The sequence below is a fragment of the Priestia megaterium genome, assembly GCF_023824195.1.
In the GTDB taxonomy this organism is placed as follows: Bacteria; Bacillota; Bacilli; order Bacillales; family Bacillaceae_H; genus Priestia; species Priestia megaterium_D.
In genome coordinates, this window is record NZ_CP085442.1 from 4,318,362 (window position 1) to 4,376,032 (window position 57,671).

The window sequence follows — 57,671 nt, forward strand, 5'->3', positions numbered from 1 at the left end:
ATCAATCACTTCACAGCCCTGCTCTTCAAATGCCGAGCCAATTGCCGAAATAACTCCATTTTCAATTAAAATATCGGCTTTATACGTATCTGTTGCTGTGACTACCACACCATTTTTAACGATTTTTTTCATTTCCTCATCCCCTTTGTATTTATACGTCTAATCGCTGTGCAGCCGTCGCTTGTAAAGCAGCTTGGCGTTCATTCCACGTCATTGGAGGCTGTTCATTTGGTAATTCAACCATGGATATCGCCCCGTCCACCGGACATACAATCGAACATAAATTACAGCCTACACAATCTTCTTCTCTTACTTTTAAATAAGATTTCCCTGAAGGATCTTTCAGCATATCAATACATTGATGAGAAGTATCTTCACAAGAAATATGACACTTATTGCAGTTAATACACGTATCCGGGTCGATGCGAGCCACTACTTTATAATTGAGATCTAAGTTGCCCCAATCGGAATATTTTGAAACCGCTTTTCCTACAATGTCACTTACTTTTTCGATTCCTCTTTCATCCAAATAATAATTGAGACCTTGAATCATATCCTCTACAATGCGGAACCCGTGATGCATAGCAGCTGTACATACTTGCACACCTGTAGCACCCATGAGCATAAATTCGACGGCTTCCTGCCAGTTCGAAACGCCTCCCATACCTGATATTGGAACGTTAATAAACGGACTTCTTGCACATTCAGCGACCATGTTTAATGCAATCGGCTTAACAGCTGGGCCGCAATAACCTCCGTGAGCGCCTTTTCCTGCTACGTGTGGAATCGTATTCCATGAATGAATGTCTACTCCTGCTAAACTATTAATAGTGTTAATCATACTCACAGCGTCAGCACCGCCTCGAACCGCTGCTTCTGCTGTAACAGTGATATCTGTGATATTTGGGGTTAATTTAACAATGACCGGCGTTTGGGCAACTTCTTTAGCCCAATACGTTTGTTTTTCAACCAAATCAGGGACTTGCCCAGAGGCAGCACCCATCCCTCGTTCTGCCATTCCATGCGGACAGCCAAAGTTCAGCTCTAATCCATCCACTCCTACGTCTTCTACTTTTTTGACAATCTCATGCCATTTTTCTTGCTGAGGCTCTACCATAAGAGAGGCAATAATTGCGTGGTTAGGAAACTTCTTTTTCGTTTCATAGATTTCCTTCAAATTAACTTCAAGCGGACGATCGGTGATTAACTCAATATTATTAAAGCCGGCTACGCGCTGACCGTTGAAGCCAACGGCAGCAAATCGAGAGGAAACATTTAAAATCGGATCACCAAGCGTTTTCCAAACTGCGCCTCCCCATCCTGCTTCAAATGCACGCTGCACTTGATAACCTGAATTGGTTGGCGGTGCGGATGCCAGCCAAAACGGATTTGGTGATTGAATACCTGCTAAATTTGTTGTTAAATCTGCCATAGATTTCTCCTCCTCCTGATTTTAAGCTGTTTCCATTGTTTCTTTTGTTAACTGCATATGAATATTTAACGCCGTTTGTTTTCCTTGCTGAGCAGCGGTCACAACCATTGCTTCTCCTTGCCCTTTACCAAAAATAACGTCTCCGCAAGCAAATACTTTTGGATTTGATGTTTGAAACGTCTCTTGATTAATTAAGACAACTCCGTCTTCATGATGCAGCTGGAATTGTTGAATCAAAGACAGGTACCGTTCTTGACCAATTGCTTTAACAACAGCATCGACTGGAATGGTAAACGTTGAACCTTCAACAGGAACAGGCTTCCTGCGGCCGTCTGCATCTGGATCTGTTAACGTCATTTTTACACATTCAATCCCGCTCACCTTACCATTTTCATCTCCAATAATTCGTATAGGAGCTGTTAACCAGCGGAATTCAACACCATCTTGTTTTGCAAATTCAAATTCAAAATCATAAGCCGTCATTTCTTCTCGTGTACGACGGTATAAAATTTGAACGTTTTCAGCCCCCAAGCGCACGGAACACGTAGCACCATCAATCGCAGTATTTCCCGCACCAATGACGGCAACACGCTTACCCACAAATTCTGTTGATAACGCTTCTGACTTCGTTTTTTTCACAAAATCAATCGCATCATACACACCGTCTAGCTCTTCACCTTCAACATGTAGAGAAGGCACCTTACTCATACCAATAGCTAATACAACCGCATCATACGACTGCAGCAATTCGCTTGGAAGAATATCTTCTCCAATTCTTACGTTTGTTTTAATTTTTACATCTAAGCTTTTTACTTGTTCAACTTCCCAGAATGAAATCGCTTGAGGAAGACGAAACGACACGATTCCATATGTATTTAACCCTCCTGCTTGTTTTTCCGCTTCAAAAATGGTTACGTCATACCCAAATCGCGCCAGTTCTCTTGCTGCAGAGAGACCAGCCGGACCTCCACCAACAATTGCTACCTTTTTGCCGTTTGCTTTTCCTTTCTCAAACAGCACCTGTTCATTTTGAATAGCCCAATCCGTTGCGTAGCGCTGCAAATCTCCAATCATAATTGGTTTGGTTGAATGGTTAAGCACACACGCTCCTTCACATAGTTCATCGGTTGGACAAACTCTCGAACAGCTTGCTCCTACGGGATTAGAAGACATAATCGTTTCGGCAGACCCCTTTAAATTGCCCGATGCAATTTTTTTAATAAACGTCGGGATGTCAATTCCTGTAGGGCATGCCTGAATACAGGGTGCATCATAACAGTACAAACATCGATTAGATTCTTCGACTGCTTCTCTATTTGACAACCCTTTTTCTACTTCATTAAAGTTTTGAATGATGGACTGCAAACTTTCCGGTGATCGCATTGCATCAACCTCCCAAGGATATCTGTTGATAAAAATCAGATTGAAAGCGCTTACATATTTTTTATATACGTTATTTTCAACTTCTACTTTGGTAAAATGTATTACTAACTTTATTGTACAAAACGACCGTCTTTTCTTCATTATACATTATGTTAAAAAATTCAGACTATTTACTATTCACTATGTAAAAAGCCTTGCTTTTATATAAAAGCAAGGCTGCAACTATTATTTTGCTACTTCTTTAATAATCGACACTACTAGTTCAGATGTCTTCACCAGTTCTTCTACCGGAATTTTTTCATTTGTTGTATGAATGTCTTCATAACCAACTGCTAAATTTACTGTTGGGATATCAAAGCCTGCGATTACATTTGCATCGCTTCCGCCTCCGCTTTGAAGCAAGCGTGAAGGACGATCGATATTAGCCACCGCTTTTTTAGCAACTTCGACAACATGATCTCCATCGCCAAATTTAAAGCCTGGATACATCACTTTAATATCAACTTCTGCACGGCCGCCCATTTCTTGTGCAGCTGTTTCAAACGCTTCTTTCATTTTCGCTACTTGTGCTTCCATTTTTTCTGGAATTAATGAACGAGCTTCTGCTAAAATATCGACGCGGTCACACACGATATTCGTTTGCGTTCCACCTTCAAAGCGTCCAATATTCGCTGTAGTCTCTTCATCAATACGTCCAAGCGGCATTTTAGAAATGGCTCTTGAAGCAATCGTAATAGCAGAAACGCCTCGTTCAGGAGCTACACCTGCATGAGCTGTTTTTCCATAAATTGTTGCATTTACTTTTGCTTGCGTCGGCGCAGCAACGATAATGTCTCCCACTTTGCCATCGCTATCTAAAGCATAGCCGAATTTTGCCGTTACGAGACTAGAATCAAGAGCTTTAGCGCCCACTAAGCCAGATTCTTCTCCTACTGTAATAATAAATTCAATTTTGCCGTGCGCAATGTTTTCTTCTTTTAATACGGTGATTGCTTCTAGCATTGCTGCTAAGCCTGCTTTATCATCCGCTCCAAGAATTGTCGTGCCGTCACTTTTAATATAGCCATCTTCAATAGATGGTTTAATACCGTTTCCAGGTACGACTGTATCCATATGAGAAGTAAAGTAGATTGTATCTACGCCTTCTTTTGTAGCTGGCAGTGTGCAGATTAAGTTGTTGGCTCCGTGGCCCGTTTTTTCTTTGGCATCATCTTCTACTACTTCGACGCCTAATGCAGTAAATTTTTCTTTTAGTACAACAGCAATTTTTTCCTCATGCTTTGTTTCTGAGTCTACTTGTACTAATTCAATAAATAAATCAACGATTCGTTGTTCATTAATCATAATATGTAATCCCTCCAAAAATAACCTACAATGGTATGTTACCATGTTTCTTTGCTGGACGCTCTTCCTTTTTATTGTGCAACATTTCAAGCGCTTGTATTAATTTTATTCGCGTTTCCCGAGGATCAATAACATCATCAACCATTCCAGCGCTTGCCGCTACGTAAGGATTAGCAAATTTCTCGCGATACTGTTCAATTTTTTCGTGTCTTGTTTCATCTGGGTTTTCGCTACCTCGAATGTCGTTTGCAAAGATAATATTTGCAGCACCTTGAGGACCCATAACAGCGATTTCTGCATTCGGCCACGAATACACAAGGTCCGCTCCAATCGATTTACTATTTAAAGCTACGTATGCACCTCCGTACGCCTTTCGCAAAATCACCGTGATTTTCGGAACGGTAGCTTCGGAGTATGCATATAAAATTTTAGCACCATGACGTATAATTCCGCCATGTTCCTGCTTGATACCTGGGAAAAAACCTGTAACATCTTCAAATGTAATAAGTGGGATATTAAATGAATCGCAAAATCGAATAAACCTTGCTGCTTTATCTGAGGAGTTAATATCTAAACTGCCTGCCATTACTTTAGGCTGGTTACACACAAGTCCGACAACTTTTCCATCTATGCGGGCAAAACCAATGACAATATTTCTTGCAAAGTCTTTTTGCACTTCAAAAAATGAGTGCTCGTCCACTACTTGGTGAATGACTTGACGCACATCGTAAGGGCGCACGGCATCAAACGGGACAACGTCTAATAAATCCGGACGATAATGATCACACTCTGCCTTTGAGGCTAAAGGAGGCTGCTCTTGGCTAGACTGAGGAAGATAGCTTAAGAGCGTTCGTACTTGTTCTAGCACCTCTTGTTCTGTTGCACCTCTAAAATGGGCATTACCGCTAATTTCGTTATGAACAGCTGCTCCTCCAAGATTTTCAGAGGAAATGCTTTCTCCCGTTACCGTTTCAATTACTTTTGGTCCTGTAATGAACATTTGACTTGTTTCTTCTACCATAAAAACAAAGTCCGTAATCGCCGGTGAGTACACGGCTCCGCCTGCACAAGGACCCATAATAACAGATATTTGAGGCATGACACCCGAATAAATGGCATTTCGATAAAAAATATGACCGTATCCATCAAGAGACATGACGCCCTCTTGAATACGAGCCCCGCCTGAATCATTTAAGCCAATAAACGGCACGCCTGTTTTAGCCGCTAAGTCCATTACGTGCGCAATTTTTTTAGCATGCATTTCACCTAACGCGCCTCCGAATACTGTAAAATCTTGTGAAAACAAGTAGACTGAGCGACCGTTTATCTTGCCGTAACCTGTTACTACCCCGTCTCCTGGTCCTACTTGATTATTCATACTGAAATCAGCACACCGATGTTCAATAAATGGATTTAATTCGACAAATGTATGGTCATCTAAAAGAATTTCAATTCGTTCGCGTGCCGTTAGTTTTCCTTTATGGTGCTGTTTTTCAATTTTTTCGTCTCCACCGCCTAACTCGATCTTCCGGCGCTTATCGTACAATTCATTTAATTTATCATAAATGTCAACCATGTTTCTTCTCCTCCTCTAGTGTTTTTTCACAGAGCTCATAAAGAACACCGTTTGCTGACTTTGGATGCAAAAAAGCAATGGATGCTTCCCCTGCGCCTTTTCGCGGAACATCGTCAATCATGTGTACACCCTTTTCCTTTAACTCGTTAATCCGTTCTTCAATCGTACGCACACCTAAAGCAACATGATGAAGACCTTCACCTCTCTTTTTGATGAACGCGCCGACTGCACTGTCTTCAAAGAGCGGCTCTAATAATTCAATTTTTACGTTGCCGCACTCAATAAAAGCAACTTTTACTCCTTGTTCTTCTACTTCTTCTACTTTTAATAAAGACAGTCCTAATACCTTTTCATAAAAAGGCAGGCTGCCTTCAATTGATTTTACAGCTATTCCTATGTGATCAATTCCTTTTATCACTTTCTCACCTCTTAAAAAAGCGTTTTCATTTACACATATTCTTGAAAACAAAAGAAATCTCCTGCTCGCGTATTTACAGAAAGTTGCTTGTCTAAGCAGCGGAAGACATGTAAAATAAGAAAAAAACGTGTAGGAGGACTTTGGTTGTATGTCTAATAAGAAAATCCAAAAAACCATTGTGTTTTTAATGCTTCTTGTCATGTTAATATCTACGCTTTTAGCGGGACTTGCCATGTGGTTTTAATCGAGACTGATGACTAAAAACATAGATGCACTGCTGTTTCTGTGTGCAATGCAAACATATAAAAAAGACTGGTGACTAGTCACCAGTCTTTTGCTGTATATTCACCATGCCTTTTTGAGCGGCTAACTCTTCAAAAGATTGATCTGTAGATACAATCCATACTTTTGTACCTAACGGGACTTGATCATATAAATGGCTTACTTCACGATTTTCTACGCGAATACAGCCATTCGATACATATTTACCGATGGAATCCGGCTGATTTGTACCATGAATGCCATAAATACGTCCGTCAGTCTCTCTTGCATCAAACCCAATCCACCTTACACCTAGAGGATTTTGAGGAGCGCCTCCTTCAATGTTACTTCTCCGATAATAAGGATTAACAGCTTTTACTGTTACCGTGAACTCCCCTTCGGGCGTCAGATTAACTGTTTTCCCCGTTGCTACTTTAATAATTTGTTTAATTTCTTTATTTTGAATATAAGCAAGCTCATTGCTTTGTTTATTAATAATAATATAAGGATCATTTGGCAACGGATTTTCTCCTAATGGCCAAACCGGAGATAGTAGTAAAAGGATAAAAGCAAACACATGCACGTAATCCACCACCTTACGTTAGTCCTAAGTAAAAGACAAGAGAGATATCTCTTGTCTTATTTAGTGTTCGTAAGCAAGATAAACAACATACATGCTGTTTAACTTATTTTTAAGGTTTGTTTAATAACCAAATATTGTTCAATTTCTTTGACTACGTGCAGTAAATCGGCACGCGCTTCAAACTCTTCCCGCGTTTTGGGAAGCGGCATCTCTGCAAACGCTTCTCGTAAATGCTGAAGTTTGGCTAAAAATAATTTTGCTGTATTACCGGGGTGGATGGATAGACTTAATTCTTCAATGAAATCGGCAATCATGTAGCGCTGTTCTACCACCAAATCAATAGCGGTAATGAGAGGAAGCGTACGCTCAATAATTTCAAGCTGTTTTTCACGAATTTTAAAATAGCGGTAATAATAATTTTCCCCACGCACAAAATGATTTTCTACATCACGAAACGCAAGGCTTTTTGCTTTTTCTAAAATTTTTACCGTATCTGCAATTTCCTTACCGTCCCAACTGCTGTCATTGGTTCTGAGATACAGGGCAATTTCTTTTAACATCGACCGGAAATTTTCTTCAATTTCTTGCTGATACGTGCGAAGCTCTTGATCTAAACTTGGCATGTATAAATTCACAAGCAGGGCAACACCTATCCCAATTATAATTAAGCCAAGTTCATTAAAGACGATTCCCCACGTCATATTGCCTTTGGAGTAAATATGAAGCAAAATAACGGAGCTTGTAACAATGCCTGCATTAACTTTGAATATAACCGTAACCGGGATAAACAAAAGCAGCATCAGTCCTATAACAAGTGGATGATAAGCAATCCCTTCAAAGAATATAAACGAAAACAGAATGGATAAAGAACAAGCAATAAAACGATCGCTTGCACTTCGCAGTGATTTTTTCTTTGAATTTTGAATGCATAAAATGGTGATAATTCCAGCTGATACAAAAAACTCGAGGTGAAAGAACTGAGCTATAATAATAGCCAGTGATGTACCGACGGCTGTTTTAATTGTCCGGTACCCAATTTTAAATTTCATTTTCTAGACTCCTACATGTTGGTTTCTTTTTAGTGTGATAAAATACTCTATTCTTTATTAACACGAATAGAAAAATAACACAACCTTAAATCTTGCTGTACCGTATAAATTTCAATAAAAAAAGTGCAGAAAAGATCGTACTCTTCCTGCACTTTTTTTATTATAAAATCTTTTCTAAGAAATCTTTAGCACGCTTGCTTTTAGGCGCTGAGAAAAATTCAGCCGGAGGCGCATCTTCAACAAGCACACCGCCGTCTAAAAACAGCACACGATCCGCTACTTCTCGTGCAAATCCCATTTCATGCGTTACAATGACCATCGTCATTCCTGTTTCTGTTAGCGACTTCATTACATCTAGTACTTCTTTTACCATCTCTGGATCCAATGCTGATGTTGGTTCGTCAAACAGCATCACTTTGGGCTCCATTGCCAATGCTCTCGCAATAGCTACACGCTGCTTTTGACCGCCCGATAAGCGACTTGGAAACTCGTGGGCTTTTTGAGCAAGTCCCACTTTTTGGAGTAATTCTTTGCCTTTAGCAACAGCCGTTTCTCTTGACACGCCTTTTACCGTCATCGGAGCATACGTCAAATTTTCAAGCACTGTCATATGTGGAAACAAGTGAAAATGCTGAAATACCATTCCTACGTTTTCACGCACGCGCATAATGTTTGTTTTTTTATCTGTAATCACTTGACCGTTAATTGAAACTAATCCGCTCGTCGGTTCTTCAAGCAGGTTCATACAGCGTAAAAAAGTAGATTTACCAGAACCAGAAGGGCCAATAACAGCTACGACTTCTTTTTCCTTAATCGTAGTTGAAATACCTTTTAAAACTTCATTTTTACCAAATGATTTGTGTAAATTTTCAACGTTAATCACCTTTTCTCATTCTCCTCTCGACTGCTTTACCAAGGAGCGTTAAGCCCATTACCATTACATAATAAATCAACCCTGCAAAAATTAACGGTTCAAGGTAGGCGAATTTTTCTCCACCTACAATGTAAGCACGGCGCATAATGTCGAGTGCTCCAATAACTGTAACGATAGCTGATTCCTTTGTTAATGTAATGAACTCATTCATTAAAGCAGGTAAAATATTTTTAAGTGCCTGTGGCAAAATAATTTGTCCCATCATGCGGCGATAAGGAATTCCTAACGCTAATGCCGCTTCACGCTGTCCTTTATCAACAGCTAAAATACCAGCGCGAATAATTTCAGATATATATGCTGCAGAGTTTAGACCGAACGCAGCAACGGCCGCTGGAAACGGGGCAATATCAAACCCGAGCAGCTGAGGTAATCCAAAGTATATTAATAATAATTGCAGTACAAGCGGTGTTCCGCGAAACACGGACGTATATGCATCCGCAAACCATTGAAGAGGTTTATTGCGGCTGATTTTACATAAAGATAAAATAACTCCCAGCACAAACCCTAAAATTGCTGAAGCTAGGACTATCTGTACCGTTACCCCTATCCCTTTTAAAATATAAGGCATAGAAGGCACGATTTGCGAAAAATCCAAATTCATGCCTAGTTCCATTCCTCTCTAACTATCATTCTTATTTTTGGTCGTCAAACCACTTAACGATTAATTTATCTAATTCACCGTTTTCTTTCATTTTCTTTAATTCACGGTTAAAGTCATTCGTTAGCTTGCTGTCTTTAGGAAATGCGATTGCTGATCCTTTACTTGAATCTGGACGTCCTGTATCAGACATTTGCAAGCTTTTGTCTTTGTTCACATACCCTTTAGCTACTGTATCTTCAATAATCGCTGCATCGATACGATTTGATTTCATTTCTTGAATTAGTTCTGGAATACGGTCACGCGTTGTTACATTTACTCCGTCAACTTCTTTTGCAATTTCTTTTGCTTCGTCTGCCTGAATAGAAGAAGTTTGTACACCGACTGTTTTTCCTTTTAGTTCTTCTGCATTTTTAATTGGCGCATCTTTCTTCGATACAATCATGTTTTTTGCTTCATAGTATACGTCTGAAAAGTCCACGTTCTTTTTACGCTTTTCAGTTGGCGTCATACCAGCTAAAACTAAATCGACTTTATTAGATTGTAAAGCTGGAATTAATCCGCCAAATTCCATATCCTTCACCTGTACGTCATAGCCTAACTTTTTACCGATTGCTTTTGCTAAATCTACGTCAAATCCGATTGCTTCACTATCACCTTTTGCCGTATCAATATATTCAAATGGTGGGTAATCTGCCGATGTTCCCATTACTAGTACTTTTTTATCTTTGTCGTCGCTGCTTGCTCCGCCATTAGACGTTCCTTCTCCTGCTCCGCATGCAGCTAAAACGCCTGCTGTTAAGAGACCAATTGCCGTTACCGATAACCACTTCTTCAATTTCATCTTCGTTCCCCCTAGTTTATTCCTTACATTATTTTTTAAAAATTAATAATATTATGAAATAAGTTTTTTACTATTGCAAGTAAATGTCGAAATTTAAATATATATTCATATAAATGTATTTTAACACAACATTATAAATATGCAATATCTTTTTTAAATATAAGTTTCACTATTTGAAAATACCTTTTCTCAACATTTTCCACTCGTTAGAAAGCCTGCATACAGATAGGTAAAAAAAACGCATAAAAAAAGAAGCCGTTCAAAACGGCTTCTCTCTTACACTTCTTCACAATGATGTTCGAATGCTTCTTGCAGCTTCATCACAACTGACATTGGCTCATGGCCTTCAATTTCGTGACGCTCTACCATTGTGATAATTTTTCCGTCTTTTAATAAGGCGAAAGATGGAGATGAAGGCGGATAACCTTCAAAGTATTCGCGTGCACGTGCAGTTGCTTCTTTATCTTGCCCAGCAAATACTGTAACCAAGTTTGTTGGACGTTTATCATAATGTACAGCGTGCGCTGCAGCAGGTCTTGCAATACCTCCTGCACAACCGCAAACTGAATTCACCATTACAAGCGTTGTACCAGGCTTTTTAAACGTTTCATCTACCGCTTCAGCCGTCGTTAATTCTGTATAACCAGCAGCTGTAATTTCTTTACGGGCTTGACGAACAACGTCGTTCATAAACAAGTTAAAATCGATATTCATTTTCATACCTCCCTTTTGCTATCTATTCTTTATCATAGCAAACGAAACCTAAAAAGGCGATTGCTTTGACTCATTTTTTCTTGGTAATCAAGATTAAACAAGAAAAGAAATGGTGATACTATTTTTACAGCTAGAAAACCATACTCTTAACTCCCTAGTGTAGAAGGATCCGCATAAAATGCAGGATCCTTTTTTATATTTCCTTCATCGCCTGCTGGTAGATTTTAATCAAGTGTTCGAGAGCTTCAGCCATTGTGACATCTCCCGTCATCATTTGTTTTTCAACATCCCCTAACGTTTGCTTAACTAAAGGATGTTCATAAAATGATTCTTGTAAATATTCATTAACACTTGCTTGTAACCATGCCTTCATTTGCTTTTGCCTTACTGCATAAAACAGATCATTTTTATTCATCCATTCCTTATAGTCACAAATTATCTTCCACAAGTCTTGAAATGATGCTTCTTCATAAGCAGAAGTTGTGATAACCTGTGGGTTCCACCCTCCAGAATGACCGTGAAGGAAACCGATGACGCTTTCGTATTCTTTTGCAGTCACTTCTGCTTTTAGCCGGTTATCCCCGTCTGCTTTATTTACACAAATCAAATTAACCCATTCAAGCAGCCCTTTTTTAATTCCTTGCAAATCATCTCCTGCTCCGGTTAAAGCAAGCAGAACAAAGAAGTCTACCATCTCTTTTACAATCATTTCACCTTGTCCAACGCCCATCGTTTCGACAAATATAATGTTATACCCAGCCGCTTCACAAAGAAAAATGGCTTCTCTCGTTTTAAGATGAACACCTCCAAGCGTTCCTTGAGAAGGTGAAGGACGGACAAAAGCGTTCTCTTGTTTGGTAAGCAGCTCCATTCTGGTTTTATCTCCTAAAATACTTCCTCCAGACAAGGTACTGCTTGGATCGACTGCCAAAACTGCAACGGAATGGCCATTTTTGCATAGGTACGACCCAAATTTGTCAATCAGCGTACTTTTTCCTGCTCCGGGTACGCCTGTAAAACCAATGCGCACTGAATGCCCCGTATGAAGATAGATTTCTTTAATCAGCTGTTGTGCTATTACTTTATGCTTCGGCGCTTTACTTTCAATTAAAGTAATGGCTTGAGCTAACGCTGTTCTTTTCCCTTCAAGCAGCCCTTGTTTATAATCTTGTACCGTTTTTAATTTCACCAATTGTCTTCACCAACTATTCTTCTAACCGTTTCTTTATTTCATATAAAACGGAAACGGCCGCTTTTGGGATTACTGTTCCAGGTCCAAAGATTGCAGAAGCGCCGTGTTCTAAAAGAAATGAGTAGTCTTGTTTAGGAATAACGCCTCCAACAATAACAACGATATCGTCGCGCTCTAATTTCTTTAACTCATCAACAAGCTGCGGCAGTAACGTTTTATGCCCGGCTGCCAAAGAGCTTATGCCAATCACATGTACGTCGTTTTCTACAGCTTGCCTTGCTGTTTCTTGAGGCGTTTGAAATAAAGGACCGATATCAACATCAAATCCAAGGTCAGCAAAGGCTGTTGAAATAACTTTCGATCCTCTGTCATGACCGTCTTGCCCCATTTTCGCGACTAAAATTCTTGGGCGTCTTCCTTCTTCCTCTAAAAATTCAGCCGTGAGCTTTCGAACTTCTTCGATTTGATCTCGATGCGCAAACTCCGCACTGTATACCCCGCTGACTGACTTAGAAGTAGCCTGATGTCTTCCAGCCACTTTCTCAATAGCTTCTGAAATTTCACCTAGTGTAGCTCTAGCTCTCGCAGCTTCAACCGCAAAAGCAAGGAGATTCCCTTCACCTGTTTTGGCACAATTGGTCAGTCGATTAAGCGCTTCGATTATCGCTTGTTCGTTACGTTCACTGCGTATTTTCTTTAACTTTTCCAGCTGCTTCATTCGAACTGCTGTGTTATCAATATCAAGAATATCAAGCGGTTCTTCTTGCTCCGGCTGAAACTGATTCACACCTACAATAATTTCTACCTGCGAGTCTATTCTTGCTTGTCTGCGCGCAGCGGCTTCTTCTATCTTCATTTTAGGTACGCCTGCTTCTATTGCTTTTGTCATTCCGCCGAGCTGCTCTATTTCTTCAAGGTGCTTCCACGCTTTTATCATTAATTCATTCGTTAATGATTCCACATAATAAGAGCCTCCCCAAGGATCAATAACGGAACAAATCTCCGTTTCATTTTGTAAGTAAAGCTGCGTATTTCGGGCAATTCTAGCTGAAAAATCAGTTGGAAGAGCAATCGCTTCATCCAGTGCGTTTGTATGAAGCGACTGCGTATGTCCTGATACTGCAGCCAGAGCTTCGACGCATGTTCTAATAACATTATTAAATGGATCCTGCTCCGTTAAGCTCCATCCGGACGTTTGAGAATGCGTTCTAAGAGCTAGAGATTTAGGATTATCCGGCTCAAACTGCTTCATTAGTTTTGCCCATAGCAGCCTCCCTGCTCTCATTTTCGCTACTTCCATAAAATAGTTCATTCCAATTGCCCAGAAAAAGGATAGCCTCGGAGCAAATGCGTCAATTGTAATTCCCGCTTTCAAGCCGGTTCGTACATATTCAAGTCCGTCTGCAAGCGTATAAGCAAGCTCTAAGTCTGCTGGAGCACCTGCTTCTTGCATATGATAGCCTGATATACTGATACTGTTAAATTTCGGCATGTACTCCGCTGTATATTTAAAAATATCCGCAATGATTCGCATTGACATCTCAGGAGGATAAATATATGTATTGCGCACCATATATTCTTTTAAAATATCGTTTTGAATCGTTCCAGCCAGCTTTTCTTTTTTTACGCCTTGTTCTTCAGCTGTTACGATGTAGAAAGCTAAAATAGGAAGCACCGCCCCGTTCATCGTCATCGACACGGACATTTGATCAAGCGGAATCCCTTCAAACAGCTGCTTCATATCAATCATTGAATCAATTGCCACACCTGCTTTCCCTACATCTCCAACAACTCTTGGATGATCAGAGTCATAGCCGCGGTGGGTAGCGAGGTCAAAAGCAACAGACAGCCCTTTCTGTCCAGCAGCTAGGTTTCGGCGGTAAAAGGCATTGCTTTCCTCCGCCGTTGAGTATCCTGCATACTGTCTAATAGTCCAAGGCCGATTCACATACATCGTTGCATACGGTCCTCTCACAAACGGTGGGACACCAGGTGCAAAGTGAATAAAGTCGAGGTTATCTCTGTCTTTTTTTGTATACACTGATTTTAATTCAATTTGTTCATTTGTTTGAAAAGCAGTGAATGAACTTTGAGTCACGTCATCTTCCCTTTGCTGCTTTGAAAATGATAATGGAATATTAGAAAAAGAAGGCTTTTTATACATGAACTTCTACCTCCAAAGCACATAATAACTTCTTAACGCATTGAATAACATTCGTCTTAGGATGTATGACGCTCATTACACCTTTTTGCTGCCACTGCGTTTTGCGTGATACATGTTCTTCCCCTACTACGTACACATAAACGGAATCTTCCTCAAAATAAGTCATCGCTTTTGTTAAGAGCTTTTCCACGAGTTCATCACTTCCACAGATCACATATGCTTCGTGCTTTTGTTCATTCATCCAATCTGCTATCTCGACATAGGAATCTATGTTTTTAATTGTTTCACACGCAAAGCCTGCGCTTTCAAATAAAGACCGGGCAATCTCAGCTTTTTTACGGCTGCTAGGATCGGTGAGCTCCATAATGCCAATGCTCATTCCCTTTGTATAAACCCGTATTTTTTCAAACTTCTCTGCTGCTCTCCACTTAGTGAGCGGCACAACACTGTCAGGCTGTGTCTGCTTCGCCATTTGTTTTAGCATCCACCCTGCTGTTACCCCTTTAGATGCTAGCTTTGTATAGTCCTCTAGCGAAAGATTTGATGAAAATTCCGAAGCGTTCTGATCACTGTATTTATCCATTTTTATTTCTTCTTTTTTAAACGGCGTGCTTTTTATCTCTTGAGATACAGCCTGTTGCTTAGGAGCATAGTGTGTGACTCCGATCAAGCGCTCAATTCGGCACTCTATATCCTCTTGTCTTTTTACTCTCATTTGTTCAACTTCATCTTGAATTCGCCCTTGTTTTAAAGCTTCTTCCATGCCGCCGTGGTCTTCAATGTTGCCAAATAACTCCCAAGCTTTTGTCATTAATTCATGTGTGTAAGCTTCAACGTACCAAGAGCCTCCGGCAGGATCCATTACTTTTGATATATGTGTTTCGTGCTGCAAAATTAAGTGAGTATTACGGGCAAGGCGATGAGCGAACTGAGAAGATGAGGATGTGACGGAATCATATGGTTCAATATGCAGACTATCCGCTCCTCCTACAATAGAAGCAAATGCTTGAACCGTGCTCCTTAATGCATTTGTATACATGTCTTCTTTAGACTGTGTAAGATGTGACGTTTCCGTATGGATAAACGGCACTGAAACGAACGTGTCATCAAAAGCACGAACCACATTTGCCCAAAGCATGCGAAAAGCACGAAGTTTTGATATTTCCATAAATAAATGTGAGCTAACTGAAAAAGAAAAGGTCATGTGAGGTAAAACTTGATGTAAGGACAAACCGCGTTTTATGCATTCATCAATATACTGCACCCCTGTAGCAAGCATATAAGCTAGTTCTTGAACAGCGTTTGCACCGCTGTTATGGTAAGGAATGCTTGATACAATGATCGTTTTGAGCTCTGGAACATTACTGTGAGCCAAACGCGTTGCGTAAGCTAAATGATCGTATAAATCTCGAGTAGAAAGTGGAACTCTTCCATATTCAGCAAGGGTGCCGAGCGGATCCATTCCAACCGTACCTGTTAGCTGTCTAATATCAAAGTTATGATCAACACAGTATGCTTTTAGAAACGAAAGAAGTGGAACGGATGTACATCCCGTATTTAAAAATAAAGGCACAGCTTCAAGAGCTACATGCTGAAACAAATGAGCAACATCCTCTAAAGTAGAAATTGTAGCGCCTGAGGCTACTTCAGCTTCAGTTGCTTCATCAACGTCTTTTCCTTGCCTCATTGCTTCACTGCACGTAAAAGCGGCCGTATTTTGTCCATTTCTCAAACTGTGTAAAAGAAGTTTATTGCTTTCTTTAATAGAAGGTAAGTCGATTTTTTGGGTGATTTCCCATTCCCCTAGTATGTATGATTCTTTACCGGCTCCTCTTAAACAATCTATTCCCGCCGGACTCTGCTGCAAGTAGTCTAAATGTGCCGTATCACTTTCGGAATAAAGCGGTTTCAAAAAGATGTTTTCTAACGTTTCTTTTGAGCAGAGCGCGGTATTTTTGCTAACTTCCTGTGCCCAATCTTCTTTAGGTGTACGTGTAAATTCATGAAATGATAATGTATTTGTTTTCATTTCCATGCCCCTTTACAGTTAATAGCTGCCTGCTAAACCGAGATGATTACACTTTGAAGTTTGATGATTCTTCTTTTATTTTAATACATCTTTTACAAATTGTTCAATCATTGCTTCAAAATAAAAAGAGGGCGGGACATAATTAACCTACGTTTACCATCACCATAAAAAAATCCGAACGAGTTGGATTCTCTATCAAGAATCTCGATTCATCGTTCGGATCTTCCTGCAGCTAAAATATTTTTGTGCCAGCCTCTTTTTTAATAGACGGACGTATTCTCTTTAGAAGTAGATTCTAAAATCTCTTTAACTCTTGCCAAGAATCTGCCGCACACCAAGCCGTCTAACACGCGGTGATCAAGTGATAAACATAAGTTAACCATATCTCGAACAGCAATCATGTTATCAATAATAACCGGACGTTTTACAATAGATTCTACTTGTAAAATAGCCGCTTGCGGGTAATTAATAATCCCCATTGATTGCACGGAACCAAATGAGCCTGTGTTGTTAACAGTAAACGTTCCGCCCTGCATGTCTTCAGACTTCAATGAACCCGTACGAACTTTTTGCGCGAGCTCTGTAATTTCACGCGCAATGCCTTTGATTGTCTTTTCATCGGCTTGTTTAATAACCGGCACAAATAAAGCATCGTCTGTTGCAACAGCAATGGATACATTAATATCTTTTTTCTGGACAATACGGTCTCCTGCCCACATTGAATTCATTTGAGGGAATTCTTTTAAAGCCTGAGCCACTGCTTTTACGAAGAACGCAAAATAAGTTAAGTTAAAACCTTCTTTTTGTTTGAACTCCGTCTTTAATGCATCACGATAAGAAACTAAGTTCGTTACATCAACTTCAACCATTGTCCATGCATGCGGAATTTCGTGTTTGCTGCGAAGCATATTTGCTGCAATAGCTTTACGCACGCCTGAAACAGGGATTTCTTGATCTCCTGCTGCAGACACAACCGGCGCGGATTGCTGCGTTTTTGGAGCAGCTGCCGCTACGGGTGCTTCTGGCTGAACTGTTGATGCAGGTGTTTCTTTCACTTCAGCAGCTCCACCTTTTTCAATAACAGCTAAAATATCTTTTCTCGTAATGCGGCCGCCCGCACCTGTTCCTGTCACGGTATCTAAATTAATATTATGCTCTTGTGACAGACGCATAACAGCTGGAGAGTATCGGCTTTTATTGGATTGACTGTCCGCTGTTTTTGGCGCTGATTCTTCTACAGTCTTATCAGACGTTTTCTGTTCTTTTTGAGGTACAGTTCCTTCTACTTCAATTAAACAAATCACTTCTCCTACAGGCAAAGTATCATCTTCACCTGCAATTAACTCTTTAATTGTTCCACTAAAAGAAGAAGGCACTTCAGCATTTACTTTATCCGTCATGACTTCAGCTAACGGGTCGTACTTATTTACGTGATCTCCAACAGAAACGAGCCATTTGCTAATTGTACCTTCTGTTACACTTTCACCGAGCTGCGGCATCGTAATTTTTTCAATAGCCAATTGATACAACTCCTTTTAAAATTGAGCTAATTCTCTCATTGCTTTTTCTACTTTATCTGGATTCACCATAAAATATTTTTCCATTGTTGGTGCATACGGCATAGCTGGAACATCAGGGCCAGCAAGGCGCTGAATTGGAGCATCTAAATCGAATAAGCAGTGTTCAGCAATAATAGCTGCTACTTCGCTCATGATGCTGCCTTCTTTGTTGTCTTCCGTTAAAAGCAGTACTTTACCTGTTTTAGAGGCTGCTTCAATAATAGCTTCTTTATCAAGCGGATAGACCGTTCTTAAATCTAAGATGTGTGTTGAAATACCGTCTGCTTCTAGTTTTTCAGCAGCTTGAAGAGCAAAGTGTACACAAAGACCATATGTAATAACCGTGATGTCGTCTCCTTCTCTCTTTACATCTGCTTTGCCAATCGGAAGTACATAATCATCTTCAGGGACTTCTCCTTTAATCAAACGGTACGCACGCTTATGCTCAAAGAAAAGAACTGGATCATCATCACGAATAGCTGCTTTTAATAATCCTTTTACATCATAAGGCGTAGAAGGCATCACAATCTTTAACCCTGGCGTATTGGCAAATAGTGCTTCAACAGATTGAGAATGATAAAGAGCACCGTGAACTCCGCCGCCGTAAGGAGCTCGAATTGTAATTGGACAACTCCAATCATTATTAGAACGATAGCGAATTTTCGCTGCTTCTGACACAATTTGATTGACTGCAGGCATAATAAAATCAGCAAATTGCATTTCAGCAATCGGACGCATTCCGTACATTGCCGCTCCGATTCCTACCCCTGCAATGGCCGACTCTGCAAGAGGTGTGTCAATGACTCTTTCTTCTCCGAACTGTTCGTACAGTCCGTTGGTTGCTTTAAATACGCCGCCTTTTTTCCCTACGTCTTCTCCTAATACAAACACGCGGGAATCTCTTTCCATTTCTTCACGAATGGCCATTGTTACTGCATCAATATATGAAATAACCGGCATATGTTTTCCTCCTTACTCACCGTACACGTATTTTAAAGCTGATTCCGCTTCTGCATAAGGAGCGTTTTCAGCATAATCTGTTGCATCATTAACAATGTTCATAATATCATCAAGCATTTGTTTTTCTCGTTCATCGGTTAACACGTTAACCTCTTTTAAATAAGTCGCAAAGTACGCAAGCGGATCACTCTTTTTAGCTTCAGACAATTCTTCTGCTCCGCGATATGCACGATCATCGTCATCACTTGAATGGGCAGTCAAACGCTCTGAAACAGTTTCAATAAGAGTAGGCCCTTCTCCTCTGGATGCACGATCTCTTGCTTCTTTTACCACTCGGTATACTTCAAGGACGTCGTTTCCATCAATTGTGTAGCCTGGCATACCATATCCAATCGCACGATCAGATACTTTTGCGCATCCTAGCTGCTTTTCAACCGGAACAGAAATCGCATACTTGTTATTTTCACACATAAAGATAACAGGAAGCTTATGAACACCTGCAAAGTTCGCGCCTTCGTGGAAATCTCCTTGGTTAGAAGATCCTTCTCCAAACGTGACAAACGTTACTAAGTCTTTTTTCTCCAATCGTCCTGCTAAAGCGATTCCTACTGCATGAGGCACCTGTGTTGTAACTGGAGAAGATCCTGTTACAATTCGCTTTTCCTTATGGCCAAAGTGACCTGGCATTTGACGACCTCCTGAGTTTGGATCTTCTGCCTTAGCAAACCCAGAAAGCATTAAATCGCGCGCGGTCATTCCAAATGCTAGCACAACACCCAGATCGCGGTAATAAGGTAATATGTAATCATTCTCTCTGTTTAAGGCAAAAGCTGCGCCAACTTGAGCAGCTTCTTGACCTTGACATGAAATAACAAAAGGCACCTTCCCTGCACGATTTAATAGCCACATACGCTCATCAATTTTTCGTGCAAGCAGCATAGTGCGGTACATTTCAAGTACTTGTTCATCAGTTAATCCTAATGATTCATGACGGTTTTTTGTCATGTTTAAACCTCCTTTAATCATCAAAAATGAATCGCTTTTCCATCTACAGCTAATGAAGCTTCTCCCATCGCTTCTGAAAGGCTAGGGTGAGGATGAATGGTATGAGCAATTTCCCATGGTGTAGCATCCAATACCTTTGCAAGACCTGCTTCAGAGATCATATCCGTCACGTGAGGTCCAATCATATGCACACCAAGGACATCATTTGTGTCGGCATCAGCAATAATTTTAACAAATCCCTCTGCCTCTCCATATACAAGAGCTTTTCCAACGGCCTTAAACGGAAACTTTCCAATCTTCAGCTGAAACCCTTGCTGTTTTGCTTCTTGTTCTGTTAATCCTACACTTGCTGCCTCCGGGCTGCTGTATACGCATTTAGAGATTGTTGTATAATCAATCTTCAAAGGCTTTTCACCATGTAAATGCTCAACAGCTACAATTCCTTCGTGAGAAGCTACATGTGCAAGCTGCAGTCCGCCAATCACATCTCCAATTGCGTAGATATGAGATTCTTTCGTTTGATAAAAATCATTCGTGGCAATCACACCGTTTTCTACTACAATATCGGTATTCTCGAGACCAATTCCTTCGACATTCGCTTGACGCCCTACAGATACAAGCAGCTTTTCTGCTTCATATTCTTGCATATCGTCTCCTACTTGAGCCGAAATTTTCACCTGACCACCAATAGACAGTGTATCAGCCATTACTTTAGCAGAAGTAATAATGGTAACTCCTTTTGCTTTTAAAAGCTTCGTCATTTCACGGGAGATATCTTGATCTTCTGTTGGTAAAATTCGATCGCTGTATTCAACAACCGTTACATCAACATTAAAATCTGTGAGCATTGACGCCCATTCAATTCCGATGACGCCGCCTCCCACAATAATAATAGAAGCAGGAAGTGTTTCCATCTTTAATGCTTCATCTGAAGTGATTACTTTCTCTCCGTCAATCGTTAAACCAGGTAATGTTCTAGGACGAGACCCTGTTGCGACAATTACATTCTTTGGAATAAGCATTTCGTTTTCTTCACCGCTTTTTAATTCGACGGAGATGGTTCCTGGCATAGGAGAAAAAATAGAAGGTCCTAAAATACGTCCAATTCCTTCATATACGTCAATTTTACCTTTTTTCATTAGCTGTTTGACACCATTATGTAACTGTGAAACAATTTCTGACTTTCGTTCTTGTACACGTGCATAGTTCAATAGTACATTGGAAGTTTCTACGCCAAATTCACTGCTTTTCTTAGCCGTTTGATAGACTTCTGCACTTCTTAGTAAAGCTTTGCTTGGGATACACCCTGCGTGCAGGCATGTGCCGCCTAACTTATTTTTTTCCACAACCGCTACCGATAGACCTAACTGAGAGGCACGAATAGCTGCTACGTACCCTCCGGTTCCACCGCCGAGAATGACCAAATCATATTCTTTTGCCACACTGCTTCACACCTTTCTGCAAACGCTATTAAGCGCCTTTATATTCCTTCACTTCTTCTTCACCTGTAAGCACTCGGAGAGCCCCTTCAGCTAGCGCTTGAAGCTCATTTTCTCCAGGATAAACAATGACATCTGCAATCCACTTTACATGATTAATAATCAGCTCAACAAACGCTTTTGAATAAGCAATGCCTCCCGTTAAAATAATGGCATCTACTTTTCCATGCAAAACCGTACTGGCAGCTCCAATTTCCTTCGAAATTTGATAAGCCATTGCTTCGTAGATAAGCTTAGCTTTTTCGTTTCCATTTTTCACTAGCGCTTCGACTTTCTGCACGTCAGATGTGCCCAAATAACCGACAAGCCCGCCTTTTCCTACAAGCATTTTCATAATCTCCTCGCGGTAATACTGACCTGAAAAGCAAAGACGAACTAATTCACCAACCGGTACACCCCCAGCGCGCTCTGGACTAAAAGGACCGTCGCCGTGCAGGCCATTGTTCACATCAATTACTTTTCCGCGTTGGTGAACTCCAACTGTAATGCCTCCACCCATATGGGTAACAATAACGTTCATTTGTTCATATGTGCTATTCATTTCTTTAGCCACTTTTCGAGCAACCGATTTTTGATTCAGCGCGTGAAAGATGCTTTTCCTTTCCATAAAAGGAGTTCCTGAGATACGAGCGATGTCACTTAGCTCATCTACCACCACTGGATCAACAATATACGCTGGAATATTTAATCCAGACGCAATCTCAAACGCTAAAATCCCGCCTAAATTTGAAGCATGATGGCCGGCATAACCGTCTTTTAAATCTTTGAGCATGGCTTGATTTACTTCGTATGTGCCGCCTTCAATCGGGCGTAAAAGCCCTCCTCTTCCACATACTGCACTTAATTTAGATAAATTAATCCCTTCTTCATCAAGTGCCTCTAAAATCGAGTTTTTACGGAACTCATACTGTGCATATATCGTCTCAAACTGATTCATTTGCTGTGAATCGTAGCGGATTGTTCGATCAAAAATTGGTTTATCGTTGTGAAACACGCCAATTTTTGTGGACGTTGAACCCGGATTTATTATCAGCATTCGATATTCGTGCATATCCAACACATGTCCTCCTACCTTATCATTCTCATAAACGAAGGCTAGGTCGAAAGGATTTCATTTATTCCTTTTGCCTAGCCTTCAGCTCAAACATTAGCGCGTATGACGTCTACTTAAAATATGCTGTCCATTTTGTAAAAATTGACTGCGTGAACGACGCAGCTTTTCAATTCTTTCTTCAGCTAAGCGATCTGCTGCTAGATAGGTTGGAATGCCATCTCGCTTTGAGATTTCAACTACCTTTTCAATATTATCATAAATACCTTCAACTTTTTTCAGCGCACGCTCACGGTTATATCCAACTAGCTCATCAGCTACGTTAATAACGCCTCCTGCGTTAATAACATAGTCCGGGGCATATACAATGCCTAATTCATGAATTAAATCACCATGACGCGTTTCTTTCAATTGATTATTAGCTGCCCCTGCAATAACTTTTGCTTTTATTTGAGGGATCGTTTCATCGTTAATCGTTGCTCCGAGTGCACAAGGAGCATAGATATCACATTCTACACCATAAATATCATTCGGGTCTACTGCTTGCGCACCAAATTCTTCTACCGCACGCTGAACAGCTTCTTTATTAATATCCGTTACGATAAGTTTCGCTCCTTCTTCGTGAAGGTGGCGGCATAAATTATATGCTACGTTTCCTACACCTTGGACAGCTACTACTTTTCCTTCAAGCATATCTGTTCCAAATGCTTCTTTTGCTGCTGCTTTAATTCCTCGGTATACGCCGTAGGCTGTGACTGGTGATGGATTGCCTGATGAACCAAAAGCAGGAGATACACCCGTTACATAATCCGTTTCCTCATATACAATATCCATATCCTCTACCGTTGTGCCCACATCTTCTGCTGTAATATATCGACCATTTAACCCTTGAATAAAGCGACCAAATGCACGGAACATCGCTTCATTTTTGTCTTTGCGAGGATCTCCGATAATAACCGTTTTCCCTCCTCCTAAATTCAAGCCTGCTGCTGCATTTTTATAAGTCATTCCGCGTGATAGACGAAGCGCATCTTCAATTGCGGCCTCTTCTGATTCATATGTCCACATTCTCGTACCGCCTAGAGCTGGTCCAATTGTTGTATCATGAATCGCAATAATGGCTTTTAAGCCTGAATCTTTATCTTGGCAAAATAATAACTGCTCATAATCGTATGTTTCCATATAGTCAAAAATTTTCATTGTTAGTGCCTCCTAAGAATTCTGTTGAGCGACGCTGATAGCAAGCGCCAGTGAGTATAATTTACTTTCTGATGAATCTGCTCTGGATGTTAAGACGACCGGAGCTTTTGCTCCCGCTAGAATAGCTCCAACTTTTGCTTTAGCAAAATAAATAAGGGATTTATATAAAACGTTCCCTGTTTCAATTGCTGGAACGAGTAATATATCTGCTTGACCGGCAACTTCACTTTGAATGCCTTTTTGCTTGGCTGCTTCTATGTTAATGGCATTGTCGAGTGCTAAAGGTCCATCAATAACGCAGCCTTTAATTTGTCCTCTGCGGTTCATCTGTGTAAGAAGTGCAGCCTCTACTGTTGCAGGCATCAAAGGGTTCACAACTTCAACCGCTGCAATAGGAGCTACCTTTGGCACCTCTATCCCAATCGAGTGGGCAACGTTCACCGCATTTTGAATGATTTGAACTTTCTCTTCCAGAGATGGCGTAATATTCATAGCTGCATCTGTTACAAGAATCGGACGGTCATAGTGAGGAACGTCAAACACAGCTACATGTGATAAAACATTTCCCGTACGCAAACCATGCTCTTTATTTAACACAGCTTTTAAAATAAGCGATGTGGATAAATTCCCTTTCATTACGATATGAGCTTGACCTTGCTGAACTGAACGCACAGCCAATTGAGCCGCTTCTAAAACGGACTCCGTATGTACGACCGTCACAGCCTTATGAGTGAGTAAGGATGGGCGGTACTGCCTGAATAATTCATTAATTGTCGTTTCGTTGCCAAACAAAATAAATTCAGAAACTTCCCTTGACACAGCTTCATACACTGCCTCAATTGTTTCTAAGTCTTCAGCTGCAGCAACAGCAACAGTCAAAGAAGACTGCTTAGCAACCTGAGATAAGATGGTAGCAAGAGTCATGGAATGTTCGACCTCTCCTTTTTCATTCTTTCTTTTGCTCCGTTTTAAAGAGCATACTGCGCGTTTATGCAGTCACCTAAAATACATGCAAGATTTGTGCCATCCCCTGCATATATTACATAATATAGCTGCTTATATCCGTTCTTACACACAAAAAATTTTTTTTATTGATTCTAACGACAAATAAAAAAAAGAATACCTCTCTATTTATATGCAATAAATTGCACACCATGCACTTTATTGCATGCTGTTATTTGCAAGATTGTATTTTTCCAACTTATAATACAGAGAACGCAGGGAAATATTGAGCTGTTTTGCTGTTTTCGTTCGGTTATACTCGTTTGCAAGCAGCACTTTTTGAATAAGTTCCGCTTCATAATTTTCCATCATGTGCGCTAAAGTCTTCCCTTCGAACACTACCTCTTCATTCACCTGATTTTTTTCTTTTTTGCCCTTGCCTTCAAGCGAAGGGAGATGAACAGAATCAATCATTGTTTCTGTATAGTGCATATAAATAATGGCTCTGCCTAATATGTTTTCAAGCTCTCTGACGTTTCCTGGCCAGTCGTATGATCTTAATGATTGTAAAGCCCCCTCTGTTACTCCTTCAACATGCCGGCCGTAATCTTGATTAATTTTTGTAATTAAGTGTGTAACAAGCGCACCAATATCCTCTTTTCTCTTCCGAAGAGGAGGTATGTGAATCGGAATTTTGTTTAGCCGATAATACAAGTCCTGTCTGATGCTTCCATCAGCCATTCCTTTTTCTAAATTCACATTCGTAGCTGCAATAACGCGAACATTCACCGGAATAGGAGTCGTTCCTCCAACGCGAATAAGCTCTTTTTCTTGAAGCACCCGAAGCAGCTTAGCCTGCATATGAGCTGAAAGCTCCCCGATTTCATCTAAAAAGATGCTACCGTTATTGGCTTCTTCAAAAACGCCGCGTTTCCCGCCTCTTTTTGCCCCGGAAAAAGCTCCTTCTTCATACCCAAAAAGTTCACTTTCAAGCAAAGACTCAGAAAGCGCAGCACAGTTAATCCGGACAAATTTATTAAACTTTCGGCTGCTCGCATTATGAATCGCATGTGCAAACAACTCTTTACCAGTCCCAGATTCACCTCTAAGCAAAACAGTAGCTGGTGTTTTAGCAGCAAGTCTAGCCTGCTCAATTGCTAACTGAAACTCTTCAGATTGACCAATGATATCAGCAAATGAATATTTCGCTTCAAGCGTTCGGATAATTTGACGCGCTCTTTTGAGTTCATTTGTAAGCTCTTGAATTTCAGACATATCATGAATAACGCCAACGCTGCCTTTTAATTTTCCATCGACAATAACGGGGGCAACATTGACAACTACGTCTCTTTTACTCGGACCAAGCCTCATTCTTACACCTCGAACGGGACGCCTTGTTTGCAGCACCTTCATGTGCATACTGTCTCCTTCAGAGATATCGGCAGTCGCGGGCTGACCAATAATATCCGTCTTTTTTAAACCCGTAATTCTCGTATAAGCAGGATTAATTAAAATCCCTCTTCCTTCTTCATCGACAACCGAAATAGCTTCTTCAGAAGATTGAATAATAGCTTGAAGCATAGTTTGTACTTCTTTTAAATTCGTAACTTCTTCTGCCAATCCGACAACGTCCGTAATATCTTTAAAAATCGAAAAGGCCCCAAACAGCTCTCCATTCTCGTCGAGTATTGGTATTCTAGTCGTAATTACCTTCCGTCCGCTATCTAACACAAATTCACTATTTTGATCAATCGTTTTTGTATGAAGAACATCAACAAGTTTACTATTTGGAATGACTTCATGAAGATGCTTACCAATTACATCTCTGTGTGAAAAGTTCGTCAAACGCTCGGCACTTTGATTAAATAGCGTAATATATCCATTCCTATCAATCACGACCATCGCATCATGAGCCGCGTTAAAAATAAGATCATATTTATACGATTCTTGCTTTAACCGCTGAATTAACTCTTCTTTTTCCTCCATCAGATTTGCCATAATTTCAGCAACCAATCCCGGCACTACCAGTGCATCAGCAGGTTTGCTTCTTTGCAATTGTTGAAAGACGCCTTGTTTACCTGTTGTTTCAACAATGACATCGAGCTGCTTTGTCATATAAGGCTCCCAATTCATTCCGGTTGAAATATCTTGTTCTTGCGCATACAAAACAGCCGGCGCGTTAGCTCGTACGTCTACTACACCAATCACTTTCATAAATTCGGTTTCCAACAAGATTTTCAGAATAGCTAATCCGCCTTTTCCTCCTCCAACGATCAACACATTTTGCATATTTTTTCACCTTTTCTACTTAATATGTACATATTCCGTGCAAAATATTGCATATACCTATCATATAAAAAAAGAAACGCTCTTGACAATTTATTTAGTTCTTTTATGATTCAAGTATAACGGTTTCATAATGTAAACGCATTCATTTTTAAAAAAGAGAAGCGAAAGGAGCAGTTATGGTTCGAATTATCGCACTGCTAATCTTACTTATTCCTGGTATACTCGCTGGCTATGGCATTAAACTTATGAGAGATATGATTTTTGGCATCCTGCAATCCCCGTTCCCTTCTTTATTTTTGCAATTTTCAGTCGGTCTTCTATTATTTTTAATCGGCCTTGGATTTGTTGCTGGCTTTATTCTGCACAGAGACCGCAAGCGAAACAAAGTTCAAAACAGATTTCAAAAAGATAAAAAAACATCGCATTAATGCGATGTTTTTTTACGAAAAGCGCCCCCCAAATTGCTTCACCATTTTTTCTGGATAATCGGTAATAACGGATTCACATCCATATTTCCGAAGCTGCTCAGCTACTTTTACATCATTTACTGTGTAAGGTCGCACTGGAATTTGACAATCTTTTGAAGCGGCTACATTTACTTCATTAACGGTACGCTGATTAGGGTGAAGAGCTTTTGCGCCAAGATGCTGAGCATATACCCAAGGCTCATACATCGGATAAGAATATAAAATAGCTGTTTCGATCGTAGAATCCAGGGAACCAATTCGGGCTAAGCTGTTATGATTAAAAGATGAAATCATCGTTCGATCCTTCATCTTGTATAAATAAATTAAATCCAAGACTTTCATTTCCAAGTATGGATAGTCAAATATATTGTTTTTCAACTCAATATTTACACTAATTCCTTCACTTGAAGCCCACTCCATTACTTCATTTAACGCGGGGATTTTACATACTCCATACTTTTTTTTGAACTTATAGCTCGCATCTAATTTTTGTAAATCTTGATACGTAAAATCTTTTACATACCCTTTTCCATTCGTCGTTCGATCTACTTTTTCATCATGAATTACAGCAAGTTCCCCATCCTTTGTCATATGCACATCAAGTTCAATTCCGTGTGCTCCAACTCTCGCTGCTTCTTTGAAGGAAATCATCGTATTTTCAGGAAACGTTCCAGCTGCGCCGCGATGACCTATTACAAACATACTTGCTCAACTCCTCTATTATCACTTATTATTAACTTTAGCATTACTTAATAGTGAAAGCACGAATTTACTGTTTATACTTCTTCACTTTCATTACTTTATATGCAAAAGGAGGTCGTTGTGTATGAGACCACTGCAAATTTCACCGGATACAGCCGTAAAATTAGCGGAACAATTGAATATCCCTCTCGAGCAATTAATGCATATGCCTCAGCATATTTTGCTGCAGAAACTTGCTGAATTAAATGCGGGCGAAGATAAAAAAGGATCTGAATAACAGATCCTTTTTTCTTTCAAATTTTCATTTCCAAAAATAGTATTACCTTCTCACTTCCTTCCCCCTAACATATATTAGAATATTTAATAATATAAATGTATTTTTAAAAATGCTTTTAAATAAGTAATTTAATACTTTTTTGTGTATATTTAATTATTTTTTGATTTTTCCATATAATTTTATTGACGAAATTATTGTTTTTCTACTAAAATAAAAATACATTATATTTATTCCAGTACTTATATTCTGATTTTTTGATCAATTCAAACAAAAGAATTAAATAGTATGAGAAAAATTTTAGGGGGACTTCATTATGCAAGCAGCTGTACAACACGAAAATCAGCAGCCAAATGAGTCTAGGAAAAAACACCCTCCTGGACTGTACTTATTATTCGCTACTGAGGCATGGGAAAGATTTAGTTATTATGGAATGAGAGCCATTCTGGTTCTTTATTTAACTGCTACCGCTGCTCAAGGTGGACTCGGGGTAGATAAAGCAACTGCACTGAGCTTATATGGAACATTCACTAGTGCTGTTTACATTACGCCGATGATTGGCGGATATTTAACAGACCGCTTCCTCGGAAGAAGGCTAGCCATCACTATCGGTGGTGTGATTATGGCACTCGGGAATTTTTCCATCTTCATTCATCAAAGCGTAGCCGCTTTGTATATCGGACTTGCTTTATTAATTATCGGAAACGGATTTTTCAAACCAAATATCTCCACATTGGTCGGAGATCTGTATGAAGAAAATGATCCTCGCCGTGACGGTGCTTTCACCATTTTTTATATGGGTATTAACTTTGGTGCATTTTTCGCACCGTTAGTTGTTGGATTAATGAGTTACAAATACGGATTTTTAACAGCAGCTATTGGAATGGTTGTTGGACAAATTTTGTTTAACCTACTGGCTAATCGCTATTTAGGCGATATCGGGAAAGAGCCTACAGGAAAAGTACACGCAGCGGCATCTCAAACATCAACTGCTCCGCTGACAGCACGAGAAAAGAAAAGAACGGTTGCTATCGTTATTCTAGCCTTCGTTGTTATTGCTTTCTGGACAGCTTTTGAACAGGCTGGAAGTTCTTTAACACTATATGCTCAAGATCAAATTAATCGTCAAATAGGTAGTTTCACGGTTCCAACAGAGTGGTTCCAATCATTGAATCCGCTGTTTATCATGATTTTAGCACCAATTATGTCACTAGTTTGGTACAAGCTAGGAAATTCAAAACGCGGTGATTTCAAAACACCAACAAAAATGGGTATGGGACTTGTAACAGTCGGATTAGGATTCTTAATTTTAATTCCAGCCGTTATGTATACTGGTAATGACCCAGCTTTAAAAGTAAATATCCTGTTCATGATTTTCACTTACTTCCTGCACACGCTGGCTGAGCTTATGATTTCGCCAGTAGGGTTGTCTATGGTAAGTAGACTGGCTCCATTAAAGCTTGCTTCTCTTTTAATGGGCGTATGGATGGCAAGCTCTGCTGTTGCTAATAAGCTAGCGGGTGTTCTTGCATCTTATACACAGTCTTTAGGTTATTTCGACATCTTCAGCTTAATCGGAGCTGTAACAATTGTACTTGGAATTATCGTTCTGTTCCTTTCAAAACCGATTGCTAAATTAATGGATTAAAAAAAGCAGCCTTTTCTGAAGGCTGCTTTTTTTTATAATTTAATTATCCATATCCCATTTAAAATATGTAGATAAATTTTTTAATGCACCTTCTAAATCTTCTTTCAAACACAAAACCCTCATAACAATTAAATAAATTATTTCAATAAAATACACCACTATGGATATGAAGAGAAACAAGATGCACGTTCCATTAACCTCAATATTTTCACCTCTTAAAACAAAATAAAAGGACCAATGAATGATTAAAATTCATCGGCCCTGCAGTAAAATGTTTATTGGTTTTCAGTTTACTATCTAGTGTAAATTCCAAAAGTTTATCGGCATGTACTCTGTATTACAAAAGGTATCAGCTCACTCAAAACCCCGTAATTCCAGCAGTCCTATCCCTTTCAACTCGCTTTATGTTCAAGGCGTAATTTATCCGCAACCATGGCGATAAATTCACTATTTGTCGGCTTCGCTTTTGACATGCTGACAGTATATCCGAATAATGAAGAAATGGAATCAATGTTTCCTCGGCTCCATGCTACTTCAATGGCATGACGAATGGCGCGCTCAACGCGGCTTGCCGTTGTATTATATTTTTTTGCAATATCAGGATACAGTACTTTTGTAATCGACCCAAGCAGCTCAATATCCTTATATACCATTGAAATGGCTTCTCTCAAATATAAATAGCCTTTGATATGAGCAGGTACACCAATTTCGTGAATGATGCTCGTAATGCTTGCATCTAAATTTGCTGGTTTGCTGTCGCGATGTGAACGCATGGAAGAAGATGAACGTTGCATAAATGAAGATGTTTGTCCGCTAACTTGACGAATATGATTCACTAAGTTTTCCATATCAAACGGCTTTAGAATAAAATAAGCAGCTCCTAAATCAACCGCTTTTTTCGTTACGTCTTCTTGCCCAAATGCTGTTAGCATAATGACATTTGGATAATTTTCTTTTTTCATTTCTTTTAACTGACCTAAAACTGCTAATCCATCTAGATGCGGCATAATAATGTCTAATACAAGAACATCCGGATCTTTATCTTTTAAAATGGATAAACACTCTTGTCCATTGTAAGCTACTCCGATTACTTCCATGTCTTCTTGCTCTGAAATATAATCTTCAAGCAAACCAATTAGTTCCCGATTATCATCAACCAAGCATACTTTAATTTTTTTCAATGCAGCTTCCTCCTCAGTCCTTTATGTTATACGTCGTTTCCTACGTGTCTCTATTCTTTATTCTAAAGGACAAATTCGACAATGCAACATTATTTCCTTTATTTTTTTAGAAAAAAGTCTTTTAAATGGGATTTATTCGATTTTCTCTTATTTTCTTTGTTTTTCGACGTTTTTCTCTTACATTTACGACAATAATTTTTATCAAAAAAAGCGAACTAATGACAACATTAGCTCGCTTTTTTTCGATTATTTTTATAAATATCGATTCCTGCTTCGTTAAGCATCCATTCAATATGGACACCGTAACCCGAGGTAGGATCATTTACAAAAACATGGGTAACCGCTCCAACGACTTTACCGTTTTGAATAATCGGGCTCCCGCTCATTCCTTGAACAATTCCACCTGTTTTCTTTAGCAGTTTAGGATCTGTAATTTTAATAACCATTCCTTTAGTAGCCGGAAACTTTTGAGGTATAGTACTCATAATTTCAATATCAAATTCTTCCACTTGATCATCATCTACTACCGTTAGAATTTTAGCCGGTCCTTCTTTTACTTGATGAGATAGGGCAATTGGCATTGCTTTATCCATTATTCCGTTTTCCATCGTTGAAGACAATTTTCCAAAAATACCAAAAGGACTATTTCGTGTAATATTTCCAATGATTTGTCTATCTTCAGAAAACCTTGCTAGCTTTTCGCCGGGAACGCCGTTAGAACCTTTCTCAATTGATGTAACGGTCGAACGGACAATTTGTCCATCTTCTACTACGATTGGCTTTTTTGTATCCATATCCGAAATAACATGGCCTAAAGCGCCATATTTTTTAGATTTTGGATCATAAAAAGTCATTGTGCCAATTCCTGCAGCTGAATCACGGATGTATAAACCGATTCTGTAAGCATAATCTTGCTTATCTTTTAACGGATACAGCTTAGTGTCAAACTGCTTTTTTTCTCTTAAAATATGCAGATTTAATGGTTCACCCGTTTTTCCTGCCTGCTGAATAAACGGTGTAATATCACTCATTTTTTCAATGGTTTTACCATTAATCTTCGTAATCATATCTCCAACTTGAATACCCGCAATTTCACCAGGAGATCTTTTACCTTTTGCTGTATCTACCTGATGATAGCCTACAACAAGAACACCTTTTGAATTTAATTTCACACCGATTGATTGTCCACCTGGAATGACTTTAAAATCAGATAATACCTGCACGTCTACACGCTTTACAGGAATACCGGCCAAATGAAGCATCAACTCTTCTTTGCCTACCTGTTTGCCTGCTACGGTCAGCTTCGCCTTGTTACTTGTTACATCGTAAACAGGTGATGAAGCTGCTACGCTAAGCGGTAATGTCGTATTAATTTTTTCTTTTTGCTGTTCAAATAAGACGATTTGTTTTGGAATGTGTATATATTGTTGCACAACTGGAATAAATCCTACAAAAATGAACGAAACAAGGAGAATCGCACCAATTATATGTCTGTATCGATTTTGCATGTTTTCACTCTCCTCGCTTCCTCGCCTAAATGGCTACACATTTAATTTAGCCTTCTTAAAGCGCATTTATAACAGAAGTTCAGAGAAAAATGAAAAGAAGTGCAAGGAAACATTTTCAGTTCCTCCATTTTGTATAAAAAAACACCTTTAACACATACTGTTACGTGTTAAAAGGTGTTTTTTTAAATGGTGTGCTTCATCTTATCCGCTAAATCTAAAAGCTCTTTGGCATGTTCCTTCGTTAAGCTTGTAATTTCAGCTCCTGCAATCATTCGACCAATTTCTTTTACTTTTTCATCAAGAGTTAATGGAAGAACAGACGTCGTTGTACGATCACCTTTTATCTCTTTAGCAATAAAGAGATGAGTATCTGCCATAGCTGCTACCTGCGGCAGATGAGATATACAGAGAACTTGTGAATCAACGGAAATGGCATGTATTTTTTCACCGATCGATTGAGCTACTCTTCCACTTACGCCTGTATCAACTTCATCAAAGATAATGGACGTCACACCTTGATGCTTAGAGAATATGCTCTTTAACGCCAGCATAATTCTTGACAGTTCTCCTCCTGATGCTACTTTTGCAAGAGGCTTTAACGGTTCACCAGGGTTGGTAGAAATATAAAACTCTACGTTGTCAATGCCGTCTTTGGTGAATTTTATTCTTTCTCCATTTACTTCAACGTCATTTTTACCTGCATTTACAACAGAGAATTTAATTTGAAATACGGTCTTAGCCATATACAGTTCTTGAAGCTCATGATGGATGCTGTCCGTTAACTCTTGAGCAAGTTTTTTTCGAATAGCTGAAACATTGTTAGCTTCTACTAATAAATCCTGCGCTACGCTGTTTAACTGCTCTTTGATCTTACTCACATGCGTATCTCGATTTTCAATACGATCAATTTCATCTTCAATTTGTGCTGCATATTCTAGAATTTCGTCTACACTTTGACCGTATTTACGCTTTAAGTGATTAATTTCATTTAAACGCGCTTCAATAAAGTCTAAGCGTTTGGGATCAAATTCTAATAAATCAAGCTGCTGACGAATTTTATAAGACGCGTCTTCTAGCTGATAGAAACTCGATGAAATGATTTCAGAAATATCGGCATAGTTTTTTTCCAGTGAAGAAATATCCTCCGTATGATTCATTGCTACGCCTACCCAATCTAAACCTTGATGTTCACCGTGCAGCGCATTGTACGCATCGTTTAGTGAAGTATAGATCTTTTCAAAGTTAGAAATCTTCAAACGCTCTTCATTTAGTTCCTCGTCTTCGTTCAGCTGCAAATTTGCCGCTTTAATTTCATCTAATTGAAATTGAATAAGATCTAGGCGATGTGCCATCTGCTGTTCATTTTCAGTTAATTGATCTAACTGTTTTTTGAACGATGTATACCTAGAAAATACCTCTCGATACTCCGTTAAAGCCTCTTCTACTTTTTCTCCTCCATATTGATCAAGAAGAGTTAAGTGACGATCTTGATTCATTAAATCTTGGTGTTCATGCTGTCCATGTATATCAATTAACGTCTGTCCAACTTCACGTAGGATAGCTAACGTTACGAGCTTACCGTTGATCCGGCAAATACTTTTCCCATTTGTCGTAATGTCTCGGCGAAGCACAATCATTCCATCTTCCACTTCTAAACCGACTTGTTTAGCTTTTTCGTGACTCGGATGCTGTTCTTCATCAAATAAGAAAAGCCCTTCAATTTCGGCTCTGTCTGTTCCGTGGCGGACAAACTCTGAAGAGCCTCTTCCACCTACTAACAATGAAATGGCATCAATAATAATTGACTTTCCCGCTCCTGTTTCGCCTGTTAATACCGTTAAGCCTTTTTCAAATGAAACAGAAAGTTCATCAATAATCGCAAAATTTTTAATGGATAATTCAGCTAACAACCTGCTTCACTCACCTTTATAACATTTCTAAGAATCGATCTGATATAATTTGCGTATCTTCAGGAGTACGGCAAATAATCAAACATGTATCGTCTCCACAAATTGTTCCTAATATTTCATCCCAGTCCAAATGATCAATTAATGCACCAATCGCATTTGCATTTCCCGGCAATGTTTTCATCACCAACATATGCCCGGCTGAATCAATTTTTACAAATGCGTCCATAAGAGAGCGCTTTAACTTTTGTAAGGGATTAAAACGCTGATCTGCAGGCAAGCTGTATTTGTATCGACCGTCCATCAAAGGCACTTTGACTAAGTGCAATTCTTTAATATCACGAGAGATTGTTGCCTGTGTTACATTAAAACCTTGGTTTTTTAAAATATCCACTAATTCATCCTGTGTTTCAATATCATTATTCGTGATAATATCACGAATTTTAATATGTCTTTGCCCTTTATTCATGTTGGCACCTCACATTAATATGTAATCTTCTTTTTGTTTTGTTGTTTATAAGTCTTTCACTAATTAAGTATCATAATGTGTTCAACTTGATTATGCACCTTTTGTATAAAGAGTCATAATCAAATCGCCAATGCTAAGTCTTTGCTTAACATTGGCCATTATTACTTTTTCTCTTTTAACGTCTTATGTGCTTCTTCGACCACTTCACGCACAGTAAGCGGAGCTTGATTTTCACCAAGTTCACGCTCGCCTTTCCAGCGCAGATGAAGAAGAAATTCGATATTTCCATCTCCTCCTGTTATCGGTGAATACGACATGTTATATACATCGTATCCTTGATGAAGGGAGAAATCCACCATGCCTTGAAGGACTTCTTCATGCACTTTTGAGTCACGCACGATTCCTTTTTTCCCAACTTGCTCTCTTCCAGCCTCAAACTGTGGCTTAACGAGCGCAACAACATCGCTGTGTGGAACAAGAAGCGTTTTTAACACAGGGAGAATGAGTCTTAAGGAAATAAATGATACATCAATAGAAGCGAATTCAGGCAAGCCTCTTGATAAATCAGCTGGCGTCACATAACGGAAATTTGTTCGTTCCATTACTTCTACCCGTTCATCTTGACGAAGCTTCCAAGCTAGCTGATTATAGCCTACGTCTAGCGCATAGGACATCTTCGCTCCATTTTGAAGCGCACAATCGGTAAAGCCTCCAGTAGAAGAACCAATATCAATCATAATTTTATCGGCTACATGAACATTAAATTCTTTAATCGCCTTTTCAAGCTTAAAGCCGCCTCTGCTGACATAGGGCATCACTGCACCTTTAATTGTCAGCGGCGTATCGCGTTCAATTTTCTCTCCCGGCTTATCCAAACGAACTTCATTGGCATAAACAAGTCCTGCCATCACTGTACGCTTTGCTTTTTCTCTTGTTTCAATCAAACCTCGTTCTACTAATAATACATCTACTCGTTCTTTTTTTGTCACTTAACTTCAAGCCTCTTTTGTGTTGGTGTTACGAGTTTTTTAACTCGATTTATAATCTCTTCTTTGGTTAAGCCAATTTCTTCTAAAAGTTTTGTTACGCTACCATGCTCGATAAAGCGATCTGGAATCCCCATACGTTCAACGCGCGTATCGTAATAGCCGTGCTCTGATGCAAACTCTAACACTGCGCTTCCAAAACCGCCTTGAAGTACCGCTTCTTCTACCGTAATCACAGGCTTATTTGTTTGGAAGATCTCATGAAGCATTTTTTCATCCAGCGGTTTAATAAAACGAGCATTTACCACTTTGACGCTGATTCCTTGCTTCTCAAGTTCTTGTGCTGCATCCATCGCCATTGAAATCGTTGTACCAAACGTTAAAATGGTTGTATCTGAACCTTCTTTTAATACGTCCCATGTACCAATCGGAATGTTTTTCAGTTCTGAATCTAGTTCAACACCTAATCCGTTTCCTCTAGCATAGCGCATGGCAACCGGACCTTCTTCATAAGTCAAAGCAGTATGAACCATGTGCTGGCCTTCATTCTCGTCTTTTGGCATCATAATAACAAGGTTAGGCAAATGACGTAAGAATGCAATATCAAACACGCCTTGATGCGTTTCACCATCAGCACCTACTAGCCCAGCGCGATCAATCCCAATAAATACATTTAGCTTCTGACGGCAAATATCATGAACCACTTGATCGTATGCACGCTGTAAAAACGTAGAATAAATAGCTAAAAAGGGCTTCATATTTTGAGTTGCAAGACCCGCTGCCATTGTTGTTGCATGCTGCTCTGCAATCCCAACATCAAACATGCGATGCGGAAACTCTTTTTGAAACGCTTCGAGTTTTGAACCCACAGGCATTGCTGGCGTTACGGCTACAATGCGATCATCTTCCCTAGCCATCTTCAATACCGTATCACTTACTAGTTTACTCCAAGCAATCGGAACATTTTTGTCTTTAATAAAGTCACCGGATTCAATTTTGTAAGGGCCTGTACCATGCCATGCTCCGCTTTTATCGCTTTCCGCCGGCAAGTACCCTTTCCCTTTTTTCGTAATAACGTGAATCAGTACCGGTCCTTTTGTTTTCTTTGCATATTGTAACGTTTCCAATAAATCGTCATAGCTATGGCCATCAACCGGGCCTAAATACGTAAAGCCAAGGTCTTCAAAGAACATGCCTGACACGACCATATACTTTAGGCCATCTTTTACACGTTCTGCCGTTGCCGCAAGCTTACCGCCTACTGCAGGCACTTTTTTCAGCAAGACTTCAAGCTCATCTTTTACCCAGTTGTATTTGCCCGCCGTGCGCAAACGTCCTAGAATACTGTGTACAGCCCCCACGTTAGGAGCGATAGACATTTCATTGTCATTTAAAATAACGGTCATATCCGTTTGCTCGTGCCCGATGTGGTTAAGCGCTTCAAGAGCCATACCACCTGTTAAAGCCCCGTCACCAATGATAGGAACAATATGAGCTTTTGTTTTTTGCAAATCTCTTGCAGCAGCCATTCCCATTGCGGCTGAAAGAGATGTAGAACTATGTCCAGTTTCCCATACATCATGCTCACTTTCGTCACGCTTTGGAAAACCGCATAATCCTTTATATTGACGGATTGTATCAAACTCTCCCGCTCGTCCTGTTAAAATTTTATGGACATACGACTGATGACCGACGTCCCATAAAAATTTATCTTTTGGGCTATCAAATACTTTATGGAGTGCAAGCGTTAACTCAACGACCCCCAAATTTGGTCCTATATGACCACCAGTTGCAGAAAGCTTTGTAATTAAAAACCGACGAATCTCTTCACTTAGTTCTTCTAATTGTGTTACTGACATTTTCTTTAAAAACTCAGGATTTTTTATCGTTGTAAGATCCAAGGTGGATCACTCACTTTCGTACTTGTTATAAAGTTACCTTAATACATTGTCTATTGTTTTATACGTATAGTCAATTTTTAGTATTTCCTTATTACTTACAATACCTTTGATATTCTATCAGTAAACCAGTGATATTCAAAGGAAAACAGTGAAAAAATAGCCGCTAACACAAATGTGATAACGGCCACCAAGATATTGTATATGTCTTTCAAACCTATGCACTACGCTTTTATACAGTAGTAAAATCATTATAGCATAGCCCCTATTGGGACTCAATCTTATTTTACTGTATCACTCAAAAAACCTGACAGAAATCGTCATTAACTATCACGTCTTGCTATATATAAACAAATTTCTTCTAGTAATCCGTGCTTAATTTGAGCTTGACGTAACGAGAGAAGTGCTTGTTCAACATGATACTGTAACTTTTCTTTGGCCGCTTCCATACCTAATAAAGAAGGATATGTCGTTTTTTCATTTTCTGTATCACTGCCAATTGGCTTTCCTAATTTTTCTTCAGAACCTTCCACATCTAAGATATCATCTTGAATTTGAAACGCTAATCCTACATGTTTACTGAATTCTTCTAGTAGTTCTTGCTGTAGAGGAGTAGCTTTTGCAAGAATAGCTCCTGCTCTTACACAAAATCCTAGCAGCTTCCCAGTTTTGTGAAGATGAATATATTCAAGCTCGTCTAGCGTAAGCTGCTTTTTTTCGCCTTCCATATCCGCAACCTGTCCGCTAATCATACCTTCTGTTCCGCTGGCTTTTACCAGTTCTGTAATGAGCTGAAGCTTCATATATGATGTAATTTCAGGATGTGCCGCTTCAGAAATGAGCTGAAAGCTATTTGTTAAAAGAGCATCCCCAGCTAATATAGCCGTTGCTTCGCCGTACACTTTGTGATTCGTCGGTTTTCCTCTTCTTAAGTCGTCATCATCCATACTAGGTAAATCATCGTGAATGAGAGAATATGTATGAATCATTTCCACTGCACAGGCTGTCTCTAATCCCATGCTCTCGTCTTTTCCAAACGCATGTAGCGTGGCAAATAACAGCACTGGGCGAAGTCGCTTTCCTCCTGCCGTAAGAGAGTAAAGCATGGATTCTTTTAAGTTAACGGGAGCGTGTAATGCTTTTACCACTTCAGGCAAGCGTGTTTCTACTCGATCTTTTGTAAAAGAAATATACTCTTTTAAATTCATTTCACTCACCATCACTCTTCCTCCTGTACGGAGAATGGCTCAAGCGTTCCGTCTTCACGTAAAATAGTTTCCATTTGCTTTTCAATATGCTGAAGACGATCGTGACAGAATTTTGAAAGAGTCATTCCTTCTTGGAATTGTTGAATTGCTTCTTCTAAAGGCACGTCGCCTTCTTCTAGCTTGTTTACGATGGTTTCTAACTGTTCCATCGCCTCTTCAAACGTATACTCTTTATTTGTCGCCATTTTTCATCGCTCCTCTATTTTCGAAACTTCACACTGCAATTGTCCATCCGTCAAACGAACGTTTACCACATCGCCTTCGGATACTTGTTTGGTTGATTTAATTAACTCTTTTTCGTCATCGTATACTAAGCTGTAGCCTCTTTCCATTGTTTTTAATGGACTAAGCGTATGTAATTTTGAAGTTGCCGTGGCAAATAAAAGCTGTTTTTGCTTTAGCAGCTGCTGCATCTCTTTTGTCAGCATTTTCGTCAGCTGCTGTTGACGCTCCGCCGCTTTCGTTAACTGATGCTCGGGATGATTGCGCAACAAAGCGGCTGTTAGCTGCTCATAGTTCGTCCGTTTATGTTCAATGTACCTTCTACCTTCACGATAAAAACGCTCCATCAACTGGTCTAACTGCTGCTCTTTTTGCTCGACCAACTTTTGAGGATAACGAAAAGCATATGATTTCTGGGATCGTTCAAGCCTGCGGCTACTAGACTGAAGCATCTCTTTCATCGAACGAAGAAGACGGATATTTCGCTGAGTCAATCTTTCTGTAATTTCACTGATATGAGGCACAGCCAATTCCGCAGCACCCGTTGGAGTAGGAGCGCGAAGATCTGCTACAAAATCTGCAATTGTAAAATCGGTTTCATGTCCAACCGCTGAAATAACAGGAATAGTAGAAGTGAAAATTGCACGAGCAACGCTTTCTTCGTTAAAAGCCCAAAGCTCTTCAATTGACCCACCACCGCGGCCAACAATTAATACGTCTGCTTCTTTACGACGGTTTGCTTCTTCAATTGCCTTAATGATAGACGGTGCCGCATTCACTCCTTGAACAAGAGCGGGCATAACAATAATGTTCGCGTTATATCTGCGCTTTAATGTCGTAATAATATCACGTACGGCTGCTCCAGTTGGAGATGTAATAACACCTATTGTTGTTGGATACTTCGGCAGTTTTCGTTTCCTAGCAGGATCAAATAAGCCTTCTTTTTCCAGCTTTTTTTTCAGCTGTTCGTAGGCCAAGTATAAGTTTCCAACGCCGTCAGGCTGCATTTCTTTTACGTACATTTGATAATTTCCGCTTGGTTCATAAACCGAAATTTCAGCTCGAATGAGTACATTCATTCCTTCTTCAGGCTGAAAATTAAGCTGACGGTTATGCCCAGCAAACATAACGGCTGCGATACGAGCATTTTGATCTTTCAAGGTGAAATACATATGTCCCCGACTATGACGTTTAAAGTTAGAAATTTCTCCTTTAATCCATACATCTTGCATATGAGGGTCTACATCAAACTTGCGCTTAATGTATCGTGTAAGAGCCGTAACGGTTAGATAACGCACTTCACTCATCATTTTGCCTCCTTTGGAGTCACCCTCTCCCCTTTATATAAAGGAGAGAAGCATTTTGGTCACTTGATTTGGCAAGATGAACCTTTATTTAGATAAAGTTGTTAACACTTTAGACAATACGCCATTGATAAACTTGCTTGATTGATCATCGCCAAACGTTTTCGCTAATTCAATCGCTTCATTTAACGTAACGCTCGTAGGAATTTCTTCTTCATACTTCATTTCGTATACGGCAATACGTAGGATAACGCGGTCTACAGTAGCTACACGATCTAACGTCCATTTTTCTAAATGATTGCGTAAAAGTTCATCAATTTCTTGCTGATGTTCAACCACACCTAGCACGAGACTTTCTAAAAATTGATCAGACTTTTCATTTTGTACAACATTTCCGATTGCCTCCATTGGCTCGGTCTGCCCTAAATCATGCTGAAATAGTGCTTGTAGTGCTTTTTGGCGTGCTGTATGTCTTTTCATTATTTTTGCTCCTTTATTTATCTTCTTCAACTAGTATACCTAGATAATAGCATAGTTTATGAAACGATACTTCATTGTTCTTATACGAAGTTTGTAGAACACGAAAAAGACCGTCTTTATGACGAGACAGTCTTTTTCACTTTACCATAGCTTGTGTTGAAAAGGAACAAGTAATCATACGTTATTCCATTTTAGCAACAGCCGTTAGGTAAACGTTTGTTTTATTCAACTTCTTCAATATCAGTTTTTTGCGTATCAAACTGAATCCCTACGATATGAATGTTTACTTCATCGAGATCAATAGCTGTCATATTTTTAAGGGCTTGACGAATGTTATCTTGTACTTGTTGCGCTACGTTTGGAATAGACACCCCAAACTTCATCATACAAAATACGTCTACTTTTATCCCGTTTTCTGTTAAGTCCACTTTTACACCTTTACCGTGGTTTTTCTTTCCTAGTTTCTCCACAACGCCAGCTGCAAAATTTCCTCTCATTGCAGAAACGCCTTCTACTTCAGAAGCAGCAATACCCGCAATGACTTCAATAACCTCAGGAGCAATTTCTACTTTGCCAAGAGAATTTGGGTGTTCTTCCATTTCTAATACATGATTTTCATTCATGTACAGCACCTCCTATAGTTTATATTATACTAAGAATTCATTACGTCATATAGCTCAAGAAACTTCGTGTTAAATTCACCGCTAACAAATTTTTCATGATTTAATAGTTTTTGGTGAAAAGGAATAGTGGTCGCAACGCCGTCGATAACAAATTCATCTAACGCGCGCTTCATTCGTTCAATAGCTTCCTCACGAGTTGGCGCATGAACAATCAATTTAGCCACCATTGAATCATAGTAAGGTGGGATTGCATAGCCCGGGTATGCAGCAGAGTCTACGCGCACTCCGTAGCCACCTGGCGGCAAGTACATTTGAATCGTACCTGGTGATGGCATAAAGTTTTTCTCTGGGTTTTCTGCGTTGATTCGGCACTCAATTGCCCATCCGTTAAATGTCACTTCTTCTTGCGTAAACGGTAAAGTTTCACCATTTGCAACTTTGATTTGTTCTTTAATTAAGTCAACTCCTGTCACCATCTCTGTAACAGGGTGTTCTACTTGGATACGCGTATTCATTTCCATGAAGTAAAATTTGTTTTCACGGTAATCATAAATGAATTCCACTGTTCCGGCTCCTGTGTAATTAACGGCTTGAGCGGCTTTAACAGCAGCATCGCCCATTAATTCACGCGTTTTTTCGTCTAACGCTGGAGAAGGCGTTTCTTCAATTAATTTTTGAAGACGGCGTTGAATCGAGCAATCACGCTCTCCTAAATGTACAGTATTTCCATGAGAATCAGCCAACACTTGGATCTCAACGTGACGGAAATCCTCAATGAACTTTTCAATGTACACACCAGGGTTACCGAAAGCTGTAGCAGCTTCTTGCTGTGTAATTGTAATACCTTTGATAAGCTCTTGTTCATTTTTCGCAACGCGGATTCCTTTTCCTCCGCCTCCTGCCGTTGCTTTAATAATAACAGGATAGCCAATATCATTAGCGATTGACATACCGTCTTCCACTGACTCTACAATTCCAGTTGAACCAGGAACAATTGGGACACCCGCTTCACGCATCGTTTCTCTCGCTACGTCTTTTGTTCCCATTTTGTTAATGGCTTCAGGACTTGGTCCTACAAATGTAACGTTACACTCTCTGCATAGCTCTGCAAAATCAGCGTTTTCAGCTAAAAAGCCGTATCCAGGGTGAATGGCGTCACAGCCCGTTAGCATCGCAACGCTCATAATGTTTGTAAAGTTTAAATAGCTGTCTTTAGATGACGTTGGTCCAATACAATACGCTTCGTCTGCTAATTGTACATGCAAAGAATCGCGATCAGCTTGAGAATGAACAGCTACTGATTCTACACCTAACTCTTTACACGCTCGAATAATTCGAACCGCAATTTCTCCTCGATTCGCAATTAATAGCTTTTTAATCATATTTACCGCTCCTTATTCAGGCTTTACTAAGAAAAGAGGTTGACCGTATTCTACAAGTTGTCCATTTTCAACTAATACGTCAACGATTTCACCTTTAACTTCTGCTTCGATTTCATTAAATAATTTCATTGCTTCTACGATACATACAACCGAATCTTTTTGTACTTTATCTCCAGGAGTTACGTATACATCTGATTCTGGCGATGATGACGCATAGAATGTCCCTACCATCGGAGATGTGATTTTATGTAAACTTTCATCAACCGCTGGGGCCGCTTGTTCTTCTTTTGGTTGAGCAGACTGTGCTGCTGGGGCTGGCGCTGGAGCCGCTGCTGCCTGCGGTGCAGGTGCTGCCGCTTGTTCAGGTGCCGAAACCACTACTTGCTGCGCTTGTTTGGAAACAATTGCGTCTTTTTTCTTCATCTTGATTTTGGAGCCTTCGTGCTCATAGGTGAACTCCTCGATTGATGATTGATCAACTAGTTTAATGATCTCACGGATCTCTTGAATTTTTAACATATTGAACACTCCTACCTCATGAAAATAGAATTCTCTACAATGTTAATAATACGACAGATGGCTACAGCCATTCAATTCGTTTGGCAAACATTAAAAAGAAGTTCCACTTACTCTATAATAACTTTTTAGCGTTATCGTTTTATAAATGGAAACATAGCTTTACAGATGACAATACTTATGAAAACATTTGTCACCTAGTACTAATATAAGATTATGAAACCTATTATAACCGAAGTAAAAAAAGAAAGCCATGTTAAAATTTTTACCGTCTCGCTTAGATTTTAGTCATTTCATAAAAAAAGAAGTGTAAACAACCCCAATTTATGGCTGTTTTACACTTCTTTTATTCCCTTTATTTAGTTGGCTGAAACTCTACCGCTACTTCTTTTGGTCCCATTTCTTTTTTGACTAGCTGAATGATTTGATTTGCTTTTGTTTTCGAGTGTTTTTCTGTCTTAACCGTAATTTGTACTTGCTTTCCGTCTGCTCTTACTAGCGCGTCACTGTATCCTTTTGCTTTAATTAATGTTTCCAGCGTGGCTTCTTTTTCCCCGAGCTTTGATAATTCATCAATTTTATCCATCGCCTTGCTTACTTCCGCAGGCGTCACATTTTTTGATGCAGCTACTTCTTGATACTCTTCTTTTAATTGACTTCTTTCATCATTTAATTCCAAACGAAGCGCCGTAAATAGCTCGTCGCTATCTGTGCTTGATACAACCGCTGATTCTTTTGCATTTTTAGCCGTTTCCTTCTTTACATCTTCTGCTGAGCCTTCAGTTTTTGAATCTTCTTTTGTTCCCGATTTCTCATCTGCCTGTTGTTTTGTATCTTCTGCAGGAGCCTTGTCATCAGCCTGCTTTTCGCTTTGTTTTTCATTGTCTACTAGCGCAACATTACTCTGAGGATTTTCTGGCGTTGTCATATAGTACACCGATAACACAACAACTAAACTTAACATTGTTAATAACCAAACCGTTTGCTTTTTTAATAACATATTCATTTCCCCCTCATCCTTTTTTCGCTAATACTGCTACTCTATGACTTGGTATATCGAGCGCTCTTGTCACGGCTTCAATAATAGATTTCTTTACCTCGATATTATCAGCTCCTTTAGCGACAACTAACACACCTCTTACTTTTGGCTTTTCGGTTTTAACTACAACAGGCTTTTCTTGTTCTCCACTTCTTACAATGACCAGCTGTTCATCTGTTGAGGAATCTTCAACTTTACGAGTCCCTCCTTCACGGTCCGTTTCGTTGGTCGTTTGCGATTTTGTGACGCTGTTTTTTTCATATATTTTGGATTCTGTTGCATCTAGGTTCACAATTACTTTTACCTTACTTACGCCTCTAACTTGATCCAAAATATCTTTCAATTCTTCCTCATACCGCTCTTCATAACCTGTCATCGTTGTTGTCTTTTTGGAGCTAAAAGCGGGAACATCCTGTGATACCGGTGGTGCGCTGGTTTCTTTGCTTGCACTCTTTAATAATCCGCCTGAATTCATAGATGTTGTGAGTGAGTTGCTAAATACCATAAAGATAACGCCTGCAGCTAGTAAAATGCCTATATACATTAACTTTGAAGGTTTCTTCGTAGTTGATGACTGTTTAAGTGAAAAGAACCGCTGAAAAAATGATGGGTCACCTTTTTCTGGCTTTTGACTCATTTCGTGTCTCCCTCCTCCATATTCACAACAACTTGGCCTTGTTTTACATCCCATTTTGCTGCTAAATAGTTGGATAATTTCTTGGATTCTGTTGGTTTGTTTGTTTCGATCGGTGTGGAGGTATCAATAGAAATAACTTTCACAGCTGAAACAACCTCGGACTCATCCGATGCTTTTTTACTTACGGCAACTGAAATGGATTTAATATTATCAGCGGTAGGTTCGTCGTTCGGCTTTTTTGTTTCAATGTGAATTCGATCAATTGCTACACCATACTGATCCATCAACTCCTCTTTTACATCTGCCTCCATTTGGACAGCCATTTGTTCTAAAATATATGCACGTTGTGAAGCTTGTATTTCTTTTTTCTGATTTTCTATTGAATTTTCTACCTGGTGATCGGATCGAATAGATGATAAGCTAAGTGATTTCAGCATTTGATTAACATCTACTTTAAAAATTTGAAAAACGGGTGTAATAATAATCAGCATTAAAAGAAGTCCAACCACCAGCTTTGTATATTTTTGAAAACTAGAATTGGGCAACAGTAAATTAATAATGGTAGCTAATAAGATAAAAAGAACGATATTAGTAATCCACGTCGTTAAGGCCTGCAATTTCTTCACCTCACCATCATTGTGACGTTGCTCGCTGTAATGATGACCGTTAAACATAAGAAAAACATAAGCGAGACAACCGCAAGCGCCGCAAAAATATAGATGACGCTTTTGCTGATAATGCTCAAGCAGGAAATAACCGGTCCTCCTCCAATGGGTTGAAGAAGAGCTGCTGCTAGCTTATAGATAAAAGCGAGCGTTAACACTTTAATAGCCGGAAACGCGACGATTAACAGTAAGACTGCTACTCCAGCAATCCCTACTGAATTCTTTAATAGAAGCGAGGCACTGATGACTGTATCAGCCGCATCCGTGAACACACGCCCTACAACAGGTATAAAGTTCCCTGTGACAAACTTTGCCGTTCGAATCGTAATACCGTCGGCAACAGCTGACGTGGCCCCTTGAACGGATAGCACTCCTAAAAAAACAGTTAGGAATATTCCAAGCACGCCAATGCTTATATTTCTCAACAGCTGAGCAAGTTGTGTAACCTTATGCTCATCTGAAATCGTACTCACAATGCTAAGCAGTGCTGAAAGAAAGAGTAACGGCATCACTACGTATTGAATAAGCAAACCGCTTGTGTTCATTAAAAACAAAATCATCGGATGAAAAAAGGCTGCCGATACAACTCCTCCTGATGATGCCATTAAGGCAAGCAGCAGCGGCACTAGAGCTAAAATGAATTTGGTCATGGTCTCAATCGCTCCCGTTGCATAAGAGATAGCAATTTGAAAACTATTAAGAGCAATGATGATCAAAACCATATATACAAGCGCATATGCTACTTTACTTACGGTCTGCTGATTAAACGCACTTTGGAGCGTTTGCAAAAACACGCTAAAAACCGTTAGCATAATGAGCGTACCGAGGAGCTTTCCATTCGCTAATACTTCATGAAATAAAAACTTTACAAGACCTCCTAGCCATTCTTTAAGAGAGAACTCTTTTTCTCCTTTTAAAAAATCGACTAAACTTCCCTTCTGACTCTCGGGTAAAAAGCCGCCGTATTGGGTAATAATATCGTCCCAAAATTGTTTGACTTCATTGATACCGAGCTTATCAATTTGTTCATTGACAAGTTCTTGCTGCTTCGGGGGTTCGGAAGCTTGTACATTTTCTGGAAAGAAAAAAAAGAGGAACAAAAGAAGAGCGAGTATATTCACTTTAAACGTCCACCGCTTCATTTCGTCACCTCATATTAAGTAAAATTAATTGGGCAGCATTGAAATAATCGTTTCAATAATGACCGTTAAAATAGGAATTGCCATGGAGAGAATCAGCACTTTTCCACCTAATTCAATTTTAGAAGCAATGGCACCTTGCCCTGCATCTTTCGTAATTTGAGCACCAAATTCGGCGATATAGGCGATACCAATAATTTTCAAAATGGTTTCCACATAAATCATGTTAACGTGGGCATTAATCGACAGCCGCTCGACCATCTTAATAATCTCGTAGATTTGATCAATTAAAAAAAGAAAGATCACGGATCCCACAAATACAACAAGTAAAAAAGCAATAGGTGATTTATGTTCTTTTAAAATAAGAGCCAAAAACGTAGCTACTAATCCTAAGCCCACAATTTGAAGCATTTCAATGGCAACTCACCCCTCTACCCTTGAAATAAAAAAACCGATTTGATTTTTTGAAATAAGTCCTCTACAATCGAAGCAACCATAAATAAAATATAAATAAAACCGATGAGGGTAACCCAGTTCGCGTAATCTTTTTTTCCCATCTGTTCGAGTACGGTGACTAAAAAAGCTACGACGATACCAATCCCAGCAATCTGAAAAATGGTGTTCATATCAATTCCCACATTCAATCCTCCTCCATCGCTACATCAATAGAATGACCAGTAGCAACCCAGATAGAAAGCCTAAACTTTTAACCATTTTTTCATAGCGATTCTGCTTATCAACTGCATCTTGTTCTTCGCGTTCAAGATGATTCAGCGTCAGTAAGATATGCTTTTGCTGCGAATAACGATCATGCTGACCAAGCGTTTCACCAAATTGTTTTAAGATTTCTAGTTCTCCCGTTTTAAGTGCGGTTTGTTTCCAAAATTGGTCTAACGTCTTTTCCCAAGCTTCCTTGACACTTTCAGTACCTTCTTTTAATTTCATTGAAAACTCATTAAATAAAGAGGCCAAAGGATTAGGAAGCTGTAGAGATAACAAATGAGCAACTTCTTGAAGAGGCCGATTGCTGTACATAATTTCCGCTTCTAACGACCGCAGAGCCGTTTTTAATTGCCTGAGCTGCCTAGGTCTTGCACTAAGCTGCTTTGCAAACTCAAAACCTGTGTAAGTGGAAGCAAATAAGATAAAGATGGCACCAAACAGTTTCATACACCATCACCCTTTACTATTTTCAATAAGCGACTTTTCAGCGGACGTTTTCATGGAATTATAGTTCTCATCGTAGATAGCCTGAAGTGTTCCAGGCCCCCGGCTGTTTGATAGCACAATATACCGTTTGAATACGTGAAGTTTCATTAAAGCTTGCAAAGTGGGACGCTTCATTAAATCGTCAATGTCATAGCCATGAACAGTCATAATGACACGAACGCCAGCATTAACGGCTTCAAGTACGGCCTTACAATCTTCTTCATTTCCAACTTCATCCACGATCAGCACATCGGGGCTCATGGAGCGAATCATCATCATCATGCCTTCAGCTTTTGGGCAGCTATCTAATAAATCCATTCTAGATCCGAATGTATGCTGAGGAACCCCTTTAACAGCCCCAGCAATTTCTGATCTTTCATCTACAATTCCCACTTTAAACGGCGGAATCTTAGAACGCTCTATGCCAGTACTTATTACTCTGGCTAAATCGCGAATCATGGTTGTTTTTCCTGTTTGAGGAGGTCCGATAATTACCGTACTTTGCCAATAGCGATTGTATAAAAAAGGAATAAGCTGATTCGAAATACCAATTTTTTGTTTAGCAATCCGGATATTAAAGGATGATACATCTCGAATCACACGAACCTGTCCATTTTCCGTTACAACTTTTCCCGCTAGTCCAACCCGGTGCCCGCCTTCAATGGTGACATATCCTTTTTTCAGCTCTTCTTCAATCATATAAATCGAAAACTGGCTTAATTTATTTAAGATAAATAAAGCATCTTCTGCACTTGGAAGATACGATTCGAAATATGGCTGATTGTTGATTGTAAATTCGACAGGTCTTCCTATGCGCACTCGAATTTCTTCTAGTACATGAGAATGGTTTGTGACATAAAATTCAACAGTCTTTTTTAAATTAGGCGGAAAGAGTGCAAGTATTTCGTTTAACATATTCATCCCCTCATATTTGAACTCACTTCAATGTATTATAAGCTTGACCATTTTATGCCTACCTTTTATTTAAAAACACCGATTAAAATGAAGAGCACTCCTACTACAATCATGATTAATTTCCCAAAAGATAATTGATCGGCTACGGACACTAAACCTATGGTAAAAGAACTCACCATTACAATCGGACCAACAAGCGCTAACATTCCATTAATCATTAATGCTTTTTTCACATCATTGTTTGTGACAATTAAAATAGCGGCAATAAACTCAATAAATGAAGAAATAAATCGAAGGCACGCCATCGTTAATACCGTACCGTTTAAATGATCCAACCATTGCTTCATAAGCCCCTCCTATATCTCTGCGTTGTTTAGTACAACCTATGCAAAATAAGGAAGAGTTAGCACAAAAAAACACACAAAAAAGGCAGAGAATGATTCTCTGCCTTTTTTGTGTGTTTGCAGCTTGCTTACACGACCGAATTATGCGCGTGATACGTAGCTGCTGTCTGTTGTGTTGATAATTAATACGTCGCCTTCGTTTACGAAGAACGGAACGTTTACTGTTAAGCCAGTTTCAACAGTTGCCGGTTTTGTACCGCCAGAAGCTGTGTCACCTTTAATACCAGGTTCAGTTTCTGTTACTTTAAGCTCAACTGTGTTTGGAAGTTCAACACCTAATGTCTCACCTTGGTACATCATAATTGCTACTTCCATATTCTCTTTTAAGAATTTTAGCTCATATTCAATTGCACTTGCCGGAAGCTCTAATTGCTCATAAGACTGGTTGTCCATGAATACGTGCTGATCGCCGCTTGCATATAGATATTGCATTTTACGGTTATCAATTTGTGCTTTTCCTACTTTTTCACCTGCACGGAACGTTTTTTCTTGCACAGCTCCTGTACGAAGGTTACGTAGTTTTGAGCGAACGAATGCAGCGCCTTTACCAGGCTTTACGTGTTGGAAATCCATTACACGCCAAATACCTCCGTCTACTTCTACTGTCAAACCTGTACGAAAATCATTTACTGAAATCATGAAGAAATCCTCCTACATTTTATAAAATAATGAACTCTTTTGATGAGTGCGATAATGCCTCATTACCTTCTACTGTGACGATCGTATCATCTTCAATACGAACGCCCCCTAAGTCTGGTATGTAAATACCTGGTTCAACGGTTACAATCATACCTGGCTGCAGTACATCTGTAGATTTCACAGAAAGTGATGGGCCTTCATGTACTTCTAACCCTACGCCGTGACCGGTCGAATGTCCAAAATACTGGCCGTATCCGTGTTCTGTAATATAATCACGCGTTAGCGCATCTGCTTCTTTACCCGTCATACCTGCTTTGATGCCGCTCATTCCGTTAAGCTGCGCTTGCAGTACGACATTATAAATTTCTTTTAGCTTATCACTTACTTCACCGACGGCAAATGTTCGTGTGATATCTGAACAGTAACCATTATAGTATGCGCCAAAATCAAGCGTTACAAGTTCGCCTTTTTCAATAACTTTGTCAGAAGCAACACCATGCGGTAAAGCCCCGCGATGCCCTGAAGCAACAATTGTATCAAAGGATGAAGATGTTGCACCTTGTTTTCTCATAAAGAACTCCAGTTCATTAGATACTTGAAGCTCTGTTAAACCAGGACGAACAAAGGTTAAAATATGTTCATATGCTGCATCTGCTATTTTTGCAGCTTCCTTTAATATCTTAATCTCTGAGTCACTCTTTATCAAGCGTAAGTTTTCGATTGCGTGCGAGATTGGAACAAGTTCCGCGCCGATATGCTTATCAAATAATTGATGCTGTCCATATGTAACATAATTCTGTTCAAAACCAAGCTTTTTAATTCCAAATTGTTTCACTACATTTGCTACTTCTTCTACAATAGGACCCTTGTGCTGAACGATATCAAAACCTTCTGTTTGACTAGTTGCTTGTTCAACATAACGAAAATCTGTTACAAATGCCGCTTTGTCTTCAGAAATGATAACGACACCAGCAGATCCTGTAAAATTGGTCATGTAGCGTCTGTTATATTCACTTGTAATTACAACACCGTCTACATTCAACTTTGAAAACTGTTCGCGTAGTTTTTCGATTTTCATTTTATTTCCCCCTTAATTGTAAAAGTGCCTGCAGGGCAAGCTCGTATCCGTATAAACCTAACCCGACAATTTGACCATGTGTAACAGGTGCCGTCACCGAATGGTGGCGAAACTCTTCACGCTTATGTACGTTCGAAATATGCACTTCAATAACAGGAACAGATATACTAGCAATCGCATCTCGAATGGCATAACTGTAGTGAGTAAAAGCACCAGGATTGATCATAATTCCATCAAATTTCTCATCCGCTTCGTGAATCCAGTCGATAATTACACCTTCGTGATTAGACTGTACGCACTCAACTTCTACCCCATGGTCTCTGCCTGCTCGCTGAAGCTTCTCTTCAAGATTTTGAAGATTATCTGTCCCATATACCGCTGGTTCGCGTACGCCTAAACGATTTAAATTAGGACCGTTTATTACTAAAATCTTATTCATCTTAATTCAACACTCTCCCCTACTACGAACCCTTTATGCAGCTCACTTGTGTGAATTTGCACTTTATTTTTCTTTTTAAATCATTATATAGAATATATTAGCATACGTTGGAACATTCACACTACTCATTCGCCGTTTGAAAATCTGTAGATTCATCTTTTGTTTGAAGCTCTGCAGCTTCAAAAGAAATGGAATATCCGATGAATACACCATATAAAATATAAATACAGAGGGATGAAATAATCGTGTTGGCTGGAAGCTCTCCAATTGTTTTTAAGTTGGGAAAGAGCGGATTCAAAACAACGAATACAATTGCCCACCATAATAAGCCGTAAGCAAAACCTATCCAAATTGTTTTAAACTTCTTTAATAAGACGTAGTATAACAACCCGACAACAATAGATAATACCCCTATAAGAAAAATACTGACGATAACACCTATTCCTTTATCCTTCCAATCACCTAATGCCCATGGATCTAAAAGCATATTTGGATTGATGACACTAAAGCTGAACAGATAATTTAAATAGCCAATAAAGCTCCAGAAAATCCCTCCAAAAAAGGAAATAAAGATGGCTTTAAATAAAAAAGACATTTCCTGTTTATGCGTAGGGTGGTTATCCTGTTTTTTTTCATGCTGTTCTTTAGGTTCTGACATATTAATCACCTCTTGATGTAGTATGAACTTTTTTCTCATTTCCTACCGACTCATTTCTAAGTTTTTACGTTTATTACTCTTCCTATACGCAAGAAGGGAGCCTGATATCAAAGAGACATTTTAAAACTACTTCGCACAGAGTTTCATAAACAAATTTTATAAGTGAAAGGAAAAAAATTCATAACAAGGGTGTGGAGATGAAAAATATTGGCTAAACTAGATAACATGCATCCGCCTAGAGGTTTATTTGATTTTGCTGTAGAATATAAAATACTAAGAAGTCTAGTCTAGTTAAGTTAGGTCGGTGCCTGAAATGTCTAAATTACAAAAACCTGCGTATGGTGGTCAAGCCGTTATAGAAGGTGTCATGTTCGGTGGCAAACGTATGATGGTGACGGCTATTCGCCGCAAAGATCAATCTATTGATTATTTTCATTCAAAAAGAAAATCAAATTCCGTACTCACTGCTTTAAAAAAAATTCCTTTTTTACGAGGAATTGCTGCTATTGTTGAAGCCAGTGCAAACGGTACGCAGCACTTGAACTTTTCCTCTGAACGCTATGACGTGAATCCAGAAGATGATGCTCAAGTAGCAGCAGAACAACAAAAAGAGAAAAAAGAATCAAAACTATCTTTAATATTTGGCGTTGCAACTATTGGTGTAATCTCCTTTCTTTTCGGGAAAGTACTATTTACATTGATTCCTGTGTTTTTAGCACAATTGACACGTCCTGTTTTCACTTCAAGTTTAGCTCAAGTTTTTATTGAAGGAGTATTTAAACTATTATTGCTCCTTGGCTATATTTATGTGATTTCACAAACGCCACTTATTAAACGGGTGTTTCAATATCATGGAGCAGAACACAAGGTCATTAATGCATATGAAAACAATGCTGAACTTACGGTAGAAGCCGTGCAAGCACAATCTCGACTTCATTATCGCTGCGGAAGTAGCTTTATCCTCTTTACCGTAGTTGTAGGAATGTTTGTCTACCTACTAGTTCCAACGGATCCTCTTTGGTTACGAATTGTGGATCGCCTTGCATTAATTCCAGTTGTCCTTGGTTTATCATTTGAAGTGTTACAGTTAACCAATAAAGTTCGTCATGTCCCACTTCTTCGCTTTTTAGGTTATCCCGGTTTATGGCTTCAGCTTTTAACAACCAAAGAACCAAAAGATGATCAAGTTGAAGTTGCGATTGCTTCATTTAAAGAACTTTTACGCGTTGAAAATGAACTTTCTTCTACCACTGACGAACAAGTTGTCTAATCCACACCGTTTTGCTTTCTTTTTTTACTATTTTAGGAGGTGAACAAAATGAGACGTCCATTCGTGAAACCACTTGTATATGGTCTAATCGGGTTAGGAGTCATTGGCTTTGCATTTACGTTGATTACAGATCCAGCTGTTTTATTACGTCAAGCAGGTTATATTTTTCTGTTTATCATTTTGTTTTACTTAGTTTATCGGTTTATTCTCCGCCCTTCTCAGACAAAAGGTCAAGATAGAGGCTATGTGCGCGCAGTAAAACAATCAAAACTGCGTCAAAAAGAAAAAGAGCGAGGAAGCAACAAAGTTGATATGCATACGTATCGAAGCTCAAATAAGCGCCCGGTATCCAAATCAACGAAACCGCTAAAGAAAAAGAAAAACAACTCACACTTGACCGTCATCGAAGGTAAAAAAGGAAAAAAGAAAAATAGAGCATTCTTTTAAAAAAAACAAGGAGAAAAACCTCCTTGTTTTTTTAATAGCACCATTTTTTCAAAAATGCCCTTGTACGCTTTTTGCCAAACGCAATCAGCTCTTCCTTCCGTTCTTCTGTGAGGGTAAATTCTGTCGCAAAAACTTGATTAACAGGTAAAAAGATAATATTTTTTTCGTGACGTTTTGAAATATGTCTTGCATCGTGCGCATCTTTCATCGTCTCAAAAAGCGCACTGAATAAACCAACGGCATTCTTAATTTTATTCCGTTCCCTCTCTTCGTCCTTCGGGCTCAGCTTCACACCAATTACCGGTCGTTTCTTAAGACTTTTATCATCATCAAATAGAAAAATTGGAAAGTTGCTTAACACGCCCCCGTCAACTATTAAACTGCTTGGGGCAGATTTTAATTTAACCGGCTCAAAAAAATATGGAATGCTGCAGCTCATTCGAACGGCTCTTGCTACAGAAAAGCGATTCGGGTCGATTTGATATTTAGGCAAATCATCTGGAAGAACAAGCATCGTACTGTTGGTCAAATCTGAAGCAATAATACGAAGCGACTGATCAGGCAAATCAGCAAATGTACGAATTCCTCTGCTCCGCAATTTCTCAGCAATCCACTTTTCAAGCCTTTCTCCTTTATATAATCCCATTTTCCAATATAAAAACAGCCACTTTGTCAAGCTTGATGGTAAAAAAGACATTCTTTGATCTAAAAAAGAAGATAACTCAATTTCATTCATCATTTCAACAATTTCTTCACTTGTATAACCGGCTGCTACAAATGCACAAATAATGGAACCCGCACTCGTTCCGGCTAACCGCCGAAAGATCAAGCCTTTTTCTTCTAGAGCTTGTAACGCGCCAATCAGTGCAAGCCCTTTAATACCGCCACCTGAAAACACTCCGTCGACGTACACAGCCTCTCCTCCAAACTACCCACTCTACATTTGTAGTCGACTCAGCAACAAGTTATGATAAAAAGAAAAAAAGCAGTGACGCTATTGGCCGCTGCTTTTTTCTTATAATTTTTGCTCTTCTTCATTTCGTTTTTGTACATTGCGAAGATCTTGAATACGGTTATGATTTTCTTCAAAGTATTGAACCAAATCTCCAATTCGATCAATGGAATTCCAGCTTAAATGATGTTCAATTCCTTCTACGTCATCATAAATATTTTTCTCATCTACGCCAATGATGCGCAGCAGCTGCTCTAAAAGCTCGTGGCGATAAACAAGACGTTTTCCAATCTTCTGCCCCTTAGCTGTTAAAACAAGGCCTCGATATTTTTCATAAATTAAGTACTCATCTTTGTCTAGCTTTTGAACCATCTTCGTTACAGATGAGGGGTGAACCGCCAATGCATCAGCAATATCAGACACTCGAGCGTATCCTTTATCTTCAATTAGCATATATATTTGTTCAATATAATCTTCCATACTCGGTGTAGGCATGAAATCTCCCCCAATTAATATTATGTATTGCTAATAATAAGTCATAAATGTCTGTTTCTTATAGTGATATCGTGTTCATGTTTGATAATCTATGTGAAAAAAACGTGTAAATAAAGCGATGTCATAAGATAAAACTGGATAAAAGACATTCAATTAAAATCATACTACAATGCTTATTCAAATACAAGAACCGTTCGATCCCGCTTCTTATTTATGCCCCATTTTTATACATAATAAAAGCTGACTCGTTTGAGTCAGCTTTTACTAGTCAATCATGTTTAAAATTAAAGGCCACATTTCAGCTGTGCACCACAGTTTGTACATGTGTTGCATCCGCCCATTTCTTCTACCGTTCCTTGACGGCAAACCGGACAAGTATTACCTACTTCAGAACCGATTGTTACATCAGTTGAACGAATTTCATTAATTGTATCAACTAACACAACGTGCGGTTTCGTTTCTTCTTTTGGCGCTTCAATTTCTTCATCAAACGTATTTTCTTCTGCTTTTAGCGTTAAGACTTGTGCATCACGGCTGCCGTCTACGTACACCGTACCGCCTTTTGCTCCGCCTTTATACAGACGCTCGTACACTTTTTGAACTTGCTCTACTGTGTAACCGCGAGGAGCGTTTACTGTTTTACTAATTGAACTGTCAATCCAGCGCTGAATCACACATTGCACGTCCGCGTGAGCTTGTGGTGCAAGTTCCATAGCTGAAATGAACCATTCAGGAAGGTTGTTTGGATCTGCTTCTGGATGCTGATCTAAATATTCTTGAACGATATCAGCTTTTACTTCAATGAACTTACCTAAACGGCCGCTTCGGAAGTATGAGAATGAGAAATAAGGTTCAAGACCCGTTGATACCCCAACCATTGTTCCAGTACTGCCTGTTGGCGCTACTGTTAATAAATGAGAGTTTCGGATACCGTGCTCTTTAATGTTTTCACGAATATCTTCAGGCATTTTTTTCATGAAGCCTGTATTTGTAAATGCTTCACGTAAAGAAGCCGTTTCAGCATCTGTTTCACCCACTAAGAACGGGAAGCTTCCTTTTTCTTTTCCAAGCTCTACAGACGCGCGGTAAGCCGTCGTTGCAATTGTTTCAAACACTTTATCTACTAACTCATTGCCTTTGTCAGAGCCGTACTCTGTTTCACAATAAATAAGGAGATCGTGAAGACCCATTACACCAAGGCCAACGCGGCGTTCGCCAAGCGCTTGCTTTTGGTTTTCTTCTAAGAAATAAGGAGTTGCATCAATAACGTTATCTTGCATTCTAACGCCTGTTTCAACCGTTTGACGTAACTTTTCAAAGTTAACAGTTTTCGTTTCTTTATCTGCCATTTGCGCTAGGTTAACAGCAGCTAAGTTGCAGACAGAGAATGGTGCAAGTGGTTGTTCACCACATGGGTTTGTTGCAACAACGTGCTGACCATATGCTTGAGCATTTGTCATATCATTAGCATTGTCAAAGAAGAAAATGCCTGGTTCAGCTGAGTACGTTGCACAAATATTAATTAAGTTCCATAGCTCTTTTGCACGGATAGTACGGTACGTACGAACTTTGTTTCCTTGTTTTGCCCATTCGCGCACATCGCCTACTTCGTGCCAGTTTTCGTTGTAATTAGCCATTTCTTCTTTTGAATAGCTTTCTACATCTGGGAAGCGAAGTTCGTATTCACCGTCGTTTTCAACAGCATCCATAAAATCTTTTGTTAAGCATACAGAGATGTTTGCTCCTGTTAAAAACTCTGAGTTATGAACGCTGTACGTTCCGCCGGTTTGTAGCTTTTCTTCTGCATCTTTAATGATTTTTTCA

General features: G+C 39.4%; 58 protein-coding genes and 1 pseudogene (2 of these 59 cut by a window edge). 6 read left to right on the forward strand and 53 right to left on the reverse strand.

The features are described from left to right. The 6 genes from hydA to mce form a co-directional block, all read right to left on the reverse strand. Nucleotides 1-132: the 5' end (the start) of a dihydropyrimidinase gene (hydA, locus tag LIS78_RS22410; protein ID WP_252284375.1), read on the reverse strand. Its footprint begins 1,287 nt before the window's first position; only the first 132 of its 1,419 coding nucleotides appear in the window; its start codon is at nt 130-132; its stop codon lies off the left edge, out of view. A 19-nt stretch (nt 133-151) separates the two neighbouring features. After that, entirely contained in the window at nt 152-1,432 is a 1,281-nt protein-coding gene (gene preA, locus LIS78_RS22415; protein ID WP_013084960.1) for an NAD-dependent dihydropyrimidine dehydrogenase subunit PreA, read from the reverse strand. Nucleotides 1,433-1,453: 21 nt separating this feature from the next. Continuing rightward, the gene (locus LIS78_RS22420) at nt 1,454-2,815 is read right to left on the reverse strand and encodes an NAD(P)-dependent oxidoreductase (protein WP_195781893.1); all 1,362 of its coding nucleotides are present in this window, start codon (nt 2,813-2,815) and stop codon (nt 1,454-1,456) included. A gap of 225 nt (nt 2,816-3,040) precedes the next feature. Next, nucleotides 3,041-4,159 carry a tripeptidase T gene (locus LIS78_RS22425; RefSeq protein WP_013084962.1) on the reverse strand — a complete coding sequence of 373 codons (1,119 nt, stop codon included), beginning with the start codon at nt 4,157-4,159 and terminating at the stop codon, nt 3,041-3,043. A gap of 25 nt (nt 4,160-4,184) precedes the next feature. Continuing rightward, nucleotides 4,185-5,735, reverse strand: coding sequence for an acyl-CoA carboxylase subunit beta (locus LIS78_RS22430; protein WP_195781892.1), 1,551 nt, complete (start codon nt 5,733-5,735; stop codon nt 4,185-4,187). Further along, entirely contained in the window at nt 5,728-6,153 is a 426-nt protein-coding gene (gene mce / locus LIS78_RS22435; RefSeq protein ID WP_252284376.1) for a methylmalonyl-CoA epimerase, read from the reverse strand. Before mce ends, LIS78_RS22430 begins: the two co-directional genes overlap by 8 nt. Before the next feature lie 148 nt (nt 6,154-6,301). Between mce and prli42 the strand changes: the two genes are divergently transcribed. After that, nucleotides 6,302-6,397 carry a stressosome-associated protein Prli42 gene (gene prli42, locus LIS78_RS22440; protein ID WP_149917156.1) on the forward strand — a complete coding sequence of 32 codons (96 nt, stop codon included), beginning with the start codon at nt 6,302-6,304 and terminating at the stop codon, nt 6,395-6,397. A gap of 75 nt (nt 6,398-6,472) precedes the next feature. Here the strand turns inward: prli42 and LIS78_RS22445 are convergent, their stop codons facing one another. From LIS78_RS22445 to LIS78_RS22525, 17 genes are all read right to left on the reverse strand, one after another. Next, nucleotides 6,473-6,997, reverse strand: coding sequence for a L,D-transpeptidase (locus LIS78_RS22445; RefSeq protein WP_209150650.1), 525 nt, complete (start codon nt 6,995-6,997; stop codon nt 6,473-6,475). Nucleotides 6,998-7,095: 98 nt separating this feature from the next. Further along, entirely contained in the window at nt 7,096-8,046 is a 951-nt protein-coding gene (locus LIS78_RS22450) for an aromatic acid exporter family protein (RefSeq protein ID WP_252284377.1), read from the reverse strand. A 160-nt stretch (nt 8,047-8,206) separates the two neighbouring features. Then, entirely contained in the window at nt 8,207-8,929 is a 723-nt protein-coding gene (locus LIS78_RS22455) for an amino acid ABC transporter ATP-binding protein (protein ID WP_252284378.1), read from the reverse strand. Further along, nucleotides 8,922-9,581, reverse strand: a complete 660-nt coding sequence (locus LIS78_RS22460; RefSeq protein WP_195781891.1) for an amino acid ABC transporter permease — start codon at nt 9,579-9,581, stop codon at nt 8,922-8,924. The genes LIS78_RS22455 and LIS78_RS22460 overlap by 8 nt, the downstream gene beginning before the upstream one ends. A 31-nt stretch (nt 9,582-9,612) precedes the next feature. Then, a complete protein-coding gene (locus LIS78_RS22465) occupies nt 9,613-10,416 on the reverse strand; it encodes a transporter substrate-binding domain-containing protein (protein WP_029320256.1) in 804 nt (267 codons plus the stop codon). A 282-nt stretch (nt 10,417-10,698) separates the two neighbouring features. Then, a complete protein-coding gene (locus tag LIS78_RS22470; RefSeq protein ID WP_195781890.1) occupies nt 10,699-11,136 on the reverse strand; it encodes a BrxA/BrxB family bacilliredoxin in 438 nt (145 codons plus the stop codon). A gap of 193 nt (nt 11,137-11,329) precedes the next feature. Continuing rightward, nucleotides 11,330-12,325: a methylmalonyl Co-A mutase-associated GTPase MeaB gene (gene meaB / locus LIS78_RS22475; protein ID WP_252284379.1), complete on the reverse strand. Its 996-nt coding sequence runs from the start codon at nt 12,323-12,325 to the stop codon at nt 11,330-11,332. 16 nt (nt 12,326-12,341) lie between these two features. Beyond that, a complete protein-coding gene (gene scpA, locus LIS78_RS22480; protein ID WP_195781888.1) occupies nt 12,342-14,492 on the reverse strand; it encodes a methylmalonyl-CoA mutase in 2,151 nt (716 codons plus the stop codon). After that, on the reverse strand, nt 14,485-16,521 hold the full coding sequence (locus LIS78_RS22485) for a methylmalonyl-CoA mutase family protein (RefSeq protein ID WP_252284380.1): 2,037 nt from the start codon (nt 16,519-16,521) through the stop codon (nt 14,485-14,487). Before LIS78_RS22485 ends, scpA begins: the two co-directional genes overlap by 8 nt. A 260-nt stretch (nt 16,522-16,781) precedes the next feature. Continuing rightward, entirely contained in the window at nt 16,782-18,041 is a 1,260-nt protein-coding gene (locus LIS78_RS22490) for a dihydrolipoamide acetyltransferase family protein (protein WP_195781886.1), read from the reverse strand. Nucleotides 18,042-18,056: 15 nt separating this feature from the next. After that, nucleotides 18,057-19,040: an alpha-ketoacid dehydrogenase subunit beta gene (locus LIS78_RS22495; RefSeq protein WP_195781885.1), complete on the reverse strand. Its 984-nt coding sequence runs from the start codon at nt 19,038-19,040 to the stop codon at nt 18,057-18,059. Nucleotides 19,041-19,052: 12 nt separating this feature from the next. Then, a complete protein-coding gene (locus LIS78_RS22500; protein WP_013084976.1) occupies nt 19,053-20,045 on the reverse strand; it encodes a thiamine pyrophosphate-dependent dehydrogenase E1 component subunit alpha in 993 nt (330 codons plus the stop codon). 20 nt (nt 20,046-20,065) lie between these two features. Then, nucleotides 20,066-21,487 (reverse strand): dihydrolipoyl dehydrogenase, encoded by a 1,422-nt coding sequence (lpdA, locus tag LIS78_RS22505; protein WP_209150653.1) that lies wholly within the window; start codon nt 21,485-21,487, stop codon nt 20,066-20,068. 28 nt (nt 21,488-21,515) lie between these two features. After that, nucleotides 21,516-22,595, reverse strand: a complete 1,080-nt coding sequence (gene buk / locus LIS78_RS22510; RefSeq protein WP_370511583.1) for a butyrate kinase — start codon at nt 22,593-22,595, stop codon at nt 21,516-21,518. 96 nt (nt 22,596-22,691) lie between these two features. Then, nucleotides 22,692-23,795, reverse strand: coding sequence for a branched-chain amino acid dehydrogenase (gene bcd / locus LIS78_RS22515; protein ID WP_013059125.1), 1,104 nt, complete (start codon nt 23,793-23,795; stop codon nt 22,692-22,694). A gap of 12 nt (nt 23,796-23,807) precedes the next feature. Next, entirely contained in the window at nt 23,808-24,719 is a 912-nt protein-coding gene (gene yqiS / locus LIS78_RS22520; protein ID WP_252284381.1) for a phosphate butyryltransferase, read from the reverse strand. A 237-nt stretch (nt 24,720-24,956) separates the two neighbouring features. Continuing rightward, complete coding sequence (locus LIS78_RS22525) at nt 24,957-27,026, reverse strand: sigma-54 interaction domain-containing protein (RefSeq protein ID WP_195781881.1); 2,070 nt, start codon at nt 27,024-27,026, stop codon at nt 24,957-24,959. Nucleotides 27,027-27,202: 176 nt separating this feature from the next. On the opposite strand from LIS78_RS22525, the gene LIS78_RS22530 reads away from it, so the two are divergent. Then, entirely contained in the window at nt 27,203-27,454 is a 252-nt protein-coding gene (locus tag LIS78_RS22530; RefSeq protein ID WP_013059128.1) for a DUF2627 domain-containing protein, read from the forward strand. 12 nt (nt 27,455-27,466) lie between these two features. Here the strand turns inward: LIS78_RS22530 and LIS78_RS22535 are convergent, their stop codons facing one another. Then, nucleotides 27,467-28,195 carry a glycerophosphodiester phosphodiesterase gene (locus LIS78_RS22535; RefSeq protein WP_195781880.1) on the reverse strand — a complete coding sequence of 243 codons (729 nt, stop codon included), beginning with the start codon at nt 28,193-28,195 and terminating at the stop codon, nt 27,467-27,469. 124 nt (nt 28,196-28,319) lie between these two features. Here LIS78_RS22535 and LIS78_RS22540 point away from each other — a divergent pair, with 124 nt between their 5' ends. Together LIS78_RS22540 and LIS78_RS22545 are read left to right on the forward strand one after the other, a co-directional pair. Continuing rightward, nucleotides 28,320-28,472, forward strand: a complete 153-nt coding sequence (locus LIS78_RS22540) for a YycC family protein (protein WP_064504589.1) — start codon at nt 28,320-28,322, stop codon at nt 28,470-28,472. 313 nt (nt 28,473-28,785) lie between these two features. Continuing rightward, nucleotides 28,786-30,117: a peptide MFS transporter gene (locus LIS78_RS22545; protein ID WP_164796481.1), complete on the forward strand. Its 1,332-nt coding sequence runs from the start codon at nt 28,786-28,788 to the stop codon at nt 30,115-30,117. A 392-nt stretch (nt 30,118-30,509) separates the two neighbouring features. Here LIS78_RS22545 and spo0A read toward each other — a convergent pair whose 3' ends face one another. The 26 genes from spo0A to LIS78_RS22675 all read right to left on the reverse strand — a co-directional run bounded on the left by spo0A (nt 30,510) and on the right by LIS78_RS22675 (nt 52,683). Then, complete coding sequence (spo0A, locus tag LIS78_RS22550; protein WP_013084985.1) at nt 30,510-31,298, reverse strand: sporulation transcription factor Spo0A; 789 nt, start codon at nt 31,296-31,298, stop codon at nt 30,510-30,512. Between the two features lie 227 nt (nt 31,299-31,525). After that, entirely contained in the window at nt 31,526-32,806 is a 1,281-nt protein-coding gene (spoIVB, locus tag LIS78_RS22555; RefSeq protein ID WP_195781878.1) for a SpoIVB peptidase, read from the reverse strand. Nucleotides 32,807-32,988: 182 nt separating this feature from the next. Then, nucleotides 32,989-34,716 carry a DNA repair protein RecN gene (recN, locus tag LIS78_RS22560; protein ID WP_252284382.1) on the reverse strand — a complete coding sequence of 576 codons (1,728 nt, stop codon included), beginning with the start codon at nt 34,714-34,716 and terminating at the stop codon, nt 32,989-32,991. Between the two features lie 16 nt (nt 34,717-34,732). Continuing rightward, nucleotides 34,733-35,182, reverse strand: a complete 450-nt coding sequence (gene ahrC, locus LIS78_RS22565) for a transcriptional regulator AhrC/ArgR (RefSeq protein WP_013059136.1) — start codon at nt 35,180-35,182, stop codon at nt 34,733-34,735. Between the two features lie 161 nt (nt 35,183-35,343). Next, nucleotides 35,344-36,171 (reverse strand): TlyA family RNA methyltransferase, encoded by an 828-nt coding sequence (locus LIS78_RS22570; protein WP_252284383.1) that lies wholly within the window; start codon nt 36,169-36,171, stop codon nt 35,344-35,346. Then, on the reverse strand, nt 36,168-38,069 hold the full coding sequence (dxs, locus tag LIS78_RS22575; RefSeq protein WP_195781876.1) for a 1-deoxy-D-xylulose-5-phosphate synthase: 1,902 nt from the start codon (nt 38,067-38,069) through the stop codon (nt 36,168-36,170). The genes LIS78_RS22570 and dxs overlap by 4 nt, the downstream gene beginning before the upstream one ends. A gap of 320 nt (nt 38,070-38,389) precedes the next feature. Beyond that, on the reverse strand, nt 38,390-39,286 hold the full coding sequence (locus LIS78_RS22580; RefSeq protein WP_252284384.1) for a polyprenyl synthetase family protein: 897 nt from the start codon (nt 39,284-39,286) through the stop codon (nt 38,390-38,392). Beyond that, nucleotides 39,286-39,519: an exodeoxyribonuclease VII small subunit gene (locus tag LIS78_RS22585; RefSeq protein ID WP_013059140.1), complete on the reverse strand. Its 234-nt coding sequence runs from the start codon at nt 39,517-39,519 to the stop codon at nt 39,286-39,288. Before LIS78_RS22585 ends, LIS78_RS22580 begins: the two co-directional genes overlap by 1 nt. Before the next feature lie 3 nt (nt 39,520-39,522). Continuing rightward, on the reverse strand, nt 39,523-40,863 hold the full coding sequence (gene xseA, locus LIS78_RS22590) for an exodeoxyribonuclease VII large subunit (RefSeq protein ID WP_195781874.1): 1,341 nt from the start codon (nt 40,861-40,863) through the stop codon (nt 39,523-39,525). 84 nt (nt 40,864-40,947) lie between these two features. Beyond that, nucleotides 40,948-41,340: a transcription antitermination factor NusB gene (gene nusB / locus LIS78_RS22595; RefSeq protein ID WP_013059142.1), complete on the reverse strand. Its 393-nt coding sequence runs from the start codon at nt 41,338-41,340 to the stop codon at nt 40,948-40,950. A gap of 221 nt (nt 41,341-41,561) precedes the next feature. Continuing rightward, entirely contained in the window at nt 41,562-41,963 is a 402-nt protein-coding gene (locus tag LIS78_RS22600) for an Asp23/Gls24 family envelope stress response protein (RefSeq protein ID WP_013059143.1), read from the reverse strand. Between the two features lie 29 nt (nt 41,964-41,992). Then, entirely contained in the window at nt 41,993-43,345 is a 1,353-nt protein-coding gene (accC, locus tag LIS78_RS22605; RefSeq protein WP_013084993.1) for an acetyl-CoA carboxylase biotin carboxylase subunit, read from the reverse strand. Between the two features lie 12 nt (nt 43,346-43,357). Next, entirely contained in the window at nt 43,358-43,864 is a 507-nt protein-coding gene (gene accB, locus LIS78_RS22610) for an acetyl-CoA carboxylase biotin carboxyl carrier protein (RefSeq protein ID WP_013059145.1), read from the reverse strand. Between the two features lie 352 nt (nt 43,865-44,216). Continuing rightward, entirely contained in the window at nt 44,217-44,867 is a 651-nt protein-coding gene (locus LIS78_RS22615; RefSeq protein ID WP_223268967.1) for a SpoIIIAH-like family protein, read from the reverse strand. A 7-nt stretch (nt 44,868-44,874) separates the two neighbouring features. Then, complete coding sequence (gene spoIIIAG / locus LIS78_RS22620; protein ID WP_013084996.1) at nt 44,875-45,537, reverse strand: stage III sporulation protein AG; 663 nt, start codon at nt 45,535-45,537, stop codon at nt 44,875-44,877. Continuing rightward, the gene (spoIIIAF, locus tag LIS78_RS22625; protein WP_229754524.1) at nt 45,534-46,163 is read right to left on the reverse strand and encodes a stage III sporulation protein AF; all 630 of its coding nucleotides are present in this window, start codon (nt 46,161-46,163) and stop codon (nt 45,534-45,536) included. The genes spoIIIAG and spoIIIAF overlap by 4 nt, the downstream gene beginning before the upstream one ends. After that, nucleotides 46,160-47,344, reverse strand: a complete 1,185-nt coding sequence (gene spoIIIAE / locus LIS78_RS22630) for a stage III sporulation protein AE (protein ID WP_195781873.1) — start codon at nt 47,342-47,344, stop codon at nt 46,160-46,162. The genes spoIIIAF and spoIIIAE overlap by 4 nt, the downstream gene beginning before the upstream one ends. A 24-nt stretch (nt 47,345-47,368) precedes the next feature. Beyond that, nucleotides 47,369-47,752, reverse strand: a complete 384-nt coding sequence (spoIIIAD, locus tag LIS78_RS22635) for a stage III sporulation protein AD (RefSeq protein ID WP_013059150.1) — start codon at nt 47,750-47,752, stop codon at nt 47,369-47,371. A 20-nt stretch (nt 47,753-47,772) separates the two neighbouring features. Next, on the reverse strand, nt 47,773-47,979 hold the full coding sequence (spoIIIAC, locus tag LIS78_RS22640) for a stage III sporulation protein AC (RefSeq protein ID WP_013059151.1): 207 nt from the start codon (nt 47,977-47,979) through the stop codon (nt 47,773-47,775). Between the two features lie 19 nt (nt 47,980-47,998). Next, on the reverse strand, nt 47,999-48,511 hold the full coding sequence (spoIIIAB, locus tag LIS78_RS22645) for a stage III sporulation protein SpoIIIAB (RefSeq protein ID WP_013059152.1): 513 nt from the start codon (nt 48,509-48,511) through the stop codon (nt 47,999-48,001). Between the two features lie 6 nt (nt 48,512-48,517). Continuing rightward, entirely contained in the window at nt 48,518-49,465 is a 948-nt protein-coding gene (spoIIIAA, locus tag LIS78_RS22650) for a stage III sporulation protein AA (RefSeq protein WP_195781872.1), read from the reverse strand. A gap of 65 nt (nt 49,466-49,530) precedes the next feature. Beyond that, nucleotides 49,531-49,812, reverse strand: a complete 282-nt coding sequence (locus LIS78_RS22655) for a YqhV family protein (RefSeq protein WP_013059154.1) — start codon at nt 49,810-49,812, stop codon at nt 49,531-49,533. A 138-nt stretch (nt 49,813-49,950) separates the two neighbouring features. Next, nucleotides 49,951-50,508: an elongation factor P gene (gene efp / locus LIS78_RS22660; RefSeq protein ID WP_013059155.1), complete on the reverse strand. Its 558-nt coding sequence runs from the start codon at nt 50,506-50,508 to the stop codon at nt 49,951-49,953. Nucleotides 50,509-50,527: 19 nt separating this feature from the next. Then, nucleotides 50,528-51,586, reverse strand: a complete 1,059-nt coding sequence (locus LIS78_RS22665; protein ID WP_252284385.1) for a M24 family metallopeptidase — start codon at nt 51,584-51,586, stop codon at nt 50,528-50,530. A gap of 1 nt (nt 51,587) precedes the next feature. After that, nucleotides 51,588-52,025: a type II 3-dehydroquinate dehydratase gene (gene aroQ, locus LIS78_RS22670; RefSeq protein WP_013059157.1), complete on the reverse strand. Its 438-nt coding sequence runs from the start codon at nt 52,023-52,025 to the stop codon at nt 51,588-51,590. Nucleotides 52,026-52,146: 121 nt separating this feature from the next. Further along, entirely contained in the window at nt 52,147-52,683 is a 537-nt protein-coding gene (locus LIS78_RS22675) for a YqhR family membrane protein (protein WP_252284386.1), read from the reverse strand. A gap of 313 nt (nt 52,684-52,996) precedes the next feature. Between LIS78_RS22675 and LIS78_RS22680 the strand changes: the two genes are divergently transcribed. Together LIS78_RS22680 and LIS78_RS22685 are read left to right on the forward strand one after the other, a co-directional pair. Next, the gene (locus LIS78_RS22680) at nt 52,997-53,953 is read left to right on the forward strand and encodes a DUF1385 domain-containing protein (RefSeq protein WP_252284387.1); all 957 of its coding nucleotides are present in this window, start codon (nt 52,997-52,999) and stop codon (nt 53,951-53,953) included. 48 nt (nt 53,954-54,001) lie between these two features. Continuing rightward, complete coding sequence (locus LIS78_RS22685; RefSeq protein ID WP_013059160.1) at nt 54,002-54,400, forward strand: SA1362 family protein; 399 nt, start codon at nt 54,002-54,004, stop codon at nt 54,398-54,400. Nucleotides 54,401-54,431: 31 nt separating this feature from the next. Here LIS78_RS22685 and LIS78_RS22690 read toward each other — a convergent pair whose 3' ends face one another. The 3 genes and pseudogenes from LIS78_RS22690 to LIS78_RS22700 all read right to left on the reverse strand — a co-directional run. Beyond that, complete coding sequence (locus LIS78_RS22690) at nt 54,432-55,313, reverse strand: patatin-like phospholipase family protein (protein ID WP_195781869.1); 882 nt, start codon at nt 55,311-55,313, stop codon at nt 54,432-54,434. Between the two features lie 102 nt (nt 55,314-55,415). Continuing rightward, nucleotides 55,416-55,847, reverse strand: coding sequence for a transcriptional regulator MntR (gene mntR, locus LIS78_RS22695; protein ID WP_013085004.1), 432 nt, complete (start codon nt 55,845-55,847; stop codon nt 55,416-55,418). A 284-nt stretch (nt 55,848-56,131) separates the two neighbouring features. Beyond that, nucleotides 56,132-57,671, reverse strand: a pseudogene (locus tag LIS78_RS22700) (vitamin B12-dependent ribonucleotide reductase) (its annotated part continues 239 nt past the right edge of the window); the annotation flags it as partial.

What these genes read in the sequence shown, in the direction of transcription:
- preA (WP_013084960.1), bottom strand. Translation starts at nt 1,432, where the DNA reads ATGGCAGATTTAACAACAAATTTAGCAGGTATTCAATCACCAAATCCG.
- LIS78_RS22420 (WP_195781893.1), bottom strand. Translation starts at nt 2,815, where the DNA reads ATGCGATCACCGGAAAGTTTGCAGTCCATCATTCAAAACTTTAATGAA.
- LIS78_RS22425 (WP_013084962.1), bottom strand. Translation starts at nt 4,159, where the DNA reads ATGATTAATGAACAACGAATCGTTGATTTATTTATTGAATTAGTACAA.
- LIS78_RS22430 (WP_195781892.1), bottom strand. Translation starts at nt 5,735, where the DNA reads ATGGTTGACATTTATGATAAATTAAATGAATTGTACGATAAGCGCCGG.
- prli42 (WP_149917156.1), top strand. Translation starts at nt 6,302, where the DNA reads ATGTCTAATAAGAAAATCCAAAAAACCATTGTGTTTTTAATGCTTCTT.
- LIS78_RS22450 (WP_252284377.1), bottom strand. Translation starts at nt 8,046, where the DNA reads ATGAAATTTAAAATTGGGTACCGGACAATTAAAACAGCCGTCGGTACA.
- LIS78_RS22460 (WP_195781891.1), bottom strand. Translation starts at nt 9,581, where the DNA reads ATGAATTTGGATTTTTCGCAAATCGTGCCTTCTATGCCTTATATTTTA.
- LIS78_RS22470 (WP_195781890.1), bottom strand. Translation starts at nt 11,136, where the DNA reads ATGAATATCGATTTTAACTTGTTTATGAACGACGTTGTTCGTCAAGCC.
- scpA (WP_195781888.1), bottom strand. Translation starts at nt 14,492, where the DNA reads ATGTATAAAAAGCCTTCTTTTTCTAATATTCCATTATCATTTTCAAAG.
- LIS78_RS22485 (WP_252284380.1), bottom strand. Translation starts at nt 16,521, where the DNA reads ATGAAAACAAATACATTATCATTTCATGAATTTACACGTACACCTAAA.
- LIS78_RS22495 (WP_195781885.1), bottom strand. Translation starts at nt 19,040, where the DNA reads ATGCCGGTTATTTCATATATTGATGCAGTAACAATGGCCATTCGTGAA.
- LIS78_RS22500 (WP_013084976.1), bottom strand. Translation starts at nt 20,045, where the DNA reads ATGACAAAAAACCGTCATGAATCATTAGGATTAACTGATGAACAAGTA.
- buk (WP_370511583.1), bottom strand. Translation starts at nt 22,595, where the DNA reads ATGCACGAATATCGAATGCTGATAATAAATCCGGGTTCAACGTCCACA.
- bcd (WP_013059125.1), bottom strand. Translation starts at nt 23,795, where the DNA reads ATGAAAATTTTTGACTATATGGAAACATACGATTATGAGCAGTTATTA.
- yqiS (WP_252284381.1), bottom strand. Translation starts at nt 24,719, where the DNA reads ATGACTCTTGCTACCATCTTATCTCAGGTTGCTAAGCAGTCTTCTTTG.
- LIS78_RS22525 (WP_195781881.1), bottom strand. Translation starts at nt 27,026, where the DNA reads ATGCAAAATGTGTTGATCGTTGGAGGAGGAAAAGGCGGATTAGCTATT.
- LIS78_RS22530 (WP_013059128.1), top strand. Translation starts at nt 27,203, where the DNA reads ATGGTTCGAATTATCGCACTGCTAATCTTACTTATTCCTGGTATACTC.
- LIS78_RS22535 (WP_195781880.1), bottom strand. Translation starts at nt 28,195, where the DNA reads ATGTTTGTAATAGGTCATCGCGGCGCAGCTGGAACGTTTCCTGAAAAT.
- LIS78_RS22540 (WP_064504589.1), top strand. Translation starts at nt 28,320, where the DNA reads ATGAGACCACTGCAAATTTCACCGGATACAGCCGTAAAATTAGCGGAA.
- LIS78_RS22545 (WP_164796481.1), top strand. Translation starts at nt 28,786, where the DNA reads ATGCAAGCAGCTGTACAACACGAAAATCAGCAGCCAAATGAGTCTAGG.
- spoIVB (WP_195781878.1), bottom strand. Translation starts at nt 32,806, where the DNA reads ATGCAAAATCGATACAGACATATAATTGGTGCGATTCTCCTTGTTTCG.
- ahrC (WP_013059136.1), bottom strand. Translation starts at nt 35,182, where the DNA reads ATGAATAAAGGGCAAAGACATATTAAAATTCGTGATATTATCACGAAT.
- LIS78_RS22580 (WP_252284384.1), bottom strand. Translation starts at nt 39,286, where the DNA reads ATGGTGAGTGAAATGAATTTAAAAGAGTATATTTCTTTTACAAAAGAT.
- LIS78_RS22585 (WP_013059140.1), bottom strand. Translation starts at nt 39,519, where the DNA reads ATGGCGACAAATAAAGAGTATACGTTTGAAGAGGCGATGGAACAGTTA.
- xseA (WP_195781874.1), bottom strand. Translation starts at nt 40,863, where the DNA reads ATGAGTGAAGTGCGTTATCTAACCGTTACGGCTCTTACACGATACATT.
- nusB (WP_013059142.1), bottom strand. Translation starts at nt 41,340, where the DNA reads ATGAAAAGACATACAGCACGCCAAAAAGCACTACAAGCACTATTTCAG.
- LIS78_RS22600 (WP_013059143.1), bottom strand. Translation starts at nt 41,963, where the DNA reads ATGAATGAAAATCATGTATTAGAAATGGAAGAACACCCAAATTCTCTT.
- accC (WP_013084993.1), bottom strand. Translation starts at nt 43,345, where the DNA reads ATGATTAAAAAGCTATTAATTGCGAATCGAGGAGAAATTGCGGTTCGA.
- accB (WP_013059145.1), bottom strand. Translation starts at nt 43,864, where the DNA reads ATGTTAAAAATTCAAGAGATCCGTGAGATCATTAAACTAGTTGATCAA.
- LIS78_RS22615 (WP_223268967.1), bottom strand. Translation starts at nt 44,867, where the DNA reads ATGAATATGTTATTAAAAAAGCAAACGGTTTGGTTATTAACAATGTTA.
- spoIIIAG (WP_013084996.1), bottom strand. Translation starts at nt 45,537, where the DNA reads ATGAGTCAAAAGCCAGAAAAAGGTGACCCATCATTTTTTCAGCGGTTC.
- spoIIIAE (WP_195781873.1), bottom strand. Translation starts at nt 47,344, where the DNA reads ATGAAGCGGTGGACGTTTAAAGTGAATATACTCGCTCTTCTTTTGTTC.
- spoIIIAD (WP_013059150.1), bottom strand. Translation starts at nt 47,752, where the DNA reads ATGCTTCAAATTGTGGGCTTAGGATTAGTAGCTACGTTTTTGGCTCTT.
- spoIIIAB (WP_013059152.1), bottom strand. Translation starts at nt 48,511, where the DNA reads ATGAAACTGTTTGGTGCCATCTTTATCTTATTTGCTTCCACTTACACA.
- spoIIIAA (WP_195781872.1), bottom strand. Translation starts at nt 49,465, where the DNA reads ATGTTAAACGAAATACTTGCACTCTTTCCGCCTAATTTAAAAAAGACT.
- LIS78_RS22655 (WP_013059154.1), bottom strand. Translation starts at nt 49,812, where the DNA reads ATGAAGCAATGGTTGGATCATTTAAACGGTACGGTATTAACGATGGCG.
- efp (WP_013059155.1), bottom strand. Translation starts at nt 50,508, where the DNA reads ATGATTTCAGTAAATGATTTTCGTACAGGTTTGACAGTAGAAGTAGAC.
- LIS78_RS22665 (WP_252284385.1), bottom strand. Translation starts at nt 51,586, where the DNA reads ATGAAAATCGAAAAACTACGCGAACAGTTTTCAAAGTTGAATGTAGAC.
- aroQ (WP_013059157.1), bottom strand. Translation starts at nt 52,025, where the DNA reads ATGAATAAGATTTTAGTAATAAACGGTCCTAATTTAAATCGTTTAGGC.
- LIS78_RS22675 (WP_252284386.1), bottom strand. Translation starts at nt 52,683, where the DNA reads ATGTCAGAACCTAAAGAACAGCATGAAAAAAAACAGGATAACCACCCT.
- LIS78_RS22680 (WP_252284387.1), top strand. Translation starts at nt 52,997, where the DNA reads ATGTCTAAATTACAAAAACCTGCGTATGGTGGTCAAGCCGTTATAGAA.
- LIS78_RS22685 (WP_013059160.1), top strand. Translation starts at nt 54,002, where the DNA reads ATGAGACGTCCATTCGTGAAACCACTTGTATATGGTCTAATCGGGTTA.
- mntR (WP_013085004.1), bottom strand. Translation starts at nt 55,847, where the DNA reads ATGCCTACACCGAGTATGGAAGATTATATTGAACAAATATATATGCTA.